Here is a 56,487-nt window from a genome sequence, read left to right on the forward strand (position 1 = left end):
TGCGCATAGGCGTGTGCAGTCTCCTGCACCATGCGCTCCTCGTCCGTCAGCTGCTCCACCAGCCGGAACGGATCGGCCCAGTCGAAGATCTCGCGGGTATGCTGCATGGTCGTTCCTCCTCGTTCGCCTGCCGGCGCGACTATCCTTCGGGCATAGACCCGCAGTCTGGAAGGGTCAACTCGCCGGACGATTTCAACGTCGATCTAACGCTTGGCCCAAGGCGGAATGAACCTGACATCGTCGCCAGCCACCGCCTCGCGCAGGAAGTCGATCACCGCCCGAACCCTCGGCGACTGGCGAAGATCACGATGGCATGTGATCCAGTAGTGCCGCCTGAGATCGACCTCGTCGGGAAGCACCCGTTCGAGTTCGGGATAGCGGCTGGCGAAGAAATAGGGAAGCACACACAGTCCAAGCCCGTTTCTGGTCGCCGTCAGCTGCGCAAAGATGCTGGAACTCTGGAACTGCGGCTTGATGCGCGGATGCACGTCGCCAAGATAGTCGAGGCCGGGCGCAAAGATCATCTCCTCGATGTAGCTGATGAAGGGATGCTCCAGCAGATCGTCGCGGCAGGTAATCGGCGCGCTCCTTTGCAGATAGTCCCGCGAGCCGTAGAGCTGAAGATGGTAGTCGGTGAGCTTGTCGGAGAAATAAGGTCCGCCCTTCGGCTCATCGAGCACGACGGTGATGTCGGCCTCCTTGCGCGACAGCGACATGATCTGCTGGATCGTCACCAGCTCGAGCGACAGGTTCGGATGGCGCGCGACGAACTTCGGCAGCACGCGCGCAAAGAAGAAGTTCGAGAAACCCTCCGGTGCGCTGAGCCGCACCACACCGCGCTGCGTCATTGCGCCGTCGATCAGGTCGGCGCGCAGCCGTTCGGTCTCCTGCTCCATCTTCTCGGCGGTCTCGACGAAGCGCGCACCCATCGCCGTCATCACGTAGCCTCGCGGGTTGCGCTCGAAGAGCTTGACCTTGAGCGCGAATTCCAGCCGATCGATGCGGCGTGAGACGGTCGCGTGACTGGTGCGCAATTGCCGCGCGGCAGTCGACAGCTGGCCGGTTCGGGCCACCGCCAGAAAGAACTGCAGGTCATCCCAGGTGAATTGCGGTGAATTGTTCATGCTGCCCCCGTCGGCCGTGGCATTGGCCGCTGATATTGGTCTTTCGTCTAATGCGCCGCAGCCCGCGCCGCCCTAAGTTCCAACAAAAGCGCCCTAACGATCTGCATTCATTGGGTCGGTGGCGCGGTAAAGCAATAGTTCTGTTCAAAAATGAACAGATACTGTTTGGAATTGGTTGTAAAGCGGCCTTGCCTGATCGGTGCAATTCCATGATCGTAAGGCACGCGCCGGCGGCTTTTGAGGAGAGCGGCTGGCCAAATCTGAACAGAACGGCATTCTGGTCAATCTCTGGGAGGAGAGAAATATGCGAAAGAGTCTCATTGCGTGCCTGGCATTTCTGCTTGCAAGCAGTACCGCGGTACTCGCCGATGGTGCATCCGACGGCAAGGTAAAGATCGGGATCCTGAACGACCAGTCCGGCGTCTACGCCGACTTCGGCGGCAAGTCCTCCGTTGAAGCAGCCAAAATGGCGGTCGAGGATTTCGGCGGTAAAGTGCTCGGCGTGCCCGTCGAGATCGTTGATGCCGACCACCAGAACAAGCCCGATATCGCGTCCAACATTGCCCGCCAGTGGTACGACACCGAGCAGGTCGACGCGATCATGGAATTGACCACGTCGTCGGTCGCGCTCGCAGTTCAGGCGATTGCGAAGGAGAAGAAGAAGATCGACATCGTCACCGGCGCGGCCACGACCGATCTGACCGGCAAGGCTTGCTCGCCCTACGGTTTCCACTGGGCCTATGACACACACGCTCTTGCCGTCGGCACCGGTGGCGCGCTCGTCAAGCAGGGCGGCGACAGCTGGTTCTTCCTCACCGCCGACTACGCTTTCGGCTATTCGCTGGAACAGCAGACGAGTGACTTCGTCAAGGCAAACGGCGGCAAGGTGGTCGGCTCCGTCCGCCATCCGCTGTCGAACCAGGATTTCTCCTCGTTCCTGCTGCAAGCTCAGTCCTCGGGCGCCAAGGTCATCGGCCTTGCCAATGCCGGTCTCGATACCTCCAACGCGATCAAACAGGCCGCCGAGTTCGGCATCACCCAGGGTGGGCAGCACCTGGCCGCTCTGCTCTTCACCTTGGCTGAAGTTCACGGCCTCGGCCTGGACGCGGCGCAGGGCCTGACCCTGACGGAGGGCTACTACTGGAACCTCGATGACAAGAGCCGCGAATTCGGCAAGAAGTTTTTTGCCCGCACCGGCAAGATGCCGAACATGATCCACGCGGGCACCTATTCCGCCGTCCTCCAGTATCTCAAGGCCATCGACAAGGCGGGCACCGATGACACCGACGCCGTTGCCAAGCAACTGCACGAGTTGCCGGTTGACGATGTCTTTGGTCGCGGCGGCACTGTCGGCCCGAACGGTCGCATGATCCACGATATGTACCTGCTGCAGGTCAAGAAGCCGGCCGACAGCAAGGAGCCATGGGACTACTTCAACGTTCTCGCAACAATTCCTGGCAAGGAAGCCTATATCGATCCCGCCAAAAGCGGTTGCACCGTGACGAATTGAACCCATGGCGGTTTCCGCACATCAATCGAGCGCAACACCGCGGGTGGTTCTTTCCGCCCGCGGCCTGCGCCGCGACTTCGGCGGCTTTAGTGCCGTCAAGAATGTCGATCTCGATGTCCACGACGCGAGCGTCCATGCGCTGATCGGCCCCAATGGCGCTGGCAAGACGACCGTCTTCAACCTGCTGACGAAGTTCCTGCAGCCGACATCAGGCACCATCACACTGATGGGCACGGACATCACCAAAACGGCACCGGACAAGGTGGCGCGTATGGGACTGGTGCGATCGTTCCAGATCTCCGCGGTCTTCCCGCATCTGAGCGTGCTCGACAATGTGCGCGTGGCGCTGCAACGGCCCAACAACCTGTCGACACAGTTCTGGCGCCCGCTGTCTGCGCTCGACGCGTTGAACGACCGCGCCGAACAGTTGCTGGCGAGGGTCGGCCTCTCCAAGGAGCGCGACGCGATCGCGGCGGATCTTTCCTATGGCCGCAAACGCGTCCTTGAGATCGCGACGACGCTTGCACTTGATCCGAGGGTGCTTTTGCTCGACGAGCCGATGGCGGGCATGGGCCACGAGGATGTCGGCGTGGTATCGGCACTCATCCGCGATGTGGCGCGCGACCGCGCCGTCCTCATGGTCGAACACAATCTGTCTGTCGTCGCCAACATCTGCCAGCACGTGACAGTGCTGCAAAGAGGAGAAATTCTCGCCGAGGGCGACTATGCAACGGTCAGTTCCGATGCGCGGGTGCGCCAGGCCTATATGGGCACGGAGGAGGGCTAATGGCGGCACTGCTGGAGGCTGAGGGGCTCAATGCCTGGTACGGCGAAAGCCACATCCTGCACGGCGTCGACATGCGGGTCGGCGAGGGTGAGACGGTGACCATCCTTGGGCGCAACGGCGTCGGAAAGACGACGACGCTGCGCACCATCACCGGCATCGTACGCGCCCGCAGGGGCAAGCTGACCTTCGCCGGCGTAGACATGATGCAAGTGCCCCTACACAAAACGGCGCATCGGGGCCTCGGCTTCGTGCCGGAGGAAAGGGGCATATTCTCGACGTTGACAGTGTCCGAAAATCTGCTGCTGCCGCCCGTGGTGGCCTCGGGTGGCATGGCGGTCGACGAGATCTACGAGCTGTTCCCGAACCTCTACGAGCGGCGCAACAGTCCGGGCACGAAACTGTCGGGCGGCGAGCAGCAGATGCTTTCGATCGCGCGCATCCTGCGCACCGGCGTTCGCATGCTGTTGCTCGACGAGCCGACCGAGGGCCTGGCGCCGGTTATCGTCCAGCGCATCGGCGAGGTGCTGAAGCAATTGAAGGAGCGCGGCATGACCATCCTGCTCGTCGAACAGAATTTCCGCTTCGCTAGCAAGATCGCCGATCGCTTCTATCTTATGGACCACGGACAGATGGTGTCGGAATTCCCGGTGGGTGAGCTGCCGGAGCGAATGGATACACTGCATAAGGTTCTGGGAGTGTGATCTGATGACGATGATCTTCGGCATTCCCCTGCAGGCGTTCATGGGTCAGTTGCTGATCGGGCTGATCAACGGTTCTTTCTATGCCCTTTTGAGCCTCGGTCTTGCCATCATCTTCGGCCTGCTGCGTGTCATCAACTTCGCACACGGCGCGCAATATATGCTCGGCGCCTTTGCCGCCTATCTTCTGCTTGCTTATGGCGGCATCGGCTATTGGCCGTCGCTGATCCTGGCACCGGTCATCGTTGGACTGGCGGGTGCGGTGATCGAGCGCTTGTTCCTTCGACGGCTCTATGACCTCGATCCGCTCTATGGCTTGCTTTTCACCTTCGGCCTTGCCCTGGCTGTCGAGGGGACATTCCGTTACCTCTATGGCTCATCGGGACAGCCTTACGCGCAGCCCCCCGTTTTGGCCGGCGCAGTCAACCTCGGCTTCATGTTCCTGCCGATCTATCGCGGCTGGGTCGTCGTCGTGTCGCTGGTAGTGTGCCTTGGCACCTGGCTTTTGATCGAGAAAACGAAGCTCGGCGCTTATCTCAGAGCCGCCACCGAGAATGCGACGCTCGTTCAGGCATTCGGTGTCAACGTGCCGGTTCTGCTGACATTGACCTACGCTCTTGGGGCGGGGCTTGCCGCCTTTGCCGGGGTCTTGGCCGCACCCATCTATCAGGTGTCGCCGCTGATGGGATCCAGCATGATCATCGTCGTTTTCGCCGTCGTCGTGGTCGGTGGGATGGGCTCGATCATGGGTGCGATCATTACGGGCTATGTACTCGGCATTGCCGAAGGCCTGACCAAGGTCTTCTATCCGGAGGCGTCCAACATCGTGATCTTCGTCATCATGGCAATCGTTCTTCTCATCAGGCCCGCGGGCCTCTTCGGCCGGGATGCATGACGATGACAGAGATCACCGAAACCATCAGGACGGAAAAGAGCCGGACCGCCCTTTCGGTGCAGACGGCCTTCCTGATCATCGGGCTGCTGCTCCTCTTGTTGGCACCGTTCTTCTTCTATCCGATCTTCCTGATGAAGCTCCTGTGCTTCGCTCTGTTTGCCTGCGCCTTCAACCTCCTGCTCGGCTACACCGGGCTCCTGTCGTTCGGCCACGCGACCTTCTTCGGCGGCGCGGCCTATTTTACGGCTCATGCCGTGAAGGAGTGGGGATTTTCGCCTGAGCTCGGCATTCTCGTCGGCGTCGCGGGTGCCGCGGTCCTCGGTCTCGTCATGGGGTTCTTCGCAATCCGTCGACAAGGCATCTATTTCGCGATGATTACGCTCGCCCTGTCGCAGATGTTCTTCTTCTTCTGCCTGCAGTCGGAGTTCACCCATGGCGAGGACGGAATCCAGTCCGTCCCACGCGGCCAGCTGTTCGGTCTCCTCGATCTCAACAGCTCCACCAACATGTATTACTTCGTGCTGGCCGTCTTCGTCGTCGGTATCCTCATCATCTGGCGCTTCATCAACTCGCCGTTCGGAATGATCCTGAAATCGATCCGCGAGAACGAGCAGCGGGCAATATCGCTCGGATATTCCGTCGCCCGCTACAAGCTTGGCGCCTTCGTGATGTCGGCGGCGCTTGCAGGGCTGGCGGGCGCGGTGAAGTCGCTGGTCTTCCAGTTCGCGACCCTGACCGATGTCGCCTGGCAGATGTCGGGTGAGGTGATCCTGATGACGCTGCTCGGCGGCATCGGCACGCTGATCGGCCCGCTGTTTGGCGCAGGCCTGGTGGTCACGCTGGAAAACTACCTGGCGACATCGGAATTCCCGGTGACGATCATCACGGGTGTCGTGTTCATGATTTGCGTGCTGATCTTCCGCCGCGGCATCATCGGTGAATTCTATGCGTCGCGCCTCGGTCGGAAGCTCGGCTTCGTCTACCGCCGCTAACCTGCGGGGTGGCAATTACATGGATCGCTTCGACTACATCATCATCGGTGCCGGCAGCGCCGGCTGCGTGCTCGCCAACCGGCTGTCCGAGGATCGCAACACACGCGTTCTTTTGCTGGAGGCCGGCGGCAGCGACAATTACCACTGGATCCACATTCCTGTCGGCTATCTCTACTGCATCAACAACCCGCGCACGGACTGGTGTTTCACGACCGCGCCACAAGATGGACTGAATGGACGAGTGCTCAACTATCCGCGTGGCAAGGTGCTCGGTGGCTGCTCCTCGATCAACGGCATGATCTACATGCGCGGCCAGGCACGCGACTATGATCTCTGGCGACAGATGGGATGCGCCGGCTGGAGTTGGGACGATGTGTTGCCGTTTTTCCGCAAATCGGAAGACCACTATCGCGGCGAGAGTGAACTGCACGGTGCGGGCGGGGAGTGGCGCGTCGAGAAAGCCCGCGTCCGCTGGGCCGTGCTCGACGCCTTTCAGGCCGCCGCCAAGGAGGCTGGCATTCCGCAGAGCCCGGATTTCAATACCGGCAACAACGAGGGATCAGGCTATTTCGACGTCAACCAGCGATCCGGCATTCGCTGGAACACCGCCAAAGCCTTTCTGCGTCCGGCGATACGGCGTGGCAACCTGACCGTTTTGACAAAGGCCCAGGTATCAAAGCTGGTGATCGAGGAGGGCGCAGTCAGCGGTGTTGACTATAACTATGGTGGCAGCACCAAACGTGCCTACGCGGCAAGGGAGACGATCCTTGCGGCGGGCGCGATTGGGTCCCCGCACATTCTGGAACTGTCGGGAGTTGGCCGCGGTGAGGTGCTCAAAAATGCGGGCATAGACGTCGTCAAGGAGGTGAGGAGCATTGGCGAAAACCTGCAAGATCACCTGCAACTGCGCCTGGCTTACAAGGTGACCGGCGTTCCAACCCTCAACGAGAAGGCGACGAGGCTGATCGGCAAGGCGGCGATCGGTCTGGAGTACCTTGTCAGGCGCTCTGGCCCGATGGCCATGGCACCAAGCCAGCTCGGCGTCTTCACCCGCTCCGGCCCCGATAAGGAAACACCCGATCTGCAGTATCACGTGCAGCCGGTGTCGCTCGACAAGTTCGGCGATCCGGTCCATCCGTTCCCGGCGATCACTGCAAGCGTCTGCAATCTGAGGCCGGAGAGCCGCGGCTCGGTACACGTGACGAGCCCGGATTTTGCCGCCCAGCCGACAATCAGTCCCAATTATCTCTCGACCGAACGCGATCGCGACATAGCTATCCGTTCGATACGCCTGACACGGAGGATCGTCGCGCAGCCTTCATTCGCGCGGTTCCACCCGGAGGAATTCAAACCTGGCCCGAACTACCACACGGACGCAGAACTGGCGCAGGCCGCCGGCGACATCGGCACGACGATCTTTCATCCCGTCGGAACTTGCCGGATGGGCGCCGATCGCGAAAGCGTCGTCGATCCGCGCCTGAGGTTCAGGGGGCTGGCGAAGTTTCGGATCGCAGACGCCTCGGTGATGCCGACGATTACGTCGGGCAACACGAATTCGCCGACGATCATGATCGCCGAAAAGGCGGCGGCAATGATCCTGGAAGACAACAGATAGGAGAACGGCATGGCAACGATCGCTTTCATCGGCCTTGGCAACATGGGTGGGCCGATGGCCGCCAACCTCGTCAAGGCGGGCCATGAGGTCACCGGCTTCGACCTGGCCGCGCCTGTCCTGCAAGCCGCGGAAGAACACGGCGTGAAGGCGGCAAGCCACATCAGTCAGGCGGTTTCGGGCGCCGAGATCGTTGTGACGATGTTGCCACAGGGTAAGCATGTGCTCAGTGCATGGACGGATATCCTTCGCTCGATCCCCGTCGGTACGCTTATCATCGATAGCTCCACGATCGACGTCGACAGCGCTCGCAAGGCCCATGAGATGGCAGTCAGCGCCGGGTGCCTTTCTCTCGATGCGCCCGTTTCCGGAGGCACAGGTGGTGCGGCAGCGGGCACGCTGACCTTTATGGCCGGAGGTTCTGCCGAGGCTTTCGCAAAGGCAAAGCCGATCCTGGAAGCGATGGGCAAGAAGATCGTCCATTGCGGGGAGGCAGGCGCCGGGCAGGCGGCCAAGATCTGCAACAACATGATCCTCGGCATCTCGATGATCGGTGTCTGCGAGGCCTTCGCGCTCGGTGAAAAACTCGGCCTTTCGCATCAGGCATTGTTCGATGTCGCCTCGACCTCGTCGGGGCAATGCTGGTCGATCAGCACCTATTGCCCGGTCCCGGGCCCCGTCCCGACCTCACCGGCGAACAACGACTATAAGCCGGGTTTTGCCGCGGCGCTGATGCTGAAGGACCTGCGCCTGTCACAAGAGGCGGCGCTATCGACCGGTGCTTCCACACCGCTCGGCGCCGAAGCGTCGCAGCTCTATGCTCTTTTCGAGAAGCAGGGGAATGGCGGACGCGATTTCTCCGCAATCATCGAAATGCTGCGGGGCAAGACGGAATAGCCGCTGCCTCGGCTTGACACTCCGGTCGATATACGCGACGGCCCCACCTGCTGCAGCAAGGCAGCGATGGGTGACGGGAATTCCGACTATGCAGCCACAATCTACCGCGACGGGCCTCAAGAACCTCGTGTTGATGGGCGTCGTCCTGATGCTGCTCGGAGACTTTCTCTTCGCCCTCAACGACGCGATGGGTAAGTGGCTGGTGACGAGCTTTTCGGTCGGGCAGGTGCTGCTCATCCGCTCGCTCGGATGCTTCATCATCCTTGGGCCGCTGATCGCGAGGCAAGGCCCTGCCCAGCTTTTCAGGGTAGAGCAGAAGGGGTTGCAGTTTCTGCGCGTGCTTTTGGCCACGCTCGATGTCGGCCTGTTCTATGCCGCCGTCGCCTATCTGCCGCTCGCCGATGTCATGACTTTCTACATGGCGGGGCCGATCTATGTCGCCGCGCTCTCGCACTTCTTCCTCAACGAGCGGATCGGCTGGCGCCGTTGGCTCGCAGTCTTTGTCGGCTTCTGCGGCGTGGTGATCGCGCTACGTCCATCCTCGGCGATGCTGTCGCTACCCTCGCTTTTCGGCATTGTCGGCAGCCTTTCGTTTTCGATGGCGCTGGTGCTGAACCGATATCTCCGCAATACCAGCGACACCACGCTGGTAACCTGGCAGATGATCGCCGCCCTCATCGTCGGTGCGGTGCTTTCGATCGGCGCCTGGCAGCCCACTTCGCCGGTCGAACTCGGCGGCATGCTGGCCCTCGGTGTCGTTGCCTCCTGCGCCCACCTCCTGATCACGCGTTCGCTAAAGCTCGCCCCGGCGTCGCTGCTGGCACCGTTGCAATATAGTTTGCTGATCTGGGCGATCGCGCTCGGATATCTGTTCTTCGGCGATGTTCCGGATCTCTATGTGATCACGGGAGGCACGATCATCGTTGTCGCCGGTCTGTTCATCTTTCATCGCAAGAACCTGCTCGAAACAGTGCCGCCGGAAGCTGTTGCCCCCGACGGCCACTGATTTGCAGTTTGCGTCGGTCGCTAGGCGGCGGCCGGTTTGATGACGCCGCGGCGAATCTGGTCGGCTTCGATGGATTCGAAGAGCGCCCGGAAGTTGCCCTCGCCGAAACCTTCGTCGCCTTTGCGCTGGATGAATTCGAAGAAGATCGGGCCGATCACGGTCTTCGAGAAGATCTGCAGCAGGATCTTTGTCGTGCCGCCATCGAGTACGCCTTCGCCGTCAATCAGGATGCCGTGCTTGCGCATCCGATGTAGCGGTTCGTCATGGCCTGCAACGCGTTCGACGGACATGTCGTAGTAGGTTTCGGGCGGGCCGGGCATGAAGCGTAGGCCATTCTCGGCAAGGTTGTCGGTGGCCTCGTAGATGGCATTGGTGCCGACAGCGATGTGCTGGATGCCTTCCCCCCTGTACTTCCTCAAATACTCCTCGATCTGGCTGGTCTCGTCCTTCGATTCATTCAACGGAATGCGAATCTTGCCGCAGGGCGAGGTGATCGCACGGCTCATCAGGCCGGTGATGCGGCCGTCGATATTGAAGAAGTGGATCTGCTTGAAATTGAAGAGTTCGCGGTAGAAATCCCACCATTTGTCCATGTTGCCGCGATAGACATTATGGGTCAGGTGGTCGAGATAGAAGAAACCGACACCGTCGGGGCGCGGATCACGTTCTCCGAGCCAATCGAACTCCAGATCATAAGCCGAGCCTTTCTTCCCGTGGCGCTCGACAAAATAGAGAAGCGACCCACCGATACCGACGATCGCCGGCACATCGAGGGTCTTGTCGTTGCCCTCGTAAGGTGTCGCACCCTTGGCAACGGCATGATCGAAGGCATGCCTGGCATCGACGACGCGCCACGCCATCGACGGCGCGCAAGGGCCGTGATCGTCGACGAAGCGCATGGCGTGGCTATCCGGTTCGGCATTGACGATGTAGTTGATGTCGCCCTGGCGCCAGACGGTGATGTCCTTGCTCTTGTGCTTTGCGACCGGCCGATAGCCCATACGGGTGAACAGTTCGGCCAGTTTCTCGGGCTGCGGGTGCGCGAACTCGACGAATTCGAATCCATCCGTTCCGGCGGGATTGTCCGCGGTGATTTTTGACGGCGGTGCGTCGTGTGGATACGGGCCCATTTGCTCCTCCTGCGGCAGTAGCCATTTGATGCAAATTATGGGCTTTCTTTCGTGCAATGTACTTGCATTGTGAGTGCAATTTGCAAAATATGCGCACGAAACATGCACAAGAGCGGCGGATTATACAATGTCTGAGCAGCTGGATGGATTTGACCTCAAAATCCTCGCCGAGCTTCAGAACGACGGACGGTTGACCAATATGGAACTGTCCGAACGCATCGCCCTGTCGGCTTCCCAATGCTCGCGGCGACGAACGCGATTGGAAGCCGAAGGCTTCATTCGCGGCTATCAGGCAAACCTCGATCCGGACAAGCTCGGGCTCAACCTGCTCGTCGTCATTTCGGTCACGCTGGCGACCCACAATCGCGACAACGCCCGGCGGTTCGCGCAATTGGTGAACGGTCTTCCCGAGGTTCTCGAAGCCTATGCGCTGACTGGCGAGATGGACTATCACCTGAAGATCGCGACCCGCGGGCTCTCGGGTCTTTCACGCTTCGTCAACGAGGTGCTGCTGCCGCATGAATCCGTCCAGCATGTGAAAACCTCGATCGTGCTCGACACGTTAAAGAACTTCCAAGGCTATCCCCTCGGCGGAGCGTAGCGTAGCTCACCTGGATCTACGGTGCAGCCCGGCAGAGGTCTCGATTGCCGAAAGCGCAAGTTCGAGGTGCCGGATGGCCTCCTCGCCAAGCGTCATTCGCACCGTCTCCTGATACTTGCGGGCCAGCAGGGTAATCTTTCGATAGTGTTGCTGCCCTTGCGACGTGAGCGCGATCTGCTCGAAACGTCTGTCGGTTTCGCTCGGAATGCGTTTTAGCCAATGCCGCTCCTCGAGTGCGCGGACGGCACGACTGACCTTGGTCTTATGCATGTGCGAATGTGCACCGATTTCCGTCGCCGTCATCACGCCGACACTGCCGAGTGCGGCCAGCGTGCGCCATTCAGGCCGCGTCAGATCGAACTCCAACTTGTATTGGCGCGCAAACGAAAGACTTATCAGTTCCGACGCGCGGTTGAGTCGGTAGGGAATGAAACCGTCGAGCTCGAATTCACCCGCCATGGCCGCTCCTTGATAGTTACAAAATCGACGGTTACGTTTGTAACTATATGAGTGGAGGAGATGCAAGCATGGACACGACCGACGCACCGCGATCCCGTGCACAGGCTGGAACGAGCGAGCTGGACTACATGCCCGGCTTCGGCAACGATTTCGAGACCGAGGCGTTGCCAGGCGCTTTGCCCCAGGGCCAGAACAGCCCGCAGAAATGCAACTACGGTCTTTATGCTGAACAGCTTTCCGGCTCGCCATTTACTGCGCCTCGAGGAACAAATGAGCGCTCCTGGCTCTATCGGATCAGGCCGAGCGTGCGTCACACGCGGCGCTTCGATAATGAACGCTATCCGTTCTGGAAGTCCGCGCCCTGCCTTGATGACCACGCGTTGCCGCTTGGCCAGCTCAGGTGGGATCCTATCCCGATCCCCGCCGGGCACACCGATTTTCTTGCTGGCATCAGGACGATGACGGCAGCCGGCGACATCATGACCCAGGTCGGCATGGCCGCACATGCCTACGCTTTCAAGGACGACATGATCGACGACTATGCGTTCAATGCCGATGGCGAGCTCCTCATCGTTCCGCAGGTCGGGACAATCCAGGTCTTCACGGAGATGGGCATCATGGAGGTCGAGCCAACCGAAATCTGCCTCATCCCCCGTGGAATGATGTTCAAGGTGACCACTCTCGGACAGGGATCGGAGTGGCGGGGCTACATCTGCGAAAACTACGGTGCGAAGTTCACCATGCCGGATCGCGGTCCAATCGGTGCCAACTGCCTGGCGAATGCCCGGGATTTCAAGACGCCCGTCGCCGCCTTCGAGGACAAGGAGGCGGCGTGCCGCGTCCATGTGAAATGGTGCGGCAAGTTCTACGTGACGGAGATCGGACATTCGCCGCTGGACGTCGTTGCCTGGCATGGCAACTACACGCCGTTCAAATATGATCTGAAGACCTTCTCGCCGGTAGGAGCCATTCTCTTCGACCACCCGGACCCCTCGATCTTCACTGTGCTTACGGCGCCAAGCGGCGAAGAGGGAACCGCAAATGTCGATTTTGTGATCTTCCCGCCGCGTTGGATGGTGGCCGAGCATACGTTCCGACCACCCTGGTATCATCGCAACATCATGAGTGAGTTCATGGGCCTGATCCATGGGCAATACGATGCCAAGGAAAAGGGTTTCGTGCCGGGTGGCATGAGCCTGCACAACATGATGCTGCCGCATGGTCCTGACGCCTCTGGATACGAAAAGGCCTCAAACAGCCAACTGAAACCGGTCAAGCTCGATCACACGATGGCCTTTATGTTCGAAACCCGTTTTCCACAGCAATTAACCCGATATGCAGCGGAACTGGAGACCCTCCAGGATGACTACATCGATTGCTGGGAGGGGCTCGAGCGGCGCTTCGACGGAACCCCCGGCATCAAGCCATGAATCACGGACTGATCCCATGAAGCTTGCCACACTCAAGGATGGCTCCCGCGACGGCCGGCTGATCATCGTCACACGTGACCTGAGGCGCTATAGTGACGCGGGCGAGGTCGCCCGCACGATGCAGGCTGCACTTGATGACTGGATGACGGCCGCGCCCCAGCTGGCCCAACTGGCAGAACGGCTGGAGGAGGGCACCGCGCCATCCGAAGCCTTTGATGCGAGGCACGTGCACTCACCGTTGCCGCGCGCCTATCAATGGGCCGACGGATCGGCCTACGTCAATCATGTCGAACTGGTCAGAAAAGCACGCAATGCAGCCATGCCGTCGACATTCTGGACCGACCCGCTGATGTACCAGGGCGGCTCTGACAGTTTTCTCGGCCCTTGCGATCCGATCGTTGCCTGCGATGAAGGCCACGGCATCGACATGGAGGGCGAGGTTGCGGTGATCGTCGACGACGTCCCGATGGGGGCTGCGCCCGATCAGGCACTCAGCGCAATCCGGCTCGTCATGCTCGCCAACGACGTTTCGCTGCGCCACCTCATCCCGGATGAACTCGCCAAGGGATTCGGTTTCTTTCAATCAAAACCCGCATCGGCCTTTTCGCCAGTCGCAGTGACGCCGGATGAACTCGGCGACACCTGGAAGGACGGAAAGGTCCACCTTCCTCTTCTCGTCAGCGTCAACGGGAGACTTTTCGGTCGCGCCAATGCCGGCATTGATATGACGTTCGACTTCGCAAAACTGGTCTCGCATGCCGCCAGGACACGTGCGCTGTCGGCGGGCTCGATCATCGGCTCGGGCACCGTTTCCAACAAGAAGGACGGTGGGCCCGGTATGTCGATTTCCGAAGGTGGTGATGGATATTCCTGCATCGCCGAGATCCGGATGATCGAGACCATCCGCCTTGGTCGGCCGGCCACGCCCTTTCTGAAATTCGGTGATACCGTTCGTATCGAAATGACCGACATGAGCGGCGCATCGATCTTCGGTGCGATCGAGCAAACGGTGCAGCGTCAAACTCTGGAGCAGCAACCATGACAGAGATCGTCCTTTACGACTACTGGCGCTCCTCGGCCTGCTACCGGGTTCGGATCGCACTCGAACTCCTGGGGCTTGCCTACCGGACCGTACCGATCGATCTGCTTGCCTTTGCGCACAAGACCGAAACCTACCTCGACGTCAACCCGCAAGGGCTGGTCCCCAGCCTTAGCATCGACGGGCAAACACTGACCCAATCGCTTTCGATCATCGAATACCTTGCAGAGACCCGACCGGACGCGCGTTTGCTGCCCGATACCCCCGAAAAACGGCAGCGGGTGAGGGCGCTGTCCTACGCTGTCGCAATGGACGTTCATCCTATATGCAATCTGCATGTCGCAGCACATGTCGTGCGTCTCACAGGCGACGAGGATGCGCGAGGCCAATGGATGAAAAAGTTCATCGGGAACGGGCTTCGCGGGCTCGATCGAATGCTCGACGATCCACGGACGGGTCGCTTCTGCGTCGGAGACGAGCCGACCATGGCCGACCTCTGTCTGGTGCCGCAAGTCTACAACGCCCGCCGCTGGGGCCTCGACATTTCAGCTTTCCCGCGTATCGAAAAGATCGCCGAAGCCTGCAGTGCGCTGACGCCCTTCAAGGCCGCTCATCCCGATGTTGCCCGCCAGACCGCTTCGCTTCCTCCCGCTCCGTGAGCGCCCGTCCGGACGTTGTCCTGGGCAACGGCAACTTTCGTGCGAAGCGTAGATGGCAGCGGGTTGACGTTGTCGACGGTTGCCTGATTAAATCAAGGTGATTGACTAAGTGACTATCCGCGTCCTGCATTCGTAGCGAATGTTGGAACCAACCAACACGATCGAGAGATATTCATGTTGACACAGCGCCAGCACGCCCTGCGGCTCGAGGCCACATGGCGGCCTGCGACGGACGAAGCACCACAGGCCTACACGCTCAATCTCAAGAACCTGTCGACCAAGACGATCTCCCATTTCACCCTCTGCATCAGCGGTCCCGGCCGGGTGGATCCGGCCGTCCGGATCGAGGGCGGGACCGTCAGCCGCAGACTGTCGAACTTTACCGAGTTCCTGCCGCCGGAAAATTTCGAGCTGGGCGCGGGCAAGACCTGGTCACTGGCGATCTCCGCACTCAGCTGGCCGTTCCAGCATTGGACGGACGGTGCAACGGGTGCCTATCTTGCCTTTGCCGATGGCAGCACGCTATCGCTTTCGGTCGAACCGACCCGATCACTCGCAAACAATGCTCCCTTGAAGCGCGGCGCGCAAATCTATCCCGTTCCAGCCGATCCACCGGTGCCGGTCGCGATCGTACCTTGGCCCTCAGAGGTGTCCGTATCGGGGAAGCGGCAAGCCCCACCCGGCTTCTCGATCAACGCGAGCAACCCCTTGGCACATGCCGCGGCTGATGCCTTTGTTACCCTCGTCGAGCAGCTGTTTGCTGTCGAGGGAATTGTTCGGCCAGCCTCTGAAGGCGGCATGCCCGTCAATCTTGATGTCGTCGACGGATTTGCCGCGGAGGCCTACGACATATCTTTCGCCGGAGATTCAATACAGGTTTCGGCCAGCACTCGCGCCGGCCTCCTCTATGGCCTGATCACGCTTGGTCAGATCTGGCGAGGTGCACATCTTCATCCCCACGCCTTCCGCTTTCCTGTCGAAGGCAAGATCCGCGACGAGCCGACCATGGGCTGGCGCGGCCTGCATCTCGACGTTGCTCGACAGTTCTATGCGACGTCCGAAATCAAGAAACTGCTCGCCATCCTTGCCTGGAACAAGATCAACCGTTTCCACTGGCACCTTTCGGACGACGAGGCCTGGCGCGTGGAAATCGACGCCTATCCTGCCCTGACCGAAGTCGGCGCCTGGCGCGGACACGGGCTGGCGATCCCGCCGCTCCTAGGATCGGGTGCGGCGCGGACAGGCGGATATTACACGAAGGCGGCGGTCCGAGAGATCGTTGCGCATGCAGGTGGGCTCGGCATTGAAATTGTTCCTGAAATCGATGTGCCTGGACATTGCTATGCCATGCAACAGGCGATCCCGGAGCTTCGCGATCCGCAGGAAGCCGGAAGCTACTATTCCGTCCAGGGCTTTCCGGACAATTGCATCAATCCGGCGCGCGAGCAGACTTATCAGGTACTGGAAACCATCTTCCGCGAACTGATCGAACTCTTTCCCTTCAGGACGATTCATATCGGGGCGGATGAAGTTCCGCTGGGCGCCTGGTCGGGCTCGCCCGAAGCGCTAGCGAAGCTCAAAGAGATCGGTGGAGACATCGTTGCCAATCAGCACGCCAAGCGGCTCAACGTTATCACCAATACCCATGGAGCAGATGATATCGACGGGTCGGGTGCGGCCGTTTTGCAATCCATCTTTCTCGCAAGGATCCAAAAGTTCCTTGCCGAGCAAGGCTGCATCACCGGCGGCTGGGAGGAAGCCGCGCATGGCAATGTCATCGACAAGGACAAAAGCTACCTCTGCGGCTGGCGGAGCGTCGAAGTCTCAGCAGCGCTTGCCGGGCAAGGCTACGAGATGGTTGTCTGCCCCGGACAGGTCTACTACCTCGACATGGCAAACAGCCCGGATTGGGATGAGCCCGGCGCCAGCTGGGCAGGATGGTCGGAGCCCGAGACGCTCTATAATTTCGATCCGGTCGAAGGCTGGAGCGCTGAGCAGAAAAAGAAGCTGCGTGGCATCCAGGCCTGCATCTGGTCGGAACCGATGACCGACCGCGCCGTCTTCGACCGCCTGGTATTCCCACGGGTCTCGGCGCTGGCCGAGAGTGCCTGGACAAGACCCGAGGACAAGTCCTGGGAGCGGTTCAAGGCGCTCGCGGGCCTGATGCCGATCCTCTACGGCTACTCCTGAGGCCTTTGCCTGAGCGGCTTTTGCAAAACGTCGAACTGTGGATTCGTTTCCGAGAAGATCGGCAGTGCCGCGGCACCAAGAAGGGCCGTATCCCTACCGATCGCACCGGTCATGATGCGCGGCAGAACACGTTCCTGGCCGGGATCGACCGGCCGGTGCAAGGGCTGGAGACGGCGCGCGAGTCCTTCTAGCAAACGCGTCGGCATCGAGCCGCCGAGAACGATCGTCTGGGGGTCGAAGGCGAGTTCGAGAACATCGATCGTCTGCCGCATGGCTTCGGCGCAGTTTCTGCCCATGCGTCGATCCGGTCCTGGCTAAGCCCGGCCACGATGTCGGGGGAACGGGTCCAGGCCTGTCCATGGGCTGTGATATTCAGATAATCATAGGCAGCCCCGAGAGACACATAACGATCCAGGCAACCGCGCTTGCCGCAGACGCAAGGCAGACCGTTCGAGACAGCAATCATGTGACCGATCTCGCCAGCGTTGCTGCGGCTGCCCTTGTAGAGCTGGCCGTCGAGGAACAGGCCGGCGCCGATGCCTCCGCCAAGAAAGAGATAGACGAAACTGGTCAGGCCGCGCCCCACGCCGTAAAGCCGCTCCCCGATTGTCGCTGCGGCCGCGTCGTTTTCGACAAGGACCGGCATACCGAGACGGTCCGCAAGCTTGCTCGCCACGGGAAAGTCCTGCCAGTCGGGCAACGTTACCGGACTAAGTAATGTCACACCTCGGTAGCGTAGCGACCGGGCATTGCGATGCCGGCGCCAAGCAGGCGAGCGCTATCGAGCGGGAAGGCCTGCTGGAGTTCCAGCACGATTTCGGCAAGAACAGGCATCGCCTCGGCTGGCGTTGGCCGTTCGACAGCTCTTTCCACTCGCGCCCGAACGCGTCCCGCAAGATCGGTCAGCACGCCCACCGCAAGGTCGCGCTCCAGGTCCAGGCCAATGGAGTAGGCCCCGTCCGGGTTGATCGAATAGAGCCTGACAGGCTGCCCGCGTGGGATCTTTTTGGCAGCGTCCGCCGTGAGGAGCATCGCCACTTCCAGCTCCTCGACGATATTCGACACCGTTTGCGTCGTGAGGGCCGTCAACCGCGCAATTGCCGCCCGCGACAGGGGACCGTTCGTTCGGATCGCTTCAATCACCACACGCCGATTGTGCGATTTGGCCTGCTCGAGGTTGGTTCTTGAAATTGGCTTCATATGCTCGATGCGTCAGTTCAAAAAAGGCATGTCAGTTTTCGCTTACGTTGTTCGACGTGCGATATCCAGCCTCTTGTCCGCGTGGGGATTCCGGTCGGCCTTGTTCCGGGGGCGCTAGATTTTGATATTGCCCGCATTGTTTGAGAAGTGAGCACGCGCCAGGTCCGGGTTGACAGCTCCGATCGCGCATGTCACTTATGTAACTAAATAGTTATTTATTGGGAGGAAGAACAGATGGCGACGATTTCGCTTGGCATCATCATGCATGGTATTACCGGCCGCATGGGCTATAATCAGCACCTGGTGCGATCGATCCTGGCGTTCCGGGAGCAGGGCGGGCTCCTGCTTAGAAATGGCGATCGCCTGATGCCGGACCCGATCCTCGTCGGCCGCAACGCGGACAAGATCGAGGCGGTTGCCCGCAAGCATGGACTGACCCGAACGACCACCGATCTCGATAGCGCGCTTGCCGATCCGAACAACAAGATCTTTTTCGACGCAGGCTCGACCCAGATGCGCGTCGCCTTGCTGAGGAAGGCCATCGAAGCCGGAAAGCACGTCTACTGCGAAAAACCGATCTCGGAGACTTTAGAGGAAGCGCTCTCCGTTGCTTCCCTCGCAGAGGAGCGCGGCGTCAAGAACGGCGTGGTTCAGGACAAGCTCTATCTGCCGGGCCTGCGAAAGATCGCCTTGCTGAAGGACAGCGGTTTCTTTGGCAGGATTCTTTCAGTGCGTGGGGAGTTTGGCTACTGGGTGTTCGAGGGGGACTGGGGAGTGGCCGCGCAACGGCCCTCCTGGAATTACCGCGCTGCCGATGGCGGCGGTATGATCCTCGATATGCTGCCGCATTGGCGTTATGTGCTGGACAACCTCTTCGGCGAGGTCAAGGCCGTCAGCTGCTATGCGTCAACCCACATTCCAAGCCGCGTCGACGAAAATGGCGAAGTCTACCAGGCTGACGCTGATGATGCCGCCTATTCGACCTTCGAACTCGAGGGGGGCATCGTTGCTCATATCAACTCGTCCTGGGCGGTTCGCGTCCGTCGTGATGACCTCGTGACCTTCCAGGTCGACGGCACTCATGGATCGGCGGTTTGCGGCCTAACCAAGTGCTGGACCCAGCATCGCGTCAACACCCCCAAGCCGGTGTGGAACCCGGACCAGCCACAAACGATCGATTTCTACAGGACGTGGGACGAAGTTCCCGAAACACAGGTCTTCGACAACGGCTTCAAGGCGCAGTGGGAGGACTACCTGCGTTACGTCGTCGAGGACGCGCCATGGAAGTTCACCTTGAGGGAAGGGGCCAAGGGCGTTCAACTCGCCGAGCTTGCGCAAAAGAGCTGGAAGGAGCGACGCTGGGTCAATGTGCCCCCGCTCGCTGGCTCCGTCGCTCGCAAGGTTGCCTGAGGATGGCGACGACACTCCACCTTCCTGTTTCTGGCCGCACGCTCCAGCACTACACCATCGCCAACCAACCACTGGCCGCGCCCGAGCGCCCGGCCGGCGGACATGCATTCAATCGCGTCGCTTATGCAGCAGCACACGTGGTCGTCGATCCCCTGGCCGACAACGATCCCTGGCTCGACCGCAATATAGATTGGGAGCGCACGGTGGCGTTTCGCGAACACCTGTGGGACCTCGGCCTTGGCGTTGCAGAAGCCATGGACACAGCCCAACGCGGCATGGGGCTCGACTGGGCGGGAGCCAGGGAGCTGATTGCAGAGGTCCAGTCCGCCGCGCGCAATCGTTCCGATGCATTGATCGCCTACGGCGCAGGCACGGATCATCTCATTCCCGGGCCTGACGTCGGCATCGACGACGTGATTCGGGCCTATGAAGAACAGGTGAACTATATCGAGGGGCAGGGAGGTCGTATCATTCTGATGGCGAGCCGCGCCCTGGCCGCCGCAGCGAAAAGTCCCGAAGACTATGTCCGGGTCTATGACCGGATCCTGCGACAGGTCCGCGAACCGGTGATCATCCATTGGCTCGGTGACATGTTCGACCCCGCTCTTGCGGGTTATTGGGGATCCCGTGACGATATGGCGGCCATGGAGACAGCGCTCGCCATCATCAACGACCACGCGAGCCGGGTAGATGGCGTGAAGATTTCCCTTCTTTCGGCCGAGAAGGAAATCGTCATGCGTCGCCGGCTCGATCCTGCGGTAAAGATGTATACCGGCGATGACTTCAACTATGCAGAACTCATCGCAGGCGACGAGAAGGGATATTCTCACGCGCTGCTTGGAATTTTCGATGCCATTGCCCCTGCGGCCAGCGCCGCCTTGCATAGGCTCGCAGCAGACGACCTCACAGGATTCCACGCCATTCTCGCCCCGACCGTGCCGTTGTCTCGGCACATCTTCAAGGCGCCGACGCGGTTCTACAAGACCGGCGTTGTCTTCCTTGCCTACCTCAACGGCTTCCAGAGCCATTTCCAGATGCTCGGCGGTCAGCAGAGCACTCGCTCGATGGTTCATCTTGCCGAGTTGTTCCGGCTTGCCGACCAGGCCCGGGTGCTTCGGGACCCGGATCTGGCAACTGAACGAATGAAGACAATCCTCGCAACAGCTGGAATCTGAAAAACCAAGAGCACGTCACGCAATGACGTGGGAAGGGAGAAACGCGCATGCCAGTCGACGGCCTATCGATCAACCTCGCGACCGTCCGCGAACAGTACAACATGCGGCAGGCCGTCGATGCATGCCTCAGACAGGATATCGTCGCGATCGCTCCATGGCGCGACCAGGTTCACGCGATCGGTCTTGCGGAGGCGTCGCGCATTGTCGCCGAAAACGGATTGAAAGTGACGGGACTATGCCGCGGCGGCATGTTTCCTGCTGGCAATCCAGCGGCCCGCGCCACGGCAATCGACGACAACAGGAAGGCCATCGACGAGGCAGCGGCTCTTAACGCCGACTGCCTCGTCCTTGTTGTCGGTGGTCTGCCTGTCGGATCAAGAAACATCGCTGAGGCCCGCGAGATGGTGGCCGACGGTATCGCCCAGATCCTCCCGCACGCACGCTCCGCCGGCATACCGCTCGCCATCGAACCTCTCCATCCGATGTATGCAGCCGACCGAGCCTGTGTGAATACCCTCGAGCAGGCGCTCGACATCTGCGATCTTCTCGGTGACGGGATAGGTGTCGCAATCGACGTGTACCATGTGTGGTGGGACCCCAAACTCGAACAGCAGATCTCCCGGGCGGGAGCAGCTGGCCGGATCCTCGCCCACCACATCTGCGACTGGCTGGTGCCAACAACGGACCTTTTGCTCGATCGCGGGATGATGGGGGACGGCGTGATCGACCTTAGAGGAATCCGCCGTTCGATTGAGGCCGCCGGCTACCATGGAGCGCAGGAGGTCGAGATCTTTTCGGCCGGGAACTGGTGGAAGCAGCCTGGCGAACAGGTACTTTCGACATGTGTTGAGCGTTTCAGGAGTGTCTGCTGAGTCTGCGAGAGGCGCCGTTAAATACTTGGTTAACCATGATGTTTTTTCGTTACGGCAGCAAATACGGTCGTTACTTCCGCTATGCATGACGCAACTTTTCCCGGACTTGCGCTTTCGGGCCGTGCTTGCGGGCGACAAGCGTCGGTCAAGGGACAAAAATCGGTCTCTCAGAGTCGATTCTTTCGCTGCCGTGGTCATTCCGCTCTTTCAGAATCCCGGATTGGGGGGTGATTTGTCAACCGCAGTTACGACAAATCTTCCCCGTCCGGCGGCTTTATGAGTGCGTGGTTCTGGGCCAGGAAGACGCGTCTGCTCACCGCACGACAACCATCCTCCGATCGATATCCTGCAGTTCCCCGCGGGGAACTTTCTACTGAATAAACTGATCAATCCTTGCCGAGGACAGGAGACAGCCTTCGGTTAGTCCGCGCACCGAAGTGTCGCCAACCATCATTTCCAGAGGCACGCATGAGACCCTGAGCAGTCGAGGGCATGCGAGCCATGCCAAGGTTCCCCGCGGGGAACTCTCAAATATCGCGACGGCAAGTGCCCGATGAGCAAGTGCCCGATGAACCCTGATCGCGCTGCGGCTGCCAGCACAAACCCGACGCCTCGCCATTCCCACGGTACGCGCCCTATTGGCAGTCAGCGTTGGCCGGCCCGTGTTGTCCATCACACTCTGAAAAACGACCCCATTGCTGCATGCCAACCGGGGCCTCCACCGCAGGCTCAGAGCGACCCCGTCCTATCAGACAGGCCATTTTGGTCTGGCACCCTGACCATTAGTGTCATCACCAAATCGAAGCCAACGCGCATCCAGAACCAAACGGGAGCAGGAAGCGCTTGCTGCTGAACATTTAGCCACTTAAACCGCCCTGCAGAATTCCGACATCGGTTTCTGGCGCGCTTCGAACTCAAGCTTGGATCGTTCCCCGCGGGGAACTTTCCGACGGGTCCAGGTCGACGTGGCCGCCAAAAGGACTTCGGTTGACATACATAGGCGGCCGCCCCCGAACCTCCAGAAACGGGAGCGTGGTCTGCAATCGACGGTCCTTGGAGCCGTGCGCCAGCGGTGAGGATGTTCCAGCCTAGATCACCACCGCGCCGCTAATTGTGACAGAATGCAAAAAGCTGCGCGTTCCAGGCGCGTCCAGAAACCGACGATCTCACGCACATCGGCTCTCTCTCACAATGATCCGGCAACAGGCCTGTTGCTGCGACGGCAAAACAAATTCATGGCTCGAGAAAAGCGTTAACCTGCCGGCGCGGACGTATCACCAACGTGAGTTCATCCTCGGCAAACTTCTGATGCGACGGCCCTAATCTGCCAGATGATGATGACGTACCATCGAGCGCCGCTCGTCAAATTCATACCTCCTCTCCACCAATGCGCAGGGAAAGACGTGACGCCGGTGAAAGCCCGCCGCGAATAGTGCGGGCATCGTCTCCCGCTTGTCCACACACGCCGTCAACGCAACTGAAATGACGGCGCCTCGGCACACTGGCGTTCGAGCAGCCACATCAATTCGACGTTTCCGAGATACCATGCCAGCGGCCTGGATCCTGTGTCAGCACCCAAAACAATCCTTGGCAGCGGCGCGCATGCTACCCGCCCGGAAGCGACAATCGGCAGACAGTCGCGGGCATCGTCACACGATGAACGCACCGGAGGCAGTTACCTTAAGCGCTGCAACGGGCGACCTTAACGCTTGGACAATCCGGAGAAACAACCGAGCATCTTCCGTCACGCGTTGCAGCGCGAATACGTCGGGCCCGTCTTCGATCGACCGAAACCAATCATTGTCAGCCACCAGCGCCGATGTCAGGGGCGCAACGCCCCACCGGCCAGCCACCAAAATGGTGCGCGCAATGCGACCGGACTACTCTAACGGTTGACGCGCGTCGATAGGATAATCGACGAGAGGGTCTTTTCGACCCCCTCGATCTCGCCGATCTTGTCAATGACCGTATCGAGCTCGCTGATGGATTCCGCGGCAACGATTGCGATCATGTCGAAGCTGCCGCTAACGGAATAGACGACGCGGACGTGCGCGATCGCCTGTAGCTCAAGCGTCACGCGCCCAAGTGCCTTCGCTGCCAGCGTGATGAGCACATGCGCCTTTATCTGCCCGCTTTCGAAAGACTCCGACAGGCGCACACCGTAGCCCGCAATGACGCCGTCCCGCTCCAGCCGCTCAATCTTCGCCTGGACTGTCGTGCGTGACAGGCCAAGCTTGCGGGCCAACATGGCCGTCGGTATGCGGGCATTCTCGCTGAGGATCGACAAAAGCTGCCGATCTTTGTCGCTCATCGTCATATTGACCATCTCCGGCGGCAATCCGCCAAAATACGGCGGTCATTCTTATCAATATGGCGCTTTGAATCAACCAACCTGACGTGAATAAAAAGGCCATAAAGATTTTTGGATCCAGTTAGGGGAACACATATGAAAAACATCGTCGTCATCGGTGCCGGCAAGATCGGCTCAACGATTGCCCGCCTTCTCATCCATTCCGGCGACTATCACGTTACGCTTGCCGATCGCAGCAAGCAGCAACTGGAACACATGGAGGCGAATTCCGCCCTCAGCCTGGCGGAAATCGATATCGCTGACCATGCCGCCGTGGTCAAACTGCTCTCCGGCAAATTCGCCGTCCTGAGTGCTGCTCCGTTCCACCTGACGATCGCGATCGCCGAGGCTGCCGCCGAGGCCGGCGTGCACTACCTCGACCTAACCGAAGACGTCGAATCCACCCGCCGCGTCAAGGCGATTGCTGCGAACGCGTCCACCGCCTTCATCCCGCAATGCGGCCTCGCGCCAGGCTTCATCTCGATCGTCGCCAACGATCTTGCCAGCCGCTTCGACAAACTCGATAGCGTGCGCATGCGCGTTGGGGCTTTGCCGCAATATCCGTCGAATGCGCTCAACTACAATCTGACCTGGAGCACCGACGGCGTTATCAACGAATACATCGAGCCGTGTGAAGCGATCGTCGACGGACAATTGATCGAAGTGCCGGCGCTGGAAGAGCGCGAAGAATTCTCGCTCGACGGCGTGACCTACGAGGCCTTCAACACCTCGGGTGGACTCGGCACGCTCTGCGAGACGCTGAAGGGCAAGGTTCGCACGCTGAATTATCGCACCATCCGCTATCCCGGCCACGCCGCCATCATGAAGGCGCTGCTCAGCGATCTCGGCCTGCGCCATCGCCGCGAAGTCCTCAAGGATATCCTCGAGCACGCACTGCCGTCCACCATGCAGGACGTCGTCATCGTCTTCGTCACCGTGTCCGGTTGGAAGACCGGTCGCCTTGTACAGGAAACCTATGCCAACAAGGTCTACAGCGCCGTTGTTGCCGGCCGCATGATGAGCGCCATCCAGATCACGACCGCCTGCAGCATTTGCGCCGTTCTCGACATGTTGGCGAAGGGCGATCTGCCGGCGAAGGGCTTCATCCGCCAGGAAGATGTCGGACTTGATGCGTTCCTCGACAGCCGCTTCGGCCACTACTATGCGCAGAAGGCTTACGGCGAAAAGATTGCTGGTTGATCAGCCGGCCAAAACTTAAGCAAGAGAAAACGCCCGGAGACGATCCGGGCGTTTTTGCATTTTAACTCTGGCGAAGGCCGAACTTCCGTCAACGATAGGCAGACAGTGCGCGAAGCCGGCAAAACCCGCCTCGCACGCCGTGGCTCAACCGAGCCGTTGGCAAGCAACCGCGATACGCTCCAGCGCCTCTTTGAGATCTGCCTGCGCCGAGGCGTAGGAGATCCTGAAGAAGGGAGACAGGCCGAAGGCCGAGCCCGGCACAACGGCGACATTCGCCTCTTCGAGCAGGTAGGCGCAGAACTCGCTGTCCGTCGTGATCCTGCGGCCGCTTGCCGTTGTCAGGCCGAGAATTCCACCGCAGCCGGAAAAGGTATAAAAAGCACCTTCGGGCGTGCGGCAATCAAGACCATCGATGGCGTTGAGCCCCGAAACGACCAGATCGCGACGCCGCCTGAAGCTTTCGGTTCGCTCCGCAAGAAGATCCTGCGGTCCGCTGAGTGCCGCAACGGCCGCCGCCTGACTGATCGAGGAGGGGCAGGACGTTGCCTGGCTCTGTACGACCGCCATCGCCTTGATGAGCGCCTTCGGGCCGCCGGCATAGCCGATGCGCCAGCCCGTCATGGCATAGGCTTTGGAGACGCCGTTGATCGTAAGCGTGCGTTCACGCAGACGCGGCTCCAACTGCAACGGCGTGACGAAACGAAAATCGTCATAGACGATGTGTTCGTACATGTCGTCGACCATCAGCCAGACATGCGGATGTCTGAGGAGCACATCCAGCAACGGGCGGTAGTCAGCGGCGCTATAGGCTGCGCCGGATGGGTTGGATGGCGAGTTCAATAATAGCCAGCGTGTCCGCGGCGTGATCGCCGCCTCGAGCTTCTCGGCCGTAAGCCGAAAGCCGCTTTGCGCATCGCAGGGGACGAGAACCGGCTTTCCTTGGCAGATCTGGACAATGTCGGAATAGGACGTCCAGTAGGGCGTGGGGATGATAACCTCATCACCCGCATCAATAGTCGCCATCATCGCGTTGAAGAGGATCTGCTTTGCACCGGTGGCGACCGTTATCTCGCTCACGTCGAAAGAAACATCGTTCTCGCGCTGAAACTTGGTGCGGATCGCCTCCTTCAGCGCCGGCGTGCCGTCGAGCGCGGTGTATTTGGTGTCCCCACGCTGCATGGCGTCCCAGGCTGCCTGCTTGACATGGTCGGGCGTTTCGAAATCAGGTTCGCCGGCGCCAAGGACGATGACCGGCTTGCCTTCCCGCTTCATGGCCGCGGCGCGTGCACCGATCTGTAGGATCTCGGAGACACCGATAGAAGATATCCTCGAGGCGGGCCTAAAACCCGCCTCCATTTTCACATCGATCGTCATATCAGCTCCTATTCGATTTCGAAGGAGACGCCCTGCGCAAGTGGCAGAGCCCTGGAGTAGTTCACCGTGTTGGTAGCGCGGCGCATGTAAGCCTTCCACGCGTCGGAGCCAGACTCGCGACCGCCGCCGGTTTCCTTCTCACCACCAAACGCTCCGCCGATTTCGGCACCCGAAGTCCCGATGTTGACGTTGGCGATGCCGCAATCGGATCCGTCGGCCGAGAGGAAACGCTCGGCTTCGCGAAGGTCCAGCGTGAAGATCGAGGAGGAGAGACCAGCGCCGACAGCGTTGTGGTCTTCGATCACCTTGTCGAAGTCGTTGTATTTCATCACGTAAAGGATTGGCGCGAACGTTTCTTCCAGCACTGGGCCGACCTGCGCGGGCATTTCCACCAGCGCCGGCTTGACGTAGTAAGCTTTGTCGTGGGGCATTGCGACGCGCTCACCGCCGTTGACGGCGCCGCCATGGGCCTTCGCCTCGCCAAGCGCCTTCTGCATGCCGTCGAAGGCAAGCTTGTCGATCAGCGGACCGACAAGCGCCGTCGTTTCGAGCGGGTTGCCGACCGAGACATTGGCATAGGCTTTCTTCAGGCGCGGCACGAGCTGGTCGTAGACGCTTTCGTGCACGAAGAGACGGCGAAGCGTCGTGCAACGCTGGCCTGCCGTGCCCATGGCACCAAAGGCGATGGCGCGCAGCGCCATGTCGAGATCGGCAGACGGGCAGACGATACCCGCGTTGTTACCGCCGAGCTCGAGGATCGAACGGGCAAAACGGCGCGCCAGCCGCGGACCGACTTCCCGGCCCATGCGGGTCGAGCCCGTCGCGGATACCACCGGTACCTTCGGGTTATCGACCAGAATCTCGCCGATGGCACGATCGCCGATCAGCACTTCGCTCAGACCCTCCGGCGCGTCGCCGAAACGGGCAATGGCACGCTGCAGGATCGTCTGCGAAGCGAGCGCGGTCAGCGGCGTCTTCTCCGAAGGCTTCCAGACGACGGCATTGCCGCAAACCAACGCCAGCGCGGCGTTCCAGGCCCAGACGGCAACCGGGAAGTTGAAGGCGGAGATGACACCGACGACACCGAGCGGATGCCAGGTTTCCATCATCCGATGGCCGGGGCGTTCGGTTGCGATCGTCAGGCCGTAGAGCTGGCGGGACAGACCGACGGCAAAATCGCAGATGTCGATCATTTCCTGCACTTCACCAAGACCTTCGGACGGAATTTTGCCGGCCTCGATCGACACCAGTCGGCCAAGCTCCGTCTTCACCGCGCGCAGTTCCTCGCCGAGCAGGCGAACGAGTTCGCCGCGCTTGGGCGCGGGAACCAGGCGCCAGGCCTGAAAGGCGCGGGCGGCTTTTTCGATCTTCGCGGTCGCGGCATCACGGCTGTCCGTCTTCAGGGCAGCGAGCTGTTCACCCGTGACCGGGCTGTAAGAGGCCATGTCTCCACCGGTGTAGAGCGCCTTGTCGACGCCGATCTTGTCGAGAAGTGCGACGGTTTCCTGGGTTACATTCACTGTTCTTGCTGCGATGGTCATGTGAAAAACTCTCTGATGTTCTGGAGGATTGTCGGTTTCAGCTGTCGCTTTATTCAGCCGCTTGCGCCGCGGTCAGAAGGGCGCGGCACTCAGCGATCGATTGCGCCTCGATACCGGCGTAGTGGTCGAATTCGTTAAGAACCGAGGCACCGAGATCGCGCTCGAAGCGCTGCTGGTTGGGGTTTGCGGTAAAATCCTGCGCCGCCTCGTCGCCGAGGTTGGATTGGAAGATGCCAGCCGCGCTGACGGGCAGGAAGTCCTCGTAGACGATCGGGTCGAAGCAGACGAGAGCATCCGCCACGAGCTGATCAATGGTCACATCAGCCGAGGCAATCGTGCTTTGGCCCTTTGGGGTGAGCGAGTAGCGGAAGTAACCAAGGCCCTGGTCGCGAATTTCGGCCCAACTGTCAGGGAAAGGCACGAACGCATCGGCGAGCGCCTTTTCATAAGCTCTCGCGTTCGAGCCATCGGCTGCCGGGCGCACCACCTTGCGCGACTCCGTCAAAAGCTTGTCGTAAAGGCCGCGGCCCTTCGGCGTCAGGGCGATACCGCGGCTTTCGATCTCGCCGAAACGAGCCGTATGTGTTCCTTGCTGCCAGGTCCCATCCGCACCCTGGAAAGAGACGGCTTCCTCGAGCGCCTTGAACGACGTCTGCCGCAACAGAATGGCACAGCGCCGGCTTGGCGGACCCTCGACAACGGCCTTTGGCGCAATGCCATATTCCGGCATCAGGCGCTGTACTTCGTCGATATCGAGCGTGCGCGGAGTCAGGTGATTGATGTGCGGGCCCTTGAAGGAGACAACATCGGCGATCAGCCGGTGCGCATCATGCAGGCGCTTGTACATGGCGAGGTCGACATCGGCCTGATTGTGCCAACGGAAAGTCTCCAGAACCTCGGCAACGAAGCGATTGGCATCGTCCGCGTCGAGACCGCCTTGCTGTTCGGCCTTTTCCGTCAGTTCGGCAGCACCGGCGGTGAAGATCTGACGCTTCTGCAGGATCGTCTCGGCTTCGGCGCGAAGTGCCTCGTCAGCAATCAGATCGAGACGCAGGAGAGAGGTGAAGACGCGGAACGGATTGCGCTTCAAGGCCGCATCGCCCACCGGCCGGAACGCGGTGGAATGGACCGGCACCCCGGCCTCGCTAAGGTCGTAGTAGCCGACCGGAAACATGCCCATAACGGCGAAGACGCGCCGCATCATCGCAAGTTCTGCAGCCGTCCCAAGACGGATCGCGCCGTGTCGCTCTTCCGATACACGCTCCAGGGAATCGGTTTCTTCAAGCCTCTGCTTAAGCGCCGGATCGGCGTTGAGCGTTGCCGTGTTTACCCTGGCCACGATATTCATCAGCGTGCCGTAGGCCGGCACCTCGGTCCGATACATGGCAGACATAGCCGCGGAAAATGCAGAGCGGATGCTGCAGGAAGAAACGAAACTTCTGGTCGACATATTTATCTCACAGTGCCAGTTGGAAGAGTTCATTCTGGATTGCGATCATATCGCGCGTGGAGTAGATGAATAACGATAAATGAAGCTAAGATGATGCGGTTTCGGAATGACCTTGCCTCGAAAGCTTATGCCTGACTTGACTACACTGCAGTCCTTCGAGTCAGCCGCCCGCCACGGCAACTTCACCAGGGCAGCCCTCGAACTGAACCTGACGCAAAGCGCCGTCAGCCGGCAAATCAAGGACCTTGAAACGCAGCTCGGTGTCCTCCTGTTCGAACGCGTGCGGCAGCGAGCGATCCTGTCGGAAGCCGGCAAGCGGCTTTTGCCGGAGGCACGACGTCTCCTGCACCAGACGGAAGAGATGATGATCCGGGCGGCTTCCGGCGCCACGGCAACCCTTTCGATCGCCACCTTGCCGACATTCGGCAGCCGCTGGCTGACGCCTCGGCTGCCAAATTTTCTGGCGATCCATCCAGGTTCCCTCGTCGACATAGCCTCTCGCTCAGAGCCGTTCGACTTTGAGGAGGAAGGCTTTGATCTTGCCATTCACTACGGCCAGCCGATTTGGGCACGCGCAACCTGCACCTTTCTCTGCGACGAAAAGATCGTTCCGGTTGCCAGCCCGAGCCTGCTGAAATCTGATCCAGTCGCGAGCGCAGCGGAACTTGTAGACAAGCCTCTCCTGCATCTGGCGACGCGCCCGAGACTTTGGCGCCAGTGGTTCGAACACTGCGACATCGACGCCGATCCGTCTTATCGAGGCAACCGGTTCGACCAGTTTTCGATGATCATCGAAGCAGCCTCAATGGCACTGGGGTTTGCGCTTCTGCCACTATATCTGATCGAACAGGAGCTGAGCTCCGGAAAACTCAAAATCGTTGTCGACCGACCGATGTCGACCGAGAACAACTACTATGTGGTGACGCCGGATGGTAAGCGAGAACATACGCTCGGCCTGGCGTTCACGGCTTGGCTCCTCTCACAGATAAGCAACAAGGACGCCATTCAATCGTGAGCAACGAGCCGACACCATCCGATATCCCGACTGCACGCATGCTGAGCTGGGCCAGAAACTCGACGATCTATCGGCTCGAGCGGCAGATGATGACGGAAAGACAACTGTTCGATGCCATCATCCGTAAGGCGAAGCAAAAATTCACAGACATCAGCGAGGTGCAACTCAAGGCGATTGCGGACTTTGCCGTCGCGTTCGCCTACAAGCATGCGGGGCTGAACGATACTGTCTATGCTGAAATCAGGACGCGCTCCGGGGTTCGAAGTGGCAGATCGAAGCGACACATCGCTCAGAAACTGTCACAAAAGGGTGTCCATCGAGAAACCGTCACCGCCGCGCTCGATGAAGCAGACGACTTGCTGGCCGCCGTGGTCTTCGCGCGCAAACGCGCCTTCGGGCCATTTCGGCGAGGCGACGGCGATCGCGACCGCGTGACCAAGGAGATGGCCGCGTTCGCACGCAACGGTTTCAGCTTCGACATAGGCAGGGCTGTTCTTGGTATGAGCCGCCAAGAGGCGGAAGACGTTGTGGTCGCGCGATCTCGATAGCTCTTTCCTACGCAGTCGAGCCCCAGCGGGCCGTGCAGGTCAGAGTAATGCTGTGGGGGCCTTCTAGTTCGGCATCATGGCGCTCGATGAGCTCGATCACCGCGTCGATAAATGCCGCGTGGTCGAGGCTCAGCGTCGTCAGGTCATTGCAATCCCATGCCGCCATCGCGATTCCGTCCTGTCCAACGATGGCAATATCATCTGGCGTGCTCTTCCCGAGTACGCGCCGTGCCGCATCGCGCGCACCAATTGCCATGACGTCGTTGCCGCAGATGATGGCATCCACCTTGGCGCGGTGAAGAAGCAAAACAGCCTCCTTGAAACCGGAATCGTAGCTGTAGTCGCCAAAGGCTTCGGCCTGTAGCGTCAGGCCGCGCTTGGCCAAGGCCTCGACAAACCACCTGCGCCTCAGCTTGTCGATCCAGCTTGACTTCGTTCCCGCGAGGTAGGCGAACCGCTTCTTCCCATCACCGACAATCTTGCCGATAATCTCGTCAGCAGCGGCCGATCCGTCTATCCGGACGCTTGAGACCATCTCATTGTCGAGCGGTTCAAAGGAGACGATAATCGGCTTCGTCGTATGGAAGATGTCGATCGCGTCCTGCATCGAGACCATGTCGGAGAAGACGACGACATGATCTACCTGATAGGTCGAGGCTAAGCGCATGAGCTGCAGCCGATCATCGTGGTCGGCACAACACAGAATGATAGGCAGAAGTTGCCTGGCCTGGAGGCGATGAACGAGTAGTTGCTGCTCTTCTGCTTCGCACGGATTGCCGATTGCGTTGACAACCAGCGCCACCAGCCTCGATCGCTGGTTGTTGAGCGAGCGCGCAATGGCATTCGGCTGGTATCCATACTCGCGAGCAACGGCCAGGATGCGGTCGCGCGTTGCACTTCCGATTCTGGAATCCGGCGAGAAGGCACGCGAGATCGTCGCAGACGACACCCCAGCAAGCTTTGCCAGTTCCTTCGAGGTGACCCGTCGCTTGCTCATTTCTACATTTCCACGTCTATGGCGCGGAGATCCGGACGGGGAGCCCGTCTGCCGCAGCCGATTCCTTGATTGCATCCCAGAGCCTAGCGAATCGCAGGCCCATTTCAACGGAGCCGGTGTTTTCCATTGTCCCTTCGCGAATGGCGAGGAAGTTTTTCATCGGATTGCCGAGAATTTCCGCCTCTTCTCGCGGCTCGGCGTTTCGCCCGACGCTGATCTCGCGCCATCCGCCCCAGGCATCGATGCGAACGATTGCTTTCGAATAGAAGAGGGTGATGTAGGAAGCGCAGCCGGGAGGACCCTCGCCGGCAGCCGTCAGCGTCGCCAGCGCGCCGTTCTTGAGGCGGGCCGAAACCGCGGTGGCAATGTCGACCTCCTTGCCGTGATTGTTCATATAGGCCGACACGCTCTCGAAGTCCGAGTTGGCCAGCAGGCAGACAGTGTTCATCATGTGGGCGCCGGTGTCGAACATGAAACCGCCGCCGGAAATCTCCGGCTGTTGCTTCCAGTGACCGTCATAGTTGCCGGACCAGCTTTCCCAGATCATCCCCGATATTGCAATCAGGTGGCCGAACTCCCCGGCAAGCGCCCGTTTGCGCGTATCGATCACGAGGGGCGAAAGACCGCCCTGGAAAGCGGTTACGATGGTCACACCGCTCTTCTTCTGCGCCCCAATCAGCCGTTCGGCTTCCGCCACCGTCGTCACCATCGGCTTTTCAAGGAAGAGGTCGAGGCCGGCTTCCGCGACAGCCGTTGCCTGCTCACCGTGAAACGCATGCGGCGTCGAGACATAGACGACATCCAGCTCCGTTCGGCAGGAAGCCAACATCTCTCGGTAGTCGTCGAAGCTCTTCGGCGCGCCTGCTCCAGCGGCAACGCATACGTCAATCAGGCGCTTTCGGGAGGAAGGCATCGTATCGGCAAGCGCGACAAATTCGATCTCGGGCATGCGTGCCCAGCTTGCCGCATACTCGGCCGCCTTCAGGCCTGCGCCAATGACGCCAAGCCGCAATTTTTGTGACATCCAAAATCCTCCCGAATGCAGCGTGTATACGGTTACACAAATGAACGAATGAAGACAAGATTTATTAAAACTCGTCTTTTCAATGTGTTAGCGTTAGATGAAAAAACGCATTAAAATCCATCTTGCCAGTAATAAGAATGCGTGTACATTTTTGACTGTGGTGCTGGAGGGCGCCGCGAACCAAAAGGGAGGACTTCCGTTGAAGAAGACGGTCATTGGTGGCCTGTGCGCCATTCTGCTCGGCGCTGTTTCCACGCTGGCGCATGCCGAGACAATCCGAATTGCCAATCACGGTCAGGCCGGCATCGACGCCATGAAGTCGACGGTCGAGAAGATCGAAAAGAAATACGGTGTAACCGTCGAGGTCGTCGAATACCCTGCGCCTGACAAGGATTATCTGACGAAGCTGTTGACCGAGCTCGGCGCCGGCAACGCCCCGGACCTCTTTTCCATCCCGACGACGGCCGCTGTCGCTGACATGGTCGAGGCCGGTTACCTCGCGCCGGTGACCAAGGAAATCAAGGCATGGGACGGCTACGCCAATTTCTATGATGTCGCCAAGCAGCTGGCCGTCAGCCCGGATGGCGAAACCTATGTGATGCCGTTCATGCTTGGCATTCAGGAAATCTACTATCGCAAGGACGTTCTCGATAAGGCCGGCATCTCCACCGAGCAGCCGAAGACCTGGAAGGAACTGCTCGATCGCGCCGCTGAAATCAAGAAGAAGACCGGCGCATATGGTCTGCTCTTCCCGGCCGGCGTTTCCTGGGGAAGCGGCGCCTTCGACGAAGGCTTTCAGCATCTGGTCGTCGGTTCCAAGACGCCGCAGCTCGTTGATGCCAACGGTAAGCTCGATTTGAATGGTGAGGGCATCAAGGATGTTTTTGATGTCTACAAGCAGCTGATCGACAACGACCTGATGCCAACGCAGCCGTTGCTCGGACCTGAACCCTGGGTTGTGCCAAAGTATCAGATGTTCCCGGCCGGCAAACTGGCCGCAACCACTTGCGGTTCCTGGTGCTATATTTTCGACTGGGGTCGTGAAAGCAAGAACCCCATTCCTGAGGTGACCAAGGTTGTCGGCACCTGGACCGTTCCCGGCCAAACCGGCGGTCAGTATGTTCTCGCCAACCTGGCAGCCCCATGGGCCGTCAACTCCAAGTCCGCCAACGTGGAACTCGCCAAGAAGGCTCTGATGGAGATTGGTTCGGTGGAGACACAGGTTTCTTACGCGGCCCGTATCGGCAACATCCCGTCCAGCAAGGATGCGGCGAAGAACGCCGACTTCCAGAAGCTGACGGAACTCGTTCCGATCCATGCCGCGGCGGAGAACGGCACCTTCCTTAAGCAGGCTTCCGGCTTCGGCACCGTTTCCGAAGGTGTTGCCCGCGCAACGGAAGCGCTCCTGCGTAAGGAAACCGATGCTGCCGGCGCACAGAAAATCCTGGTCGACTACGTCAAGGAAACGCTCGGCGACGAGGTCATAAAGTAAGCGTCTACTTACTCATTGCGAGGGAAACGCGGGCCCGCCCGCGTTTCCAGATTTCCCTTCCGAAATGAGTTATAGAGCTTTCAATGGCCAGAAACGTCCACGAAAGGCGCGCCGAACGGCAGCTTCTTCTGATCCTGCTGCCCTCGCTTGCACTGCTTCTGGCCTTCGTGATCTATCCCGCGCTTTACTCCATCTACCTAAGCTTCACCAATGAAGCGCTGACTGGGGCTGCCGCACTGCGGCCGCGCTTCGTCGGTATTCGCAACTATGCGCGGCTTCTGAACGACGCGAAGTTCTGGAACTCCTTGCTCGTCACCTTCCTGTTCGTCGTCGGCTCCGCAGTCATCGGACAATTCGTGCTTGGCCTCGTCTCGGCGATGGCGCTGCGTCGTCGTATCCATTTCCGCCGCCTCTTCTCCTCGATCATCCTTCTTCCGAACGCAGCACCAGAGGTGGTTGCAGGCTTTATGTGGATTTCGATGCTGGCCGGAGGCGAGCAGGCAACGCTCAGCCGCATCGTCAGCTTCTTCGGCGTGACGCCGGCCGACTGGTTGCAGATCTTTCCGCTGTCGATGATCATCATCGTCAACACGTGGCGCGGCATCGCGACGGCGATGATCCTGTTGACTGCTGGTCTGAGCACCATCCCAAACGAGATATATGAGGCCGCCCGTATGGATGGCGCAACGCCTTCACAGATGTTCCGCCGCATCACCTTGCCGCTGATGATGCCGACGATCCTTCTCTATATGCTGATCTCCGCCGTCTCGACCATCGCCGTCTTCGGCCTCGTCTACGCACTGACCCGCGGTGGCCCCGGCGGGGCGACGGAGCTGGTCAGCATCTACATTTACAATCAATCCTTCACAGCGTTCCAACTCGGTTATGGCGCAGCTGTCGCCGTCGTAGCACTACTGATCTCGCTGGTTCTCGGCGTCGGCTATGTCAGGGCCATGAAGGTGGAAGTCTAACATGGCAGTGATCTCGCCGAGCGAAAATGCCAACAAGACCCGATCGGACCTGCTTGCCTACGCAACGCTGTCTCTGATCTCGATCTTTTGCGCCGTTCCCTTCTTCTGGGTGCTTCTCGCCTCCTTCGACGGCAACGCGCAGCTGTTCCTTCGCTGGCCCGAGCAATGGAGCTTTGCGAACTACTTGCGCGTGTTTACCAAGGAGGACGGCGCGAAGTGGCTGTTCAACTCGCTCTTCGTTGTCGGTGGAGCGACCGTGCTGGTGATGGTGCTGGCCGGCCTTGGCGGCTACGCGCTGTCGCGAACCCGAGCGTGGTGGAAGCTGCCGTTTCTCTATGCCATCCTATTGATCCGTGTCCTTCCGCCGACGGCGCTCGTTGTGCCGCTCTACAAGTTCCTTTTGACATTGAACAATGCTGAAGGTGCCATTCTGAGGCCGATCTTCGGCGAATACACTCGACCGATCATGCGCTGGACCGGTTTCATCGATGGTTATCTCGGCTTGATCCTCGTGCTTGCAACAATGCAGCTGCCATTGGCCCTTTGGATCATGAAGACGTTCTTCGACGGTCTGCCACGCGACTACGAAGAGGCGGCACTGATGGACGGCGCCACCCTGATACAGCGCATTCGCCGTGTGCTGATCCCGCTGGCGCTGCCGGGGTTGGCTGCCGCCGGACTGTTCGCCTTCATGTCTGCCTGGGGCGACTTCCTGCTGCCGCTGATTTTCCTCTCTTCGCCGGAATTGCAGACCCTGCCACTCGGCCTGTTCCGCGCATTTCTGCGCATCAACGAGATAGACTACGGGCTGCTTGCGGCACTCGCGTTTATCTACCTCCTGCCGGCAGTCGTAGCCTTCGGCTTTGCGCGTCGCTTCCTCGTGCAAACATTTGCCGGCGGCGTCAAAGGCTGACACCAGAAAGTACATTACGATGATCAATCTCAGGAACGTTCGCAAATTCTACGGCGCTTTGGAGGTCATCAAGGGCGTCGACATCACGGTGGAAGACGGCGAATTCGCGGTTTTCGTCGGCCCGTCCGGCTGCGGAAAATCGACTTTGCTGCGCATGATCGCCGGTCTTGAGGGCATTGACGACGGCGATCTCATGCTTGACGGCAAGCGGATCAACGACGTGCCGCCCGACAAGCGTGGCATCGCCATGGTCTTCCAATCCTACGCCCTTTATCCGCACATGACCGTGGCCGAGAACATCGGCTTCTCACTGAGCCTGAAGAAGGTTCCGGAGGCCGAAATCCGCCGGCAGGTCGAGGGGGTCGCCGAGATCCTGCAACTGACCGACTATCTCGATCGTCGGCCGGCCGCCCTGTCCGGCGGCCAGCGCCAGCGCGTTGCGATCGGTCGGGCCATCATCAAGAAGCCGTCACTGATCTTGTTCGATGAGCCCTTGTCCAATCTCGATTCCGCCCTGCGCGTGCAGATGCGTGCCGAATTGCAGCGCCTGCATCGCGAGCTGAAGGCAACCGTCGTTTACGTGACGCATGACCAGGTCGAGGCGATGACCATGGCCGATCGTATCGTCGTCCTCAACAAAGGTGTCGTTGCCCAGCAGGGTGCTCCAATGACGCTCTACCATCAGCCTGACAATGAATTCGTTGCGACTTTCATCGGCTCCCCGAAGATGAACACTATCCCGATCGCGATCACCAGATCGACCGCCGGTCAGGCCCATGTCCGGAGCCCGTTTGGTCTCTCGCTCGACCTGACGGACGCGAGTGGGATAGTGCCACAGGGTGAGGCTACTCTTGGCATCCGGCCTGAGCACCTGAAGATCGCAGCGGTAGGGCAGGGGGACTTTTCGGCCGAGGTCATGATCGTCGAGCGGCTGGGCGTCGAGACATACATGACTGTCGGTTCGCAGGAACAGCCGATTGTTGTCCGCTCCGAAGGTGACATCACAGTGCGACCGGGCGATCGCGTGTCCCTGGCGGTCGACACCTCCGCCTGCCACCTGTTCGATTCCGCCGGCCGCGTCATTCGCCCGGCAAAAGCTTCATAACATCGAGGATACCATGACAATCAAGGTCACCATCTGGAACGAAGGCCGCCACGAGCAACTCCACAAGGAGGTTCAGGAAATCTATCCCGACCGTATCGACGGCGCGATTGCGACCGGGATCGCCAATGCCGACTTCGAGATACGCAGGGGAACGCTCGATGACCCGCATGAGGGATTGCCGGACATTCTTCTCAACGACACCGATGTCCTTCTGTGGTGGGGGCACATGGCGCATGAAGAGGTAAGCGACGCGCTGATCGACCGGATCCAGCAACGTGTCCTCAAGGGAATGGGTCTGCTCGTTCTTCATTCCGGCCATCACTCGAAGCTGTTTCGCCGTTTGATGGGAACCAACGCAAACCTCTCCTGGCGCGAAACGCCACAAGGGGATCTCGAGCGGGTATGGGTCGTTGATCCATCCCATCCGATCGCCGAGGGGCTGCCCCCTTATTTCGAAGTCAATGCTTCCGAAATGTACGGCGAACCCTTCGACATTCCTCCACCCGACGAACTGGTTTTTATCTCGTGGTACTCTGGGGGTGAGGTGTTCCGCAGCGGATGCACATTCCGACGTGGCCGCGGTCGCATCTTCTTCTTCAGTCCTGGGCACGAGACTTATCCGATCTACCACGACAAGACCGTGCACAAGGTGATTTCGAACGGGATTCGCTGGGCGACGCAGTCCCATACCGATGGCCGGATCCTCGAGAACTGGCACAGGGCCGTACCGCTTCACAAGCGCCCAGCCTAAAAGCTCTATGCACGTTAAAGACCGGCCCTGCTTGGGTCGGTCCAAGATCCTCGGCACACGCAGGCGGCCCCATCTCCCTGGCCGCTTCGACAGCAATTCAACGTTGCGACCTATTCGCATCGTGTCCGTTCCGTTGGCGAGGCATCGATCTTCGTCCCAGCACATCCAGCTGTTCAGCCTTATTCGAGACACGAGGTCGACCTCACCCGGCCCGGCGCGATCCGGCCCCTCGTGCACGAACCAGTGCCATCAACATTGGACCGATCGAGAACTCGCCGCGCTCTGCCCTTCGCGTCAGATCACGCAGATATGCGCCAGCTGAATTGATGTGTCCGCCTCGTTCGAGAATGCACGCCATAACGGTCGCTGCGTTCTCCGGTCCCATCGTGTTGCACGCGTCCTCGTACGCTGACGCACTGACACCGAGGGTGCCCCGAACCACAACCGCTGCCGCCATCATGTCTCGCCAATTGGTAATCGAGCCCCCGGGGCCATAGCCTGCCATATCCGGGCAGGCCTGCAGAACCATTCCGAGCGGGAACGACTTTAACGAATTGTCGTTGCCGGCGCGCTCCTGCGGATTGACCCCACTGCGCCCATCTGATCTCTGTCTCGTCCTTTCAGCGGGGGGCTCAATCGGGGACGCCGGATTTGCCTCCTGCTTTCTTTCAAAAGCGGGTTCAAGATCAAAAATAGAGTCGGGGTTTGAATTCTGTATGTGCCGTTCATTTCGGGCGGGATTGCCGCTCGGTTTTTTTGCTTTCAACAATGTTTCCAGCCTGTTGGCAATATCGTCACGCAAGATCTGCATTGCCTCCAGCGCTGCGGCTATTTCATCGGCTGCCGGCGTTCTCGGCACGGCGTCGACAATTTCACGGAAATAGGTGAAGGCCGTTTCCCAGTCGCCCGGAAGCTCCTCGTCGATCGCGGTCTCGATCAGTTTGGAAACATCCCGGCGGCAGAGGGTGAACTGTTCGCGCAGTCTTTGCAAATGCAGCCGTTCCGCCGCGACCTCAGCTGCCAGCGCCTCGATTTCCTCAGCCCGGACGATCAAGGGAGCGAGGGAGAAACCGAACGCATCTCCGACCGAGCCCTCCTTGTTTCTGCGCGCGTACCGCTTCCCGTTCGGACTATCCTTGCGGATGATCAGGCCGGCCTCGACAAGCACGGCGAGATGGCGACGGATGGTCTGCTCCGCCATGCCGTGCGAACGCAGCGAAAGCTGGCTGTTTGACGGAAAGACGACAAGACCGCTTTCCTCGGAAAGGAGATTTGCCGGGTAGAAGCTGAGCAGGGCGTTGAGGACCGCCAGCGCCCGGTCGGTTACGCCGAGCAGTGGCTTTGCCTCGCAAAGCGCCCTGTAAATCTTCCATTTGTCGACCGATTGATCGGGCTTGAGCTCGCTCGCCGCCTTCTGGCTGGAGAGCATGCCAAGCGTCATCGGCCGCCGCCCGAAAGGCGTCGTCACATGTCCTGTTTCCATCACCTTCACCTTGACGAAGGCAAAAGAAATCCACTCACCAAAAAGGTGCCCATACTTGACAGGGATTCACGGAAATGCGATTCTCTAGCTGCTAACCTATGAGAAGGGCTTCCGCGACGGCAACGTTCGGGAGCTTTTTTCTTTTGCGATGATCATCCTTTGCTGTTGCGTTGTGTCGACTGAACGAACTCGCTGTGAAGCGACTCCATGCGATCGTTGAGAAAATCGATAAAACTGGGCGCAACCGCTTTGTTGAAGCTGATCTTCGACCCAGACTTGGCATGACTGACAGTCGCAATCAGAAAACCGTTTGCGCGAATTTCGGTGGCGGCTTTCAGTGAGGACGCCGGGCCAGCTTCGGACTTCAGAGCCGCGAGAGCGACGGCAAACCGATCCTTGGGGCCGCCATGTCTGTCCTGGCCGAGCGCCTGGCGGATACGGTCTGCCCCGCCCGGGCTGGCGGCGAATGCATCGGCGAAATCAATCCAGCGACGACGGCCAATCTCGGGCGAGGGACCAATTTGCACCAAAACGTCTCGCGGGATTGCCGTTGCGATCCGCAGCATCTCGGAGAGATGCGACTTTCCGGTCGCAAGTGATGCGCAGATGACATCGCGCCGGTAGCCTGCCTGCTCCTGCGAGAGCGCAAATGCACATTTCTCGATAAAGGACAGATCGTTGCGGCTGGCGTTCTCCTCGCCCTGAAAGATGATTGCTTCTTCATCGCTGAGGTCACGCACGATTGCTCGGAACTTCAACCCAAGCATCTTGACTGCGGCGAGGCGACGTCGCCCGAACACGATCTGATAGGGCGCACCATCACCCTTGAAAGGACGGATGAGACCGGGGACGATCTGGCCGCGCTCCCTTATCGACGCAGCTATTTCCTCGATTGCGGCCTCGTCGTAGGCGCCGTCAAAGCGGTCCGGGATCGAGGATGGCGCGACGTCAATCGGGTCGACGTCCACGACATGGTCTGCATCTTTCAGGAGTCTGTCGAGAGCCTCGCCTTTTTCCTGGATCTGCCGAACCCCCGCCGCGACCTTGAGGAGGTGCGGGGACGAGGTGGGCTTCACGCTCGGCGCGGCGCTCGGCTGCTCAAGCTGACCGAGCACGTTGGCGAACATTCCGCGGGAATCCTTGCGGCTCATTCGCGCCCCCATGCCGCCCAGAGCAGCTTCTCGATCTCGGCATTGGCAGCGTTGATGGACTCCATGGCTCGGTCATAGGTTTTGGGTGCCGAGAAACGCGAACGCTGCACCTCGTAAAGGCTTTGCTTCCAGGTCAGGGCATCGGCAACCGCGGTCGATTTGGTTACCATGTTCAACAGCAGGTCCTCACCGAAGACCTGCCGCATCAATGCGGTCATGTTGGCTTGTGGATGATCGTTGGCCTCGAACTTCGTGACGAGAAACTTTGCAAAATCCCATTGTGCAGAGGTCCCCATCTCGCTCAGGATCTGCATGTAGGACGAAGCAAGTTCCAGGAACTTTCCCGTTGAATCGACGTCCAGCATGTGCGCGGGGACCGGAATGATCACGCCGGTGGCAGCCGTCAGGGACGATAGTGTGAGGAAGTTCAGGGAAGGGGCCGAATCCATCAGGATGACGTCATAATCATCGGCAACCTGCTCAAGCGCCTGGGATACGCGCAGCAGGAAGCTGGTGCCCCCGTTCTTGCGCATCTCGAGTGCAACCGCGGTCTCGAACTCGGTCAGATCAAGACCGGCACAGATCACATCGAAGCCAGCAATATGGGTGGAGTGGATGAGGGACTTTGTCGGTTTCGGGTCCGTGAAGCGGATGGCCGCATAAAGCGTCTCATCTTCGCGCGGATCGAAATCGGGAAGCATCCCATGCAGGCTGGTCAGTGACGCCTGGGGATCGAGATCGACTGCCAAGACGCGATAGCCCTTCAGAGCGAGGTAGTGGCCAAGGTGAATTGTCGTGGACGTCTTGCTCGATCCGCCCTTGAAGTTGGTGACCGCGAGGATCTGGCACTCTTCACCGGCCACGCGTCTCGGGTTCATCCACTTTTTGCGGCCCTTTTCGGCGAGCATCAGGCGCAGTTCGAGGATTTGCTCGAGCGTGTACATGCGCCGGCCATTGGTGGTGGTCTCGGGCGCTGGCCCTTTTTCCTTGAGAACGATCTGCCTGATATAGGCTTCCGACACGTCGAGAAGCCCTGCGACCTCTGACGAAGAGAATTTTCGCATCTCGCGGCGCGCGTCAGGTGGGTACTGCGCCATCGAAAGATTTTGCAGGGCAAGCTCCAATTTGGTGGAAAAGCTCTGCATAAAGTCGAGGCTGCTCAGATGCCGATTCACGTTTCTTCCCTCAGTTCGCTTCAATGATCCAGATGCTGACATCGTTCGCGAATGATTGTTTTGCCACTTGTTTCGCCAGATGGCGATAATTCGATAAATTTCCGTAGTTTGAGAACTAGCTCGATTCGAGAGATTCGGCAAATGCTTGGCGCCGGCCGCGTCTCTCCGGAAACGGCCAAAAAGCGCCCGCGGGATGGCGCTCGGTCAGTCCAATCTGGCCGCCTTTGCAGGACCAAGGTCTGATCTGCCATGGACCTATGGTCTGAACTGGACCGTCATACCATCGTAATGTTTGACGCGCAGGCCGATCGGAATAATGTTCACGGTCCAGACGAAACTGGACGGCCCGACGATGCGGGCCCCGGCTTCGATTACCAAAGCACGGTGCCACCTGTCACGATTGAGGAGATCGGCCAGTCATGAAAACAGCAATCCGCGTTGCAGTGGTCGATGACCATCCGCTGTTCAGGGAAGGAGTGGCGCGGAGCCTGTCAGAAATCGAGGGGTTCAAGATCGTCGCGGAAGGAAGCTCGAAGGACGATGCCATCAAAGTTGCAGAGGATCAGCAGCCCGACGTATTGCTCCTCGATATTTCGATGCCCGGTGGCGGCTTGAATGCAATCTCCGCGATTCTGGACCGTCTACCGACGCAGAAGATCGTCATGCTGACCGTGTCGGAGTCCAGTGACGACGTGACGGCAGCACTTGATCGTGGTGCGAAGGGCTATGTCCTGAAAGGCGTCGGGGCAAGAACCCTTGCAGAAATCATTCGCAATGTCGCAGATGGTGAAAGCTATGTGGCGCCGGCCCTTTCGGCACGGTTGCTGTCCAACCGTGCCGCGCCCGAACCGAGCAAGCAAAGCGCGATCTCAATGCTCACAAACCGTGAGCAGGAGGTGCTTCACCTTGTTGCGTCGGGAATGAGCAACAAACTTGTTGCCCGCAAGCTCGAGTTGCATGAAAAGACAATCAAGCATCATATGACCCAGATCATGGCCAAGCTCGGCGTTGGAAATCGAACCGAGGCTGCCATGACCTTGCGCGATGTCATTGACGAGCAGAACGACCACTAGTCCATTGCACATTTCAAACCGGGACAGACGTCGAATATTTGACCCGTTTCAACGCGAAATGCGACGATGACGTTGCCACCGCATGGTGTGTCAGTATGCCTTTCATGAGCAAGCGCTCGTAGTCCTTTACGTCAGCGACAGCGACACGCAAGAGATAGTCCCAGTCTCCTGACATCGAGTAGCATTCGAGGACTTCCTGGTGACTTTCGGCAAAACGCTCGAAGTCGCTCCTCGCGGCCGGATCATGCGACTTCATGCGAACCTGGCAGAACACGGTCAGGCCGCGGCCGACCGCCTCGGGGCTGACAAGCCTGACGGTTGGTCCAAGCATTCCGGATGCCTCGAGCGCCTTGATCCGACGCCAGCAGGAGGCAGCGGAGGCACCCACGCGCTCCGCGAGCGCCGCGTGGCTGAGGGAGCCATCCACCTGCAGCAGTTGAAGGATCTTGCGGTCCACATTGTCGAGTTCAGACGATTTCATCAGCTTCTCTCGGTGTCGATGCACATTTCTGGCGCAGTGGTATTCTGGCTGAATCCCGCCGCATCCGGACATGCTCATGCACGATGCACGCAGTGAACAGCGCAATGCTGTGACGAGAAAGACACCGAGAAAAGTCCCGACGAAAAAGAACGTTCCCAAGGAACCGCGCCGAGCTGTCCCGAGCCGCGGCGCCGATGTCGTCGATCAGGTCGGCGCACCGAAAAGCGTGAAGTACCCCCAGGCGGCGACAAGCAGGGCAAGCACGCCGGCTGCTATGGCAAGCTTCCGCAAACGCGGCCTTGGTGGCCTTGGCGGCTTTGGACGTCGGAATTGGATAACATTGTCGTTCATTTGCAGGCTTCTCCGTCGAGGCCTACCTGTTTCGGGCGAACCGTGGCGGATGTCAAAAAGAAAAAGGCGCTCAACCCGATCGGGGAGCGCCTTTTCTTTCCCGGACAGCAAACGCGACCAGCCTCAGCGGGCAGGTCTGCAGGCCGTCGATACGGGCGGTGAGCGGTAAATGGCACCCCTTCTTCGAAATATCAAGAGGCCGCGGAAAATACAGTTTCAGTTCATATCGCGGGCCGGATTGATTATTCCGATTGTCAGACATTTTCACTATGCTTTCCCGGGCACGCGCAAGTCGACGTGCCGGGAGCGATGAGGAAGGACCAGGTGGAACGACGGGCGAGCAAATCATCAATTCACCGGGCGCGTGCGGGCTGAACAAAATGATACGGCCCGGAAAACGGCTCCACGCTTGCGCCCGGGCGCCGTTTCCGGTCGTCTGATGGACGGTTCCCGCAATCCGGTCGACCAGAGCAGCAATCTGCGATCGGGTCGTCTCGTCACGGGGTGCGCCCAAGAAGACGTGACCGGGTCAGGAACCGCCTCTCCCGTCCATTGTCGAGTGAGAACATTCCGCCACGACCGGGAACGACGTCTATGATCAGCTGCGTGTGCTTCCACGCCTCGAACTGGGTGGCGCTGATATAGACAGGGACCCCGGCAATCTCCCCCAGCTTGATGTCGTGGTCGCCGACGACGAAATCACCCGACGGGTAGCACATTGGCGACGAGCCATCGCAACAACCGCCCGACTGATGAAACAGAATATCCGGATGATCCCGCCGGATCTCCTTAATAAATGCTATCGCGTTGTCCGTCGCGATGACACGGGGCTCATCCTTCATGCTCAATTCCATCCTTCTCCTCCTTGTTCCGGCCCGCTCCTTCAGTGGAGCGGGCCATTCGCCGCAGGAGTGACCTCAAAAGAAACCGAGCGCCTTTGGGCTGTAGCTCACCAGCATGTTTTTCGTTTGCTGGTAATGATCGAGCATCATCTTGTGGGTTTCGCGACCGATGCCTGACTGCTTGTAGCCACCGAAGGCGGCGTGGGCAGGATAGGCGTGATAGCAATTCGTCCATACCCGTCCGGCCTCGATATTGCGGCCAAACCGGTAGCAACGATTGGCGTCACGGCTCCAGACGCCGGCACCGAGCCCGTAGAGTGTATCGTTGGCAATCTCCAGTGCCTCGGCCTCATCCTTGAACGTGGTAACAGCAACGACCGGCCCGAAGATTTCCTCCTGAAAGATGCGCATCTTGTTATGCCCCCTGAAGATGGTGGGCTTCACGTAGTAGCCGTTGGCGAGCTCACCGCCGAGTTCATTGCGCGATCCACCTGCGAGGACCTCGGCGCCCTCCTGCTTGCCAATATCCAGGTAGGCAAGGATTTTCTCGAGTTGCTCGTTCGAGGCTTGGGCTCCGATCATCGTCGCTTGGTCCAGGGGATTTCCCTGTCTGATGGCTTCGACGCGCCTGACGGCTTTCTCCATGAAACGGTCGTAGATCGATTCCTGAACCAGAGCGCGACTGGGGCACGTGCAGACCTCCCCCTGGTTCAGCGCGAACATAGCAAAGCCTTCGAGTGCCTTATCCAGGAAATCGTCCTCTTCACTCATCACATCGGCAAAGAAGATGTTCGGCGATTTGCCGCCAAGTTCAAGCGTCACCGGGATAAGGTTCTGGCTCGCATATTGCATGACCAGTCGGCCCGTCGTCGTTTCGCCGGTAAAGGCGATCTTTGCGATGCGAGGACTGGAGGCCAGCGGCTTTCCAGCCTCCAGGCCGAACCCGTTGACAATGTTGAGCACGCCCGGAGGCAACAGGTCACCGACGAGCTCTGCCCAGACGAGCAGGGATGCAGGGGTCTGTTCGGCTGGCTTGATGACCACGCAATTGCCGGCAGCAAGAGCGGGAGCGAGTTTCCACGCCGCCATCAGGATCGGAAAATTCCAGGGTATGATCTGGCCAACAACGCCGAGCGGCTCGTGAAAATGGTAGGCAACCGTATCGTGGTCGATCTCGCCGATAGAGCCTTCCTGCGCGCGGATGCAGGAGGCAAAGTATCTGAAGTGGTCGATAGCCAGCGGAATGTCAGCCGCCATTGTCTCGCGGATCGGTTTGCCATTGTCCCACGTCTCGGCTCGCGCCAGAAGCTCGAGTTTGTCTTCCATTCGCTGAGCGATCTTCATCAGGATATTGGATCGCTCGGTCGCCGATGTCCGTGCCCAACCCGGCCTGGCGGCATGTGCGGCGTCGAGTGCGGCATTGACGTCGAGTTCGCTCGAACGCGCCACCTCGCAAAGCTTGCCTCCGGTGACAGGGGTGACGTTGTCGAAATAGCGTCCTTCGATAGGCTCGCGCCACTCGCCCCCTATGAAGTTGCCGTAACTCGTCCTGAATGGCGACTCGACGATCTTCTGATGCAGCATGTCATCCTCCCTTCAAAGGTCCAGGTTCTGGAGTGAACCGGTGAGAGGAAGCCTGCGCGAGTTTTGCGGCGTGTGAAAGCGCCGCCAAGGGATACCGCAGTGCACTGTGTAGCACTCCTGCGACAGCGCGGCGCTGGCGCCATCAATGCAGGTTAAGTCTTTTCATTTTCCGGTGCAGCGTCGACCGGCTCATGCCGAGTGCAACGGCTGCCTGGGAGACGTTTCCGCTTGTACGGGACAGGGCACGCAACAATGCCGCGCGCTCGGCGTCGACGAGGTCCTGGTTTGGTGCCGGGTTCTGTTCCTGCAGTGCATCGGCCGCGGGCAGTCCCGCGGAAAGACGCCTGTCGTCCAGCTTAAGGGCCAGTCGCGCAGCCCGCGTCGCGCCAAGGACGAGATCATGGCGGTCGACGGCAAGGAGCGCCGCGGTCGGATTGCCAGCCGTCGGAACGACAAGGAAGCGGGCACCTGGAAAAGCGCTCCGGAACAGATTGACTTCGATACGCAACGCCGCGTCGCGAACCATCTGTGCGAGAATACCCAGTGTAACCTCGTTTACGTCGTCGCGGCATGACGAGATGTCCAGCGCAGCAGCCAATTGTCCGCGGTGATCGCGAATCGGTGCAGTCGTGCAACTCAGGCTGATGTTGGAGCTGAAGAAATGCTGATCCCGCAAAATGGTGACGGGCCTGTCATCCGCGATCGCAGTCCCGATCCCGTTCGTACCGATGCTGGCTTCGGTCCAGATGGACCCGGGCCACAGTCCAAGTTCATGGAAGTGCCTGTCATCCCCCGCGATGCCGCGGCGTTCCAGCGCAACCCCTTTATGGTCACTCAAGATCAGGCAGCAACCGCTCTTGCCAACTGTCGCGAACAGCCGATCGAGTTCGACCGAAGCATCTCCAATCAGGCTTTGCGAAGCATCACGGGCCTCTTGGAGCTCATGCTCACTAACACGGATCGGCGGTCGCATTTGTTCGGGCGAGAGCCTGTGCATGGCGATACATCGCCGCCATGACGCAACGACAGACGAGTTCGCGGCGGCAGAATCCCTTTGAGCTGAGGTATAGACGTGCTCTGCATGAGCGGCGAGTTCGTGCATTGGCTCCTCCAACCAATTCTTATTGCAGCTTGGCTCAAAGCCGCCGCTTTGGCAATTCTCGGCCGCCCGGTTGTGTTTTGGACTGCCGTGATTGCAGTGGGTCATGTGTCGCAATATTGCGCCACATGACCTGTGTCGGCTTGGCTGGCGTAGCTGGGGGCGGGGCTAAAGCTGCTGCCCCCTCCGAAACCGTAAGGAGTTGACGCGGTGACGCCGTTCACGCCCTTGAGATTCGCCAGCTCTTGTCCTCGAACGTGAACAACCCCGCCGCTGCCTTGTCGGGCATGGTATCCTCGAGGAGGCTGACCTGCCCGTACTTGCGCCAATTGGCGTGAAGCTCGAGCTCGAATGGACCAGCAGCGGGCCCGAGCATTGCGCGCGAGCGCCGGTATTCCATTCCGCGTCGCGGACGCCCGTGCGCTCGAGGCGTTGATGCAATGTAAGCGGCTTGAGGTCTTCCTGCGATCTGAAAATGGATCAGTTCTTAAGGGCACCGGTCGCCATTCCATCGGTGATGGGCTTGAAGGAGAGAAGGTAGGGATGGCCGAATGCTTGGCAGGTCGCTTCAAGGCACACGTATGGGGCCTGGCGAACAGATTACGGGGCTTTCCTTTGGTATCAACGCAGACCGCGATCTCGCGAGGAAAAAAGTGCCAATGCCCCATATACAAAGGGTGCATCCGTGGCGACGGTCTGGAACTTATCCAATGATTTCATTGTTTGATCTCGCGCAAAACGAGTGTCACGGCGAAGTCACGACACACAGCGCGCGGCCTATGGTCTAAGGTTTCCGGGGTAGAGTGAACAGGAAGGCACCAGTAGCGTAAACCACGCTGACGGTGACAGTGGGTGTATGCCGATTGTTTATAGACGCATGACCAGGCAAGAGGCGCTGGAAAGCGCGGATATAATTGTGGAAGCCTACGCCAAGCATCCCTGGCATGAAGAGTGGACGATCGACAACGCAGTTTCGCGGATCGACGAACTGACGACGACACCCAAATGCCTGGCCGTGGCGGCATTCGATGGAACACAGCCGATCGGTTTTGCCTTCGGACTTCCTCACACCTCCGTCATGGGACGGGGTATCCATATTGCCGAGATAGCAATAAGGCCGAAGCACCAGCGCGCAGGCATCGGTTCGCGCCTATTGAACCATCTGGAAGCAGAAGCCCGTATTCTTGGGTTCGTTTTTGTCTGGCTCGTCTCCCGCAGCACCGGCGGGGTTGCGGAGTACTACAAGAGCAATGACTACGAGCACTCCGAAAAGCTCTGTGTCTATTCCAAGAAATTGAAATAGGCCGGCGCAACATGCGCCGGCCTCTCCCCCAACGTCCCCTCATCGTTATCAGTTCAGGCAGATCGAGCCCTTGGTGGCTATCGCATCCGCCAATCCATCATGCGAACCGTCGCCGATCTCGCGCAGAACCTCATTCAATGCCATGCCAAGGCAATGCATTGCCCCGGAAAGATCGATATCCTCCGCAGCGCCCTTGGCGAAGGCGATCATCCGGGCCAGCGCGACGAGTTCGTCCAACTCGTCGGAGGACCGCTCATCGCTCCGCAAACCGATCGTCCGGCATTCTGATGTCGCACTCATCTCTGCTCTCCCTCGAACAGGATGGAGATTAGTCGCGGCACGCGCAAAAGGCCCGTGAAAAACCCGTGACACACGTTCTTGTTGCATTGTGCCGTAGCGAGTGACTATTCACCGTTCCATAACGGCAGCGTGTTGTTGAAAATCCATTGCGGTGCGTGTGGCGATGCCTCGAGATCCGCATCCTTGACCGCCCTTACAAGCGCGCCCGCATCAGCTGCTTTCTGATCGACCTCCCGTGAAATGAGGACAGGCAACAAGGCCCTTCTTTCCGCATTGGTCATGTTTGCATTCTCAAGAACCGTCTTCCATGTCCTTTTCTTGAAGAACGTCACTGACGCAGCGCGCTCGATTTCCAGACGGTGGGCCGGATCAAGTTCGCCGCAAACCTCGATGGCATCGAGTGTCGCCCTGACATTGACCATCGGGACGGTGAGTGGCCGGTAGCCGAGCTCGGATGGCCCGTGCAGCAGTGCTACGTCGGCGTCGTCAACGATTGCGCCGGACACATATTCTTCATAGATCCGGCCGATCCCAACCATGCCGAAGGTCCTGCACTCGGCTGCCCGAAGCGCTCCCATGCTTGCCGCTCCGAAGACATGAACCCGGTGCGAGAGGGCATAGAGGATTTCCTTGTGCAGCACCGGGGCGGTGTATTCGAACCCTCCATCGACAATACCGATGACCTGTGCCCCGCTGCGGACGGCCGCAAGCACGTCGCCCTGAACCGCCGGCGGGCGGAAAAGGATGTCGGTCGCCATGGGGTGTGCATTCGCAGGCAGGCTCGGCCCGACGAACACGACCCTCATGAGCAAATTGCCTTTGCAAGCGCACGCGGACCGTAAAGGTGTGCACGCGCCCCCTCGGGGTTCTCGAGCGCTGGCATGAAGACCTTGACCACATGGAAGGGAAGGGACGGCGGCGCGAGCGACAAGGCAATCGCCGGACCGACGTCATGAGAACGCAAGATATCGAGCACCACGCGGAGGTGGTCCGTGACGTTGCCCGGGCAAAAAGGGGCGAGGCTGTCGCGGCCAAGCGGAACGGCATCCAGGAGGCGCAAGGTCTCGGCGGGAGCCGGCGTGCGAAACAGCTCGGCCGGAATGTCGTCCCGGGCGCCGCTGATGTAGGTCATTCTGGACTGGACAGCCTCGGTAACGGCCCTGATCGCCGCCCTTGCCATAAAAAGGTGGGCGCCGCTGCCACCGGTGACTTCGACAAAGCGCGCGCCTTGACGGTGCGGTTCACGCGCACCCATGACTGCCGTGACGCAGGGAACCCCGATGTCGGTCGTCATATCGAACAGCCTGATATCAAGTCCCGCTGTTTCGATGGTCGCAAGCAGTCCGTCCAGAACGGGGTCTCCGATGCAGGCGGCATCGAGACAACTTGCAAGCCGATCCTCCTCGCTTCCAACCTGCCAAAGACAATAGGCGTCCCGTTCGATCCGCTCGAGTAGGCCATGCAGGATGGCTTCCTCAGGCGTATTGCCGGACGCGAGCCCGTCGGATGACATCCAGAAGCGATTGTGTCGCGTTCTGTCTAGCACCGCCGCATCGACCGGGACGTAGACCCCCCTGTCGGCCAACAGATCAGCGCCAAGCCCCCAGTCGACCTCCTCGTCTGGTTGGATTTCCTGCTGATGGCGACCAATCAGGGAGGGAAGGGAATCGAACGCCAGACCCTCGGCCTTCAATTTCCTCGCCGATGCACGGCGCACTGAAACAGACGGGGCGTTCGCCACAACCCGCTCCAGCGCCTCCATGATGGCCGACACCCTGGCGTCCTCGTCGGTCAGCCCCTTGCCCTGGCTGATGGCAATCGACCGACCGTTTGGAATGTAGGCGCACCACACGGGAAGGCCGATGAAGTCTAGTCCGGTGTGCCGCGCCACACGTGTGATGCCAAAGCCCGCCAGGAGCGGAACGGTGCGCAACAGCGTCTCGCTGGCCGCAACGGTACGGTCGGTGTAACGCGCACGATCAGACAGGACCAGAACTCAAGGCTCCACGTGACCGGAGAAGGCTGCCTTCGCCGAAGAAACCGCCACAGCGAAATCCACCTTCTTGACGACCTTGACGCCGCCCTTCCTCATTGCTGCTATTTTGCCCAGGTCGCCAGGGGCAGAATCCAGTGCTTTCACCGTCCCCGCTTCCAGATCCGCAATATAGAGCGTGTCGTCTCCTTCGACGCCGAACACAACTGCCTTTGTCATGACATTCCCTCTCCAGTTGATAAGCCCGTTAAAATCCCGCCTTCAAGAGACCCTCACGGTAGAGATCCTTCTGCCATTGCTCCTTGAACGGCACGACGGATAGCCACTTTTCGACGTCGAACACCGGATTGAGAGCCGCAGCACGCTGTCGGTAGACATGTGCCCGCCTGCGATCGCCCATCATTGCCAAGCTTGCAGCCGCGATGCGATGGGCCGGTGTCTTGTCCTTCATCGCTTCGACGTAGGCAACCGCATCCTCGTACTGCTCGAGAAAGTAGCTCGCCCCGGCGGCACACCAGAGGTAGCTGTCCGGCGCCAGCGGATTAAGCGCGATCGCCTTCTTGATCTTTTCCAGTGCGTCCCCCGGTCGGGAGGCATGGACCAGCGTATCGGCATGGCTGTAGATCACATCGGCGAAGTGGGGGCTCAAATTCTCTGCGTGGCTGAGCGCAGCGACGCTCTCATCGACGTCCCCGAGATAGAGCTTTGTCACGCCGAGCTCGCGAAACCCCCCGGCAGAAATCTCATCATACTCGATGGACTTGACTGCGTTCTGCTCGGCGAGGTTCAGAAGCTCCGAATTGCCCTGAGCAGTCACCAGCCACTCGCTGGTATAGCTTCGGGCCAGGCCCGTGAATGCCGGGGCGAAACCGTGGTTGTATTTCAACGCCTCCTTGAAGGCTGACCGGGCCCTTCGGATGTGGGGCAACGTCAATTTCCCAATGAGGCTCGCACCAACGAGGTAGGCATGATAGGCCTGCGGATTGGCTTCCAGGCTCAACCGGCCTTGCTCGTTCCTGGCAAGTTCATCAGCAACAGAGGATGCCAGGTGTTGTGCGATCAGACGCCGCTGGGTCGGCAACGTTGCCGCGTCCATCGGAAATCGCATCGCCCAGATAATTTCGTCGGTCGGGAAAAAGACGAGCTGGGCATAAAGTCCTTCACCTGAGTGTCGCGTGTCGAGGAGATAGGAGATCGAGTGGCGCGCGATGATGGCCGCCTTGTCGGAATCGCGACGGATCTGCTCTGCGGTGTGGGGAGCGACGATGGAAAGGTTGCGCAGTGCACATAACTCGATCGTCACATCCTCGACAAGCGCAGCGGCAAGCTGAAGCCCGCCAATGCCTCCCTGCGATGTCGGGGGAAGTAGCACCAACCGCGGCAGCCGGCCAAGCCCACGCTGGTCCGGCGGATCGCCGTAAGCCGTTGGGGAGCTGGCCTCAGCCATCGCTCGAAATGATGGCATTGCCGGCTGCTGACGGCTCGCTGCAATTCCGGGAAGTGATTGCAGGATTGCACGAACCGGCTCATCGGTCGGATTCTGTTCGAGGATCTGGACGGCTGCTCCAGATATAGTGCGCGAATCCTCAGTGCTGGTAGCAGAGCCGGCTGCCTCCAAGAGCACCTGGCGCATCTTGCTCAGATGGATTTCCTCTTGCCTTGCGATCCAGTTGTCGATGGCCTTGTTGACCGATCTCACGCTGCCGGCGAAATCACGCTGAAGTAGTTCGCTGACCGCCTTGAGTTTCTCCATCGGTGGCCGAAGCTCGTCGAATACCTGCAGGTCGGCGCTCAGCACTCCGGTTCGCAACCGGACAGCCGATTGCGTGATTTCGAGTGGTGCCCTATCGCTTTCATCGATCTGGCGTATGCGTGAAATCAGCTTCCTGAGGTTGAGACCCGCCTGATCCGGCTCCGCGTCAGACCAGAGAAAGGCGGCAATCTCCTGACGCGTCAGCGTATGATCGGTGCAGGTAAAAAGATAGGCTATCGTCAGCAATGCCTTTGCGGGATATGCCAAGGCATTGCCCGTACCATCGGTCATGCGCAATTCGCCGAAGGTCCGGAGATACAGCACGGACTATCCTCTCAGATTGTCCACTCGGTCCCAACTTTCGGGCTCGTCAGCGGCGGCCTGTGATGCGCCGAGGCTTCTTGCGAGTGCGAGCAGGGTGCGGCGGATATTCGGATCGTCGATCGCGATGAAGGCCCGCGTGAGGGCAAGGCCTTCCTTCGATGCGATGAAGCTTGCCACCTCGTCTGCATGCGGGCTGAGGTGCTGTCCCATGCCACGGTCATTGCCTTCCTCGAAAAAAAAGCCGATCGGAACTCCGAGGACTTCCGAGATCCGCTGCAGACGACTGGCGCCGATACGATTGACGCCCTTTTCGTATTTTTGGAGCTGCTGGAACGTGATGCCGAGTGATTCCGAAAGACTGACCTGGCTGAGGCCAAGAAGCTTTCGCCGCTGCCTGACCCGATCACCAACATAGGCGTCAATGGCGTTTGGAGTTTTGGCCTTCATGACAATCCCCGTTGCTCGTGTCAGACTAGCATTATATGAATTTTGCCGAAAAATACAACCGAGAGTAAATTTATTCAAGAACCGAAATGCTATTGCCACAATTTCTTGTAAAAGGCGTGAATGTCGCGTCCCTACTCTGCTTCAAAACGTGGGAACGACCAACAGAACGCGGCCAACCGACACCGATCGGTGGTGATATACAGTTCGCGACTCTATCTATGCTGGTGTCACGTCGATTTCACAAGCGCTTCCTTTTTTTCTGATTATGGTCATGGCTAGGGTAAGTTGAGGTCCGGGCGCCTTGCTCAACTCATTTCAGCGTAAAGCGCACATCGCGTGCGCCCGATTGGCGGGAGAAAGAGCATGCAACTACGAGCCATAGAGGTCAATCATGCGGACAGGCTTTCTGCCTGCCGGGAAAAACTGGAAGAGGCCGTCTACCAGATCATCAAGGGTGACAAGGTTTTGGATTTCACGCCGACCGAAATCGCCATGGCGATCGCCGACATTGCGGACGACTATATACTTGCAGCCTCGAGGAAGCGCGCCGCAACACACTGAGCGCGCCGCGCCTTGAACCGTTTCATAAACGGCTCAGTTGCGACCCATGCGTGACAGGGCAATTCGCAGAGACTCGTCCGATACCGATATTAGCCCTCCATAGGGGTGGGCCATGTCGTTGACGATGAAGATCGCTCCGCCCACGGATATCGCACAGACCACGACGATCGATATGACCGTTCCGTTGAAGGGCGATAGCAGGCCAAACGTGAAAAAGATCACGATCAGCCAGAACGTCAGCACGACGAGAAATGCGCCCGGCAGACCGTCCTCGCCTGTTTCAAGGACCAGCCAATGGGACTCTGCTATGGCGCCACTGATATCAAGCGCCCGGTTCTTGAGAAGGCGCTTGACCTCATCGTCAGGCGTCAATGCTCTCAATGCCCTCTGAACCGGTTCGATACCAGGGTCGTCCTCGGGTGAACTGGCGATCGCGGTCCGCTTTCCCCCTTCGAAACTGCGCTCAATGCGAGCCGAAACGAGGGCCGAGAGCTGCTTTCGAACCTCGACAAGCCCTGGACCATACTGCGCCAGGACGCGATCCAGGAGGACCAGCCTTGCAGCCGATTCCCTGAGTTCGGTTTCGGCGTCATCAAATGTCGTCTTCGCAGACGCGACCAGAAAGCCGAGCGCGAGGGCCGCGAGAGTTCCAACGATCGCAGTCGCAAGCTTGATGGCCTCCTTGGACTCCGTCGAAAGGTGATGGTTGGGAAGGCGACGGCTGATCAGCGCACCGACGAGTGCGCCCGACGCCAGAAGCAGGGCGATGATGCATCCGGTAGAGAGTGCTGTCATTGTGAAAGAATCCCGCCTCGCGCCTTCCTATCGAAGCGAAGCGGCGGGATCTCGTCAAGCGGTGTGCTGGCTAAGATCCTAAGGACTGCCCTCAAAAGACGAAAGACCCCGGAAAGTCAGCGCTTTCCGGGGCACGGGTCCTCTAATGCGAGTTGCCGTATTCCTGCGACTTACGGCTGCGTGGTGCCGCTCGTCGACGGATTTGCCGGTGCCGGTGCTGCAGGTTCACTGGATGGTGCAGCCGGGGCAGGCGCTACCGGCGGCTTCACCGGCTCGGTCTGGGTCGTTGAGGCCGTCGGATTCGGGTCAGTGCCAGGGCGATCAAACCATTCGGTGATCGCAAAGGCTGCGACGAGAATCACCGCGGCAGCCACAACCCATCCGAGCCATGAGGGGCCTTTTCGACGCACGGGCACGGTGCGCAGATCCGGATTGGGATCGGGGTTTCGAACGGGATCATTGGGGTCATACGTCATCGTTTTCTCCTCTCTGCAGGAAGAGAAATGGTTTGTGCGCAAGTTTGTTCCCGATAGTGGATCTCCCATCCCGGCCGAGCCTGGCCGGGATGGTCCGCCCGCTATCCCCAATGTTTGGTCCCAGGGATGCGCGCGAGCAGGTGGTGATATCTGTCAGTCCGGCCTTGCGTCCAAGGCATACAATATGCCGCGAAGCTCGGCGAGGCCGCGCATCCGTCCAATTGCCGGATAGCCAGGCGTGACATTTTTGTTCAGATCGTCGAGCATCCTGTGTCCGTGGTCTGAGCGGAAGACAATCGACTGGCTCGGACTGCGGCGCCGGTCTTCTGCAACAAGCTCCCTGAGGACCGCAACCATATCGACGTCGCCCTCCAGGTGCGCACTCTCGTGAAATGTCCTTCCGTCGCCTTCCCGCTTCGTCGCACGCAAATGCGCAAAGTGAATCCTCGATGCGAAGCGCCGGGCGATCGCCGGCAGGTCGTTGTCTGCACGCACACCAAGACTGCCAGTACAGTAGCACATGCCGTTGGCGGCTGATGGAACTGCGTCGAAGAGTGCCGCATAGTCCTGTTCCGTCGACGCGATGCGCGGCAGGCCGAAGAGTGAGCGGGGTGGATCATCGGGATGCAGCGTCAGCTTCACTCCCCGGGCTTCGGCGACCGGTGTTACCGCCTGCAGGAATTCGATGAGGTGTTGGCGCAACCGATCCGCATCAATCCCGGCATAGGCGGCGAGCTTGTCGCGGAACGCAGGGATGGTCAGCGGCTCTGTCGTGGAGCCAGGCAGCGCGGAGGTGATGATCCGCGTGATCTCCGCAACCTCGACTTCGTCCATGGATTTGAACACCTCAGCGGCGCGTGCCTTGTCGTCTTTAGAGTA

At 59.6% G+C, this 56,487-nt stretch carries 54 protein-coding genes and 1 pseudogene (1 of these 55 only partly in view); 27 read left to right on the forward strand and 28 right to left on the reverse strand.

The window, feature by feature from the left end:
• Nucleotides 1-203: 203 nt before the first annotated feature.
• Entirely contained in the window at nucleotides 204-1,124 is a 921-nt protein-coding gene (locus FHT77_RS26790) for a LysR family transcriptional regulator (RefSeq protein WP_183758059.1), read from the reverse strand.
• A gap of 304 nt (nucleotides 1,125-1,428) precedes the next feature.
• On the opposite strand from FHT77_RS26790, the gene FHT77_RS26795 reads away from it, so the two are divergent.
• From FHT77_RS26795 to FHT77_RS26830, 8 genes are all read left to right on the forward strand, one after another.
• Nucleotides 1,429-2,634, forward strand: coding sequence for an ABC transporter substrate-binding protein (locus tag FHT77_RS26795; RefSeq protein ID WP_183758061.1), 1,206 nt, complete (start codon nucleotides 1,429-1,431; stop codon nucleotides 2,632-2,634).
• Nucleotides 2,635-2,638: 4 nt separating this feature from the next.
• Entirely contained in the window at nucleotides 2,639-3,421 is a 783-nt protein-coding gene (locus FHT77_RS26800; protein ID WP_183758063.1) for an ABC transporter ATP-binding protein, read from the forward strand.
• Entirely contained in the window at nucleotides 3,421-4,122 is a 702-nt protein-coding gene (locus tag FHT77_RS26805) for an ABC transporter ATP-binding protein (RefSeq protein ID WP_183758065.1), read from the forward strand. The genes FHT77_RS26800 and FHT77_RS26805 overlap by 1 nt, the downstream gene beginning before the upstream one ends.
• A gap of 4 nt (nucleotides 4,123-4,126) precedes the next feature.
• Nucleotides 4,127-5,014, forward strand: a complete 888-nt coding sequence (locus FHT77_RS26810; RefSeq protein WP_016557637.1) for a branched-chain amino acid ABC transporter permease — start codon at nucleotides 4,127-4,129, stop codon at nucleotides 5,012-5,014.
• Between the two features lie 2 nt (nucleotides 5,015-5,016).
• A complete protein-coding gene (locus FHT77_RS26815) occupies nucleotides 5,017-6,006 on the forward strand; it encodes a branched-chain amino acid ABC transporter permease (RefSeq protein WP_183758067.1) in 990 nt (329 codons plus the stop codon).
• Between the two features lie 19 nt (nucleotides 6,007-6,025).
• Nucleotides 6,026-7,621, forward strand: a complete 1,596-nt coding sequence (locus tag FHT77_RS26820) for a GMC family oxidoreductase (RefSeq protein WP_183758069.1) — start codon at nucleotides 6,026-6,028, stop codon at nucleotides 7,619-7,621.
• Nucleotides 7,622-7,630: 9 nt separating this feature from the next.
• Entirely contained in the window at nucleotides 7,631-8,515 is an 885-nt protein-coding gene (gene mmsB, locus FHT77_RS26825) for a 3-hydroxyisobutyrate dehydrogenase (RefSeq protein ID WP_183758071.1), read from the forward strand.
• An 88-nt stretch (nucleotides 8,516-8,603) separates the two neighbouring features.
• Nucleotides 8,604-9,521, forward strand: coding sequence for a DMT family transporter (locus FHT77_RS26830; protein WP_183758073.1), 918 nt, complete (start codon nucleotides 8,604-8,606; stop codon nucleotides 9,519-9,521).
• Nucleotides 9,522-9,541: 20 nt separating this feature from the next.
• Here the strand turns inward: FHT77_RS26830 and hppD are convergent, their stop codons facing one another.
• The gene (hppD, locus tag FHT77_RS26835) at nucleotides 9,542-10,651 is read right to left on the reverse strand and encodes a 4-hydroxyphenylpyruvate dioxygenase (RefSeq protein WP_183758075.1); all 1,110 of its coding nucleotides are present in this window, start codon (nucleotides 10,649-10,651) and stop codon (nucleotides 9,542-9,544) included.
• Nucleotides 10,652-10,778: 127 nt separating this feature from the next.
• On the opposite strand from hppD, the gene FHT77_RS26840 reads away from it, so the two are divergent.
• Nucleotides 10,779-11,252, forward strand: a complete 474-nt coding sequence (locus FHT77_RS26840) for an Lrp/AsnC family transcriptional regulator (protein ID WP_183758077.1) — start codon at nucleotides 10,779-10,781, stop codon at nucleotides 11,250-11,252.
• Between the two features lie 6 nt (nucleotides 11,253-11,258).
• Here the strand turns inward: FHT77_RS26840 and FHT77_RS26845 are convergent, their stop codons facing one another.
• Nucleotides 11,259-11,711, reverse strand: a complete 453-nt coding sequence (locus tag FHT77_RS26845) for a MarR family winged helix-turn-helix transcriptional regulator (RefSeq protein WP_183758079.1) — start codon at nucleotides 11,709-11,711, stop codon at nucleotides 11,259-11,261.
• A 68-nt stretch (nucleotides 11,712-11,779) separates the two neighbouring features.
• Here FHT77_RS26845 and hmgA point away from each other — a divergent pair, with 68 nt between their 5' ends.
• The 4 genes from hmgA to FHT77_RS26865 all read left to right on the forward strand — a co-directional run bounded on the left by hmgA (nucleotide 11,780) and on the right by FHT77_RS26865 (nucleotide 17,029).
• On the forward strand, nucleotides 11,780-13,141 hold the full coding sequence (gene hmgA, locus FHT77_RS26850; protein ID WP_183758081.1) for a homogentisate 1,2-dioxygenase: 1,362 nt from the start codon (nucleotides 11,780-11,782) through the stop codon (nucleotides 13,139-13,141).
• Nucleotides 13,142-13,157: 16 nt separating this feature from the next.
• Nucleotides 13,158-14,183 (forward strand): fumarylacetoacetate hydrolase family protein, encoded by a 1,026-nt coding sequence (locus tag FHT77_RS26855; RefSeq protein WP_183758083.1) that lies wholly within the window; start codon nucleotides 13,158-13,160, stop codon nucleotides 14,181-14,183.
• The gene (gene maiA, locus FHT77_RS26860) at nucleotides 14,180-14,839 is read left to right on the forward strand and encodes a maleylacetoacetate isomerase (RefSeq protein WP_183758084.1); all 660 of its coding nucleotides are present in this window, start codon (nucleotides 14,180-14,182) and stop codon (nucleotides 14,837-14,839) included. The genes FHT77_RS26855 and maiA overlap by 4 nt, the downstream gene beginning before the upstream one ends.
• A gap of 174 nt (nucleotides 14,840-15,013) precedes the next feature.
• Nucleotides 15,014-17,029: a beta-N-acetylhexosaminidase gene (locus FHT77_RS26865; RefSeq protein WP_183758086.1), complete on the forward strand. Its 2,016-nt coding sequence runs from the start codon at nucleotides 15,014-15,016 to the stop codon at nucleotides 17,027-17,029.
• Here the strand turns inward: FHT77_RS26865 and FHT77_RS26870 are convergent.
• A pseudogene (locus FHT77_RS26870) lies at nucleotides 17,020-18,229 on the reverse strand (ROK family protein). The gene FHT77_RS26865 and the pseudogene FHT77_RS26870 overlap by 10 nt on opposite strands.
• A 234-nt stretch (nucleotides 18,230-18,463) precedes the next feature.
• On the opposite strand from FHT77_RS26870, the gene FHT77_RS26875 reads away from it, so the two are divergent.
• Genes FHT77_RS26875 through FHT77_RS26885 form a run of 3 tightly spaced genes read left to right on the forward strand, consistent with a single transcriptional unit; the run spans nucleotide 18,464 to nucleotide 21,686 of the window.
• Nucleotides 18,464-19,639: a Gfo/Idh/MocA family protein gene (locus tag FHT77_RS26875; protein WP_183758088.1), complete on the forward strand. Its 1,176-nt coding sequence runs from the start codon at nucleotides 18,464-18,466 to the stop codon at nucleotides 19,637-19,639.
• Nucleotides 19,640-19,641: 2 nt separating this feature from the next.
• Nucleotides 19,642-20,814 carry a dihydrodipicolinate synthase family protein gene (locus FHT77_RS26880; protein WP_183758090.1) on the forward strand — a complete coding sequence of 391 codons (1,173 nt, stop codon included), beginning with the start codon at nucleotides 19,642-19,644 and terminating at the stop codon, nucleotides 20,812-20,814.
• 47 nt (nucleotides 20,815-20,861) lie between these two features.
• Nucleotides 20,862-21,686 (forward strand): sugar phosphate isomerase/epimerase, encoded by an 825-nt coding sequence (locus tag FHT77_RS26885; RefSeq protein ID WP_183758092.1) that lies wholly within the window; start codon nucleotides 20,862-20,864, stop codon nucleotides 21,684-21,686.
• A 1,885-nt stretch (nucleotides 21,687-23,571) separates the two neighbouring features.
• On the opposite strand, the gene FHT77_RS26890 is transcribed toward FHT77_RS26885, so the two are convergent.
• A complete protein-coding gene (locus FHT77_RS26890) occupies nucleotides 23,572-24,003 on the reverse strand; it encodes an Lrp/AsnC family transcriptional regulator (protein WP_183758094.1) in 432 nt (143 codons plus the stop codon).
• A gap of 129 nt (nucleotides 24,004-24,132) precedes the next feature.
• On the opposite strand from FHT77_RS26890, the gene FHT77_RS26895 reads away from it, so the two are divergent.
• Nucleotides 24,133-25,236 carry a saccharopine dehydrogenase family protein gene (locus FHT77_RS26895; protein ID WP_183758096.1) on the forward strand — a complete coding sequence of 368 codons (1,104 nt, stop codon included), beginning with the start codon at nucleotides 24,133-24,135 and terminating at the stop codon, nucleotides 25,234-25,236.
• Nucleotides 25,237-25,380: 144 nt separating this feature from the next.
• Here the strand turns inward: FHT77_RS26895 and FHT77_RS26900 are convergent, their stop codons facing one another.
• From FHT77_RS26900 to FHT77_RS26910, 3 genes are read right to left on the reverse strand one after another with little or no spacing between them, the layout of a single operon-like run.
• Complete coding sequence (locus tag FHT77_RS26900; RefSeq protein ID WP_183758097.1) at nucleotides 25,381-26,610, reverse strand: pyridoxal phosphate-dependent aminotransferase; 1,230 nt, start codon at nucleotides 26,608-26,610, stop codon at nucleotides 25,381-25,383.
• Between the two features lie 8 nt (nucleotides 26,611-26,618).
• Nucleotides 26,619-28,151, reverse strand: a complete 1,533-nt coding sequence (locus FHT77_RS26905) for an aldehyde dehydrogenase family protein (RefSeq protein ID WP_183758099.1) — start codon at nucleotides 28,149-28,151, stop codon at nucleotides 26,619-26,621.
• Between the two features lie 49 nt (nucleotides 28,152-28,200).
• A complete protein-coding gene (locus FHT77_RS26910; protein ID WP_183758101.1) occupies nucleotides 28,201-29,601 on the reverse strand; it encodes a VOC family protein in 1,401 nt (466 codons plus the stop codon).
• Nucleotides 29,602-29,707: 106 nt separating this feature from the next.
• Here FHT77_RS26910 and FHT77_RS26915 point away from each other — a divergent pair, with 106 nt between their 5' ends.
• Nucleotides 29,708-30,616 (forward strand): LysR family transcriptional regulator, encoded by a 909-nt coding sequence (locus FHT77_RS26915; protein ID WP_183758103.1) that lies wholly within the window; start codon nucleotides 29,708-29,710, stop codon nucleotides 30,614-30,616.
• Nucleotides 30,613-31,164 carry a recombination regulator RecX gene (gene recX, locus FHT77_RS26920; protein ID WP_183758104.1) on the forward strand — a complete coding sequence of 184 codons (552 nt, stop codon included), beginning with the start codon at nucleotides 30,613-30,615 and terminating at the stop codon, nucleotides 31,162-31,164. Before FHT77_RS26915 ends, recX begins: the two co-directional genes overlap by 4 nt.
• 7 nt (nucleotides 31,165-31,171) lie before the next feature.
• Here the strand turns inward: recX and FHT77_RS26925 are convergent, their stop codons facing one another.
• Nucleotides 31,172-32,161 carry a LacI family DNA-binding transcriptional regulator gene (locus FHT77_RS26925; RefSeq protein WP_183758105.1) on the reverse strand — a complete coding sequence of 330 codons (990 nt, stop codon included), beginning with the start codon at nucleotides 32,159-32,161 and terminating at the stop codon, nucleotides 31,172-31,174.
• A 16-nt stretch (nucleotides 32,162-32,177) separates the two neighbouring features.
• A complete protein-coding gene (locus FHT77_RS26930; protein WP_183758107.1) occupies nucleotides 32,178-33,185 on the reverse strand; it encodes a Gfo/Idh/MocA family protein in 1,008 nt (335 codons plus the stop codon).
• A 199-nt stretch (nucleotides 33,186-33,384) separates the two neighbouring features.
• Here FHT77_RS26930 and FHT77_RS26935 point away from each other — a divergent pair, with 199 nt between their 5' ends.
• From FHT77_RS26935 to FHT77_RS26955, 5 genes are all read left to right on the forward strand, one after another.
• Entirely contained in the window at nucleotides 33,385-34,677 is a 1,293-nt protein-coding gene (locus tag FHT77_RS26935) for an ABC transporter substrate-binding protein (RefSeq protein WP_183758109.1), read from the forward strand.
• A gap of 83 nt (nucleotides 34,678-34,760) precedes the next feature.
• The gene (locus FHT77_RS26940) at nucleotides 34,761-35,648 is read left to right on the forward strand and encodes a carbohydrate ABC transporter permease (RefSeq protein WP_183758111.1); all 888 of its coding nucleotides are present in this window, start codon (nucleotides 34,761-34,763) and stop codon (nucleotides 35,646-35,648) included.
• Nucleotide 35,649: 1 nt separating this feature from the next.
• Nucleotides 35,650-36,561 carry a carbohydrate ABC transporter permease gene (locus FHT77_RS26945; RefSeq protein WP_183758113.1) on the forward strand — a complete coding sequence of 304 codons (912 nt, stop codon included), beginning with the start codon at nucleotides 35,650-35,652 and terminating at the stop codon, nucleotides 36,559-36,561.
• Nucleotides 36,562-36,580: 19 nt separating this feature from the next.
• Entirely contained in the window at nucleotides 36,581-37,666 is a 1,086-nt protein-coding gene (locus FHT77_RS26950) for an ABC transporter ATP-binding protein (RefSeq protein WP_183758115.1), read from the forward strand.
• 13 nt (nucleotides 37,667-37,679) lie between these two features.
• A complete protein-coding gene (locus FHT77_RS26955; protein ID WP_183758117.1) occupies nucleotides 37,680-38,417 on the forward strand; it encodes a ThuA domain-containing protein in 738 nt (245 codons plus the stop codon).
• 202 nt (nucleotides 38,418-38,619) lie between these two features.
• On the opposite strand, the gene repC is transcribed toward FHT77_RS26955, so the two are convergent.
• From repC to repA, 3 genes are all read right to left on the reverse strand, one after another.
• On the reverse strand, nucleotides 38,620-39,900 hold the full coding sequence (repC, locus tag FHT77_RS26960; protein ID WP_183758119.1) for a plasmid replication protein RepC: 1,281 nt from the start codon (nucleotides 39,898-39,900) through the stop codon (nucleotides 38,620-38,622).
• A 152-nt stretch (nucleotides 39,901-40,052) separates the two neighbouring features.
• Nucleotides 40,053-41,051 (reverse strand): plasmid partitioning protein RepB, encoded by a 999-nt coding sequence (repB, locus tag FHT77_RS26965; RefSeq protein WP_183758121.1) that lies wholly within the window; start codon nucleotides 41,049-41,051, stop codon nucleotides 40,053-40,055.
• A complete protein-coding gene (repA, locus tag FHT77_RS26970; protein WP_183758123.1) occupies nucleotides 41,048-42,226 on the reverse strand; it encodes a plasmid partitioning protein RepA in 1,179 nt (392 codons plus the stop codon). The genes repB and repA overlap by 4 nt, the downstream gene beginning before the upstream one ends.
• A 419-nt stretch (nucleotides 42,227-42,645) precedes the next feature.
• Here repA and FHT77_RS26975 point away from each other — a divergent pair, with 419 nt between their 5' ends.
• Nucleotides 42,646-43,299 carry a response regulator transcription factor gene (locus tag FHT77_RS26975; RefSeq protein WP_183758125.1) on the forward strand — a complete coding sequence of 218 codons (654 nt, stop codon included), beginning with the start codon at nucleotides 42,646-42,648 and terminating at the stop codon, nucleotides 43,297-43,299.
• A 13-nt stretch (nucleotides 43,300-43,312) separates the two neighbouring features.
• Here FHT77_RS26975 and FHT77_RS26980 read toward each other — a convergent pair whose 3' ends face one another.
• From FHT77_RS26980 to FHT77_RS27005, 6 genes are all read right to left on the reverse strand, one after another.
• Nucleotides 43,313-43,780, reverse strand: a complete 468-nt coding sequence (locus FHT77_RS26980) for an Lrp/AsnC family transcriptional regulator (protein ID WP_183758127.1) — start codon at nucleotides 43,778-43,780, stop codon at nucleotides 43,313-43,315.
• A 204-nt stretch (nucleotides 43,781-43,984) separates the two neighbouring features.
• Nucleotides 43,985-44,131: a hypothetical protein gene (locus tag FHT77_RS26985; RefSeq protein ID WP_183758128.1), complete on the reverse strand. Its 147-nt coding sequence runs from the start codon at nucleotides 44,129-44,131 to the stop codon at nucleotides 43,985-43,987.
• A gap of 497 nt (nucleotides 44,132-44,628) precedes the next feature.
• Nucleotides 44,629-44,985, reverse strand: a complete 357-nt coding sequence (locus tag FHT77_RS26990) for a DUF779 domain-containing protein (RefSeq protein ID WP_183758130.1) — start codon at nucleotides 44,983-44,985, stop codon at nucleotides 44,629-44,631.
• A gap of 63 nt (nucleotides 44,986-45,048) precedes the next feature.
• Nucleotides 45,049-46,557 (reverse strand): aldehyde dehydrogenase, encoded by a 1,509-nt coding sequence (adh, locus tag FHT77_RS26995; protein WP_183758132.1) that lies wholly within the window; start codon nucleotides 46,555-46,557, stop codon nucleotides 45,049-45,051.
• A gap of 142 nt (nucleotides 46,558-46,699) precedes the next feature.
• Nucleotides 46,700-47,659, reverse strand: a complete 960-nt coding sequence (locus FHT77_RS27000) for a helix-turn-helix domain-containing protein (protein WP_183758134.1) — start codon at nucleotides 47,657-47,659, stop codon at nucleotides 46,700-46,702.
• A gap of 217 nt (nucleotides 47,660-47,876) precedes the next feature.
• Entirely contained in the window at nucleotides 47,877-48,056 is a 180-nt protein-coding gene (locus tag FHT77_RS27005; protein WP_183758136.1) for a hypothetical protein, read from the reverse strand.
• A gap of 516 nt (nucleotides 48,057-48,572) precedes the next feature.
• Between FHT77_RS27005 and FHT77_RS27010 the strand changes: the two genes are divergently transcribed.
• Complete coding sequence (locus FHT77_RS27010) at nucleotides 48,573-48,959, forward strand: GNAT family N-acetyltransferase (protein ID WP_259131284.1); 387 nt, start codon at nucleotides 48,573-48,575, stop codon at nucleotides 48,957-48,959.
• A gap of 48 nt (nucleotides 48,960-49,007) precedes the next feature.
• Here the strand turns inward: FHT77_RS27010 and FHT77_RS27015 are convergent, their stop codons facing one another.
• From FHT77_RS27015 to FHT77_RS27040, 6 genes are all read right to left on the reverse strand, one after another.
• Entirely contained in the window at nucleotides 49,008-49,259 is a 252-nt protein-coding gene (locus tag FHT77_RS27015; protein ID WP_183758140.1) for a hypothetical protein, read from the reverse strand.
• A gap of 104 nt (nucleotides 49,260-49,363) precedes the next feature.
• The gene (locus FHT77_RS27020) at nucleotides 49,364-50,065 is read right to left on the reverse strand and encodes a TfuA-like protein (protein ID WP_183758142.1); all 702 of its coding nucleotides are present in this window, start codon (nucleotides 50,063-50,065) and stop codon (nucleotides 49,364-49,366) included.
• On the reverse strand, nucleotides 50,062-51,246 hold the full coding sequence (locus FHT77_RS27025) for a YcaO-like family protein (RefSeq protein ID WP_183758211.1): 1,185 nt from the start codon (nucleotides 51,244-51,246) through the stop codon (nucleotides 50,062-50,064). Before FHT77_RS27025 ends, FHT77_RS27020 begins: the two co-directional genes overlap by 4 nt.
• 9 nt (nucleotides 51,247-51,255) lie before the next feature.
• On the reverse strand, nucleotides 51,256-51,471 hold the full coding sequence (locus FHT77_RS27030; protein ID WP_183758144.1) for a hypothetical protein: 216 nt from the start codon (nucleotides 51,469-51,471) through the stop codon (nucleotides 51,256-51,258).
• 28 nt (nucleotides 51,472-51,499) lie between these two features.
• Entirely contained in the window at nucleotides 51,500-53,329 is a 1,830-nt protein-coding gene (locus FHT77_RS27035) for a peptide antibiotic resistance protein (RefSeq protein ID WP_183758146.1), read from the reverse strand.
• 3 nt (nucleotides 53,330-53,332) lie between these two features.
• On the reverse strand, nucleotides 53,333-53,776 hold the full coding sequence (locus FHT77_RS27040) for a helix-turn-helix domain-containing protein (RefSeq protein ID WP_183758148.1): 444 nt from the start codon (nucleotides 53,774-53,776) through the stop codon (nucleotides 53,333-53,335).
• Nucleotides 53,777-54,139: 363 nt separating this feature from the next.
• On the opposite strand from FHT77_RS27040, the gene FHT77_RS27045 reads away from it, so the two are divergent.
• Nucleotides 54,140-54,337, forward strand: a complete 198-nt coding sequence (locus FHT77_RS27045; RefSeq protein WP_183758150.1) for a hypothetical protein — start codon at nucleotides 54,140-54,142, stop codon at nucleotides 54,335-54,337.
• 33 nt (nucleotides 54,338-54,370) lie between these two features.
• Here FHT77_RS27045 and FHT77_RS27050 read toward each other — a convergent pair whose 3' ends face one another.
• From FHT77_RS27050 to uxuA, 3 genes are all read right to left on the reverse strand, one after another.
• Entirely contained in the window at nucleotides 54,371-55,132 is a 762-nt protein-coding gene (locus tag FHT77_RS27050; RefSeq protein ID WP_183758152.1) for a DUF4239 domain-containing protein, read from the reverse strand.
• A gap of 170 nt (nucleotides 55,133-55,302) precedes the next feature.
• Complete coding sequence (locus FHT77_RS27055; RefSeq protein ID WP_183758154.1) at nucleotides 55,303-55,608, reverse strand: hypothetical protein; 306 nt, start codon at nucleotides 55,606-55,608, stop codon at nucleotides 55,303-55,305.
• Between the two features lie 153 nt (nucleotides 55,609-55,761).
• Nucleotides 55,762-56,487 carry the 3' portion of a mannonate dehydratase gene (gene uxuA / locus FHT77_RS27060; RefSeq protein ID WP_183758155.1) on the reverse strand. It continues 462 nt past the right edge of the window, so the window shows 726 of its 1,188 coding nt (coding positions 463-1,188); its start codon lies beyond the right edge, outside the window; it ends in the stop codon at nucleotides 55,762-55,764.

It is taken from the genome of Rhizobium sp. BK181 (genome assembly GCF_014193305.1).
Classification (GTDB): Bacteria; Pseudomonadota; Alphaproteobacteria; order Rhizobiales; family Rhizobiaceae; genus Rhizobium.

Bases quoted from the DNA above. Each gene is read 5' to 3' on its own strand.
- FHT77_RS27030 (WP_183758144.1), bottom strand. From the start codon at position 51,471: ATGACAAAGGCAGTTGTGTTCGGCGTCGAAGGAGACGACACGCTCTAT.
- FHT77_RS26900 (WP_183758097.1), bottom strand. From the start codon at position 26,610: ATGACGATCGATGTGAAAATGGAGGCGGGTTTTAGGCCCGCCTCGAGG.
- FHT77_RS26805 (WP_183758065.1), top strand. From the start codon at position 3,421: ATGGCGGCACTGCTGGAGGCTGAGGGGCTCAATGCCTGGTACGGCGAA.
- FHT77_RS26945 (WP_183758113.1), top strand. From the start codon at position 35,650: ATGGCAGTGATCTCGCCGAGCGAAAATGCCAACAAGACCCGATCGGAC.
- FHT77_RS27045 (WP_183758150.1), top strand. From the start codon at position 54,140: ATGCAACTACGAGCCATAGAGGTCAATCATGCGGACAGGCTTTCTGCC.
- FHT77_RS27005 (WP_183758136.1), bottom strand. From the start codon at position 48,056: ATGGAATACCGGCGCTCGCGCGCAATGCTCGGGCCCGCTGCTGGTCCA.
- FHT77_RS27020 (WP_183758142.1), bottom strand. From the start codon at position 50,065: ATGAGGGTCGTGTTCGTCGGGCCGAGCCTGCCTGCGAATGCACACCCC.
- FHT77_RS26950 (WP_183758115.1), top strand. From the start codon at position 36,581: ATGATCAATCTCAGGAACGTTCGCAAATTCTACGGCGCTTTGGAGGTC.
- FHT77_RS26990 (WP_183758130.1), bottom strand. From the start codon at position 44,985: ATGGAATTGAGCATGAAGGATGAGCCCCGTGTCATCGCGACGGACAAC.
- FHT77_RS26940 (WP_183758111.1), top strand. From the start codon at position 34,761: ATGGCCAGAAACGTCCACGAAAGGCGCGCCGAACGGCAGCTTCTTCTG.
- repB (WP_183758121.1), bottom strand. From the start codon at position 41,051: ATGAGCCGCAAGGATTCCCGCGGAATGTTCGCCAACGTGCTCGGTCAG.
- FHT77_RS26915 (WP_183758103.1), top strand. From the start codon at position 29,708: ATGACCTTGCCTCGAAAGCTTATGCCTGACTTGACTACACTGCAGTCC.
- FHT77_RS26985 (WP_183758128.1), bottom strand. From the start codon at position 44,131: ATGAACGACAATGTTATCCAATTCCGACGTCCAAAGCCGCCAAGGCCA.
- hmgA (WP_183758081.1), top strand. From the start codon at position 11,780: ATGGACACGACCGACGCACCGCGATCCCGTGCACAGGCTGGAACGAGC.
- FHT77_RS26830 (WP_183758073.1), top strand. From the start codon at position 8,604: ATGCAGCCACAATCTACCGCGACGGGCCTCAAGAACCTCGTGTTGATG.
- FHT77_RS26875 (WP_183758088.1), top strand. From the start codon at position 18,464: ATGGCGACGATTTCGCTTGGCATCATCATGCATGGTATTACCGGCCGC.
- FHT77_RS26820 (WP_183758069.1), top strand. From the start codon at position 6,026: ATGGATCGCTTCGACTACATCATCATCGGTGCCGGCAGCGCCGGCTGC.
- maiA (WP_183758084.1), top strand. From the start codon at position 14,180: ATGACAGAGATCGTCCTTTACGACTACTGGCGCTCCTCGGCCTGCTAC.
- hppD (WP_183758075.1), bottom strand. From the start codon at position 10,651: ATGGGCCCGTATCCACACGACGCACCGCCGTCAAAAATCACCGCGGAC.
- FHT77_RS26975 (WP_183758125.1), top strand. From the start codon at position 42,646: ATGAAAACAGCAATCCGCGTTGCAGTGGTCGATGACCATCCGCTGTTC.
- FHT77_RS27040 (WP_183758148.1), bottom strand. From the start codon at position 53,776: ATGAAGGCCAAAACTCCAAACGCCATTGACGCCTATGTTGGTGATCGG.
- FHT77_RS26855 (WP_183758083.1), top strand. From the start codon at position 13,158: ATGAAGCTTGCCACACTCAAGGATGGCTCCCGCGACGGCCGGCTGATC.
- FHT77_RS26790 (WP_183758059.1), bottom strand. From the start codon at position 1,124: ATGAACAATTCACCGCAATTCACCTGGGATGACCTGCAGTTCTTTCTG.
- FHT77_RS26955 (WP_183758117.1), top strand. From the start codon at position 37,680: ATGACAATCAAGGTCACCATCTGGAACGAAGGCCGCCACGAGCAACTC.
- FHT77_RS27055 (WP_183758154.1), bottom strand. From the start codon at position 55,608: ATGACGTATGACCCCAATGATCCCGTTCGAAACCCCGATCCCAATCCG.
- FHT77_RS26885 (WP_183758092.1), top strand. From the start codon at position 20,862: ATGCCAGTCGACGGCCTATCGATCAACCTCGCGACCGTCCGCGAACAG.
- FHT77_RS27015 (WP_183758140.1), bottom strand. From the start codon at position 49,259: ATGAGTGCGACATCAGAATGCCGGACGATCGGTTTGCGGAGCGATGAG.
- FHT77_RS26815 (WP_183758067.1), top strand. From the start codon at position 5,017: ATGACAGAGATCACCGAAACCATCAGGACGGAAAAGAGCCGGACCGCC.
- adh (WP_183758132.1), bottom strand. From the start codon at position 46,557: ATGCTGCATCAGAAGATCGTCGAGTCGCCATTCAGGACGAGTTACGGC.
- FHT77_RS26930 (WP_183758107.1), bottom strand. From the start codon at position 33,185: ATGTCACAAAAATTGCGGCTTGGCGTCATTGGCGCAGGCCTGAAGGCG.
- FHT77_RS26895 (WP_183758096.1), top strand. From the start codon at position 24,133: ATGAAAAACATCGTCGTCATCGGTGCCGGCAAGATCGGCTCAACGATT.
- repC (WP_183758119.1), bottom strand. From the start codon at position 39,900: ATGGAAACAGGACATGTGACGACGCCTTTCGGGCGGCGGCCGATGACG.
- FHT77_RS26905 (WP_183758099.1), bottom strand. From the start codon at position 28,151: ATGACCATCGCAGCAAGAACAGTGAATGTAACCCAGGAAACCGTCGCA.
- FHT77_RS26800 (WP_183758063.1), top strand. From the start codon at position 2,639: ATGGCGGTTTCCGCACATCAATCGAGCGCAACACCGCGGGTGGTTCTT.
- FHT77_RS26890 (WP_183758094.1), bottom strand. From the start codon at position 24,003: ATGACGATGAGCGACAAAGATCGGCAGCTTTTGTCGATCCTCAGCGAG.
- FHT77_RS26840 (WP_183758077.1), top strand. From the start codon at position 10,779: ATGTCTGAGCAGCTGGATGGATTTGACCTCAAAATCCTCGCCGAGCTT.
- FHT77_RS26810 (WP_016557637.1), top strand. From the start codon at position 4,127: ATGACGATGATCTTCGGCATTCCCCTGCAGGCGTTCATGGGTCAGTTG.
- FHT77_RS26980 (WP_183758127.1), bottom strand. From the start codon at position 43,780: ATGAAATCGTCTGAACTCGACAATGTGGACCGCAAGATCCTTCAACTG.
- FHT77_RS26865 (WP_183758086.1), top strand. From the start codon at position 15,014: ATGTTGACACAGCGCCAGCACGCCCTGCGGCTCGAGGCCACATGGCGG.
- FHT77_RS27050 (WP_183758152.1), bottom strand. From the start codon at position 55,132: ATGACAGCACTCTCTACCGGATGCATCATCGCCCTGCTTCTGGCGTCG.
- FHT77_RS26880 (WP_183758090.1), top strand. From the start codon at position 19,642: ATGGCGACGACACTCCACCTTCCTGTTTCTGGCCGCACGCTCCAGCAC.
- mmsB (WP_183758071.1), top strand. From the start codon at position 7,631: ATGGCAACGATCGCTTTCATCGGCCTTGGCAACATGGGTGGGCCGATG.
- FHT77_RS26925 (WP_183758105.1), bottom strand. From the start codon at position 32,161: ATGAGCAAGCGACGGGTCACCTCGAAGGAACTGGCAAAGCTTGCTGGG.
- FHT77_RS27000 (WP_183758134.1), bottom strand. From the start codon at position 47,659: ATGCACGAACTCGCCGCTCATGCAGAGCACGTCTATACCTCAGCTCAA.
- FHT77_RS26845 (WP_183758079.1), bottom strand. From the start codon at position 11,711: ATGGCGGGTGAATTCGAGCTCGACGGTTTCATTCCCTACCGACTCAAC.
- FHT77_RS26795 (WP_183758061.1), top strand. From the start codon at position 1,429: ATGCGAAAGAGTCTCATTGCGTGCCTGGCATTTCTGCTTGCAAGCAGT.
- FHT77_RS26910 (WP_183758101.1), bottom strand. From the start codon at position 29,601: ATGTCGACCAGAAGTTTCGTTTCTTCCTGCAGCATCCGCTCTGCATTT.